The following is a 57,671-nucleotide window of genomic DNA, read 5'->3' on the forward strand; positions in this document are numbered from 1 at the left end:
TTGGCTCTATGAAAGTGACAGATTATAACCAAGGAACCATTTTTGAGATAGTGCCATGATTGGTGATTTAGTTAATAAAGTCCTCTTAATCTTCTAAATAGGAGTAATGCAATTTCAACCCATAACCAGCTGTAAAGGAAAGAAAAGATAAAGATTATTCCGAATGTAAGTAGTGAAAAAGAATTAGAGATGGTCGGTCCTAAAATTGGAAAGCGTAAAATAAACAATAATGTACTTATTCCTAACGTTAAAGAAAAAGCTCCAGTAACAATAATGCTTAATCTTGACTTAAGGAGGTAAAAGGACAGCCCAATACCAAGTCCTAATAACCCTGTTGTAAAAGGAAACACAATTAGTTCGGTTGGCTGCAGGATGAATAATAATAGTATTGCTTGCAAAAAGGCCATCGCTCCAAATGGAACGGACAGCATGGAATATAACAATATTGGTGCTGTGGCAAGGGGGCTTAAAAGATACCCAATACCAGGGAAAGAACCGCCAGCAGATTGAAAAATAGCTGCAAAACAAGCGAAAATTGATCCTAATATAAGCTTTTTTGTTTTTGTATGTTTAGTAAAGAAGGTTTGTTGAGCTAACTGGACATCGGTGGAAATAGCCTTGAATAAATACATTCTTTCACCTCATTTTTAACGCTTCCTTAAAGTATATAGAAGCGGGGATGTTAATATTAATAAAACCAAGCAAGCCTTAACCGGACTGCTTGGTTTTATTTTATTTATACAGGCTCTTGTCGGAATCAACCATCATAGGATGTTTGTTAAGGGAAGTCACCGTGAAAAGAGGAATGTTATGAATTATTATGATCGAACCGTTAGTAATCAGCCTAGTGTTATTTCATTTGCACGAGGGGATGTAACAGGTGATAGAGTACCTGATAATGTCTACTTAACAGGAGTAAAAACTTCGACTAGTCCTTTTGTCCAGAATATTACTCTTCATATTCAAAACGGGAAAACTGGAAATATACAAAGTGTGCCACTTAATGAAAACGCCGGTTATAATCCTACTATTTTTTTAGGTGATTTTACTGGAAATGGCGCAGACGATATTTTCATAAGTATTGCGACCGGGGGCAGCGGCGGAATAATGTATCATTATATTTATTCTTTTATGGGAAATACAGTAAAGTTAGTATTTGATGCCAATGTATACAATGAGCAATATCAGTATGAGGTTACCTATCAAGATAATTACAAAGTGAAGGTTGTCAGCAAGATTAATAATAAGATATATATAATAGATATTTCGGGAAGAGATGCAGATTATCTCAATGAAATTTATGAGCAAAACGGCAGACTTAAAAGCCCAATCACCGGTTTTGTTAACCCATTAAGTGGTTTATATCCTGTAGATTTTGATTCGAATGGTGTATATGAACTATTAGCTTATCAAAAAGTTGCTGGGCGGTATAATGCAGATTCTTTAGGCTATGTGTTAAATACTTTAGGGTGGTCAGATAACAGATTTCTTTTGCAGAATCAGTATGTAGCTGTTTTTGGTTATTAAAAGGGGAATTCTATCGCTCATTTAAATTAAACAGATTCAATTGCTTTATTTATGATATTTCGAGTAAAAAATGTATAATTTTAAGCCTTTGAAGAATTGGAAGATGAGGCAATGGCGGCACTGCAGGCAATTGGGAGCTAACTGGGTGGCAATACGTCAAAATGCAAAGCTTAAAGTTAATAGTTGATTGCTACAAACCAGTAACCAATCGTAGAAACTTCTGTTAAGAAAAGCTCCGAGCAGCTTTTCTTCTTTTTTATTATCGGAAAAATAAACAGCCGCTGACCTCAATAGTGACGGCTGTTTTGTTTATCATTGAATTCCAGACCGGATGAAACGTTCCCGATTTCGTAAATAAGCTTCCTTGCATAACTGCTTGACCGCAACATAGTCTTTTGCACAAACCGCCTCATAAATGGCTTTATTTAATAGATTGGCAGAGTAATGCTTCTGGTGTGGTGTAAGCTTCCAGTTGACTATACCGAAATGGATCAGCTTGTCCTTAACAGAATCCATTATTTGCAGCATTGTTTGGTTATTGGCAGATGTTATCATACTGCGAGTGAACATCATGGAAGATTGTACATATGCAGGGTAATCATCCTTTTTTTCTGCGTCAAGCTGTTGTTCTAAGTGTGTTTTTAATTCTTCTATGTTATAAATGAGGCCCTTTTCTATAACAGAGTCTACGGAATACTCCTCTAAAAATAGGAATACCTCCATTACATCTAATATTTCTTTATAAGAGATTTCCTTTACGAATAAACCTCTATTTTTTAGAGAAGAAACAAATCCCTCTGATTCTAACCGAGAAATAGCACCTCTTATGGGTGTACGGCTCATATTGAGTAATTGAGCAAGTTCATTTTCTGACAAAAGGGATCCAGGCATATAGATTCCAGTCATGATGTTTTCCCTGATTTTGCTGTAGGCGATGTCAACTAATGAGGACATATTTCCATTTCCTTTCAAATAGGATAGCACACTTATCTTACCTGATACTCTATCCATCCGCAACAAACAAAAGCTAAGTAATTTACTTACATGAACTTTAAAATTCCTTAATATGGAGTTTACGTTTAAGCGTTATTCTTATCTTGCACTCAAGTTGTATACAAGTTGGATTCTAAGGAGGTTCTCTTTTTTAAAACAAGCTATTATTGTATAAACCCTTGTAACTAGAAGTTAATCAGCTATAAGAAAAAAATTGAAGATTTCAGGAGGAAATAATGAAGAAACTTGTTTCGTTCTTAATAATGATACTTATTGCAACGGGGATTTTAGCTGGCTGTGGAACAAGCAGTTCGTCAGGATCAGCAAAACAGGACAAATTTGTTATTGCATATCTCCCTCAGGAGACAGACGAACAAATGCAAAAAACGTATAGTAATTTTGAAAAGGAACTTTCTGAAAAAATCGGTATGAAGGTAGAGGCATACCAAGCCAATAGTTATAATGCTGCAATCGAAGCGATGAAAAATAATAAAGCAGATATGGCTATGTTTGGACCATTCTCCTACATAGTTGCAGAAGAAAGAGCCGGGGCAGAGCTTATTGCTAACTTAAGCAACCCAGCACTGGAGGGACAAGCTCCATCTGTTATTGTTGTCCCAAAAGATTCTCCTATCCAATCTCTTGCTGATTTAAAGGGAAAAACAATCGGGTTTGCTGATCCAGTATCAACAACAGGGCATTTGCTGCCTAAATCAACTATTGTAAAAGAACTGAATATGGATGTAGAAGAGCTAGAGAACAACTTTTTCAAAAGCGTGCAATTTGCCGGAGGGCATGACAAAGCACTTATCGGTGTAGTTCGCGGTCAATACGATGCTGCTGGTGTTTCAGCGATGATGCCTGCCATGCTTGAGGAAAAAGGAGTTATTGAAAAAGATTCGTACCGGGTGATAGCAGAGTCTGACCCGATACCAGTTGGGGCACCATTTGCTGTAAGAGGCGGATTAGACCAGGAAACGAAAGACAAAATAACAGAGTTTTTATTAAGCTATGCTGATCCTAATTACTTCAAGGCAATTTTAGGCACAGAGGATGCCAAATTTGTGGAAGCAAATGATGGTGACTATGACGAGTTAAGGGATATTTCTGAAATGCTTAATTTAAGTCCAGAGCAGTTATTGGAGAACTAAGGGAGGAAATTATGATGTCAGCACGCAATAAACCTTCCGTGAGAGCCATTGAAATGCGCAGGATGAAGGGGAGCTTGTCTGTTATTTTCTTTGCTCTCCTGATTTTGTTTTCGATTTGGTTCGTAGAAATGGATATATTCGAACTTATACAGAGTATTCCTATATTCTTTCAATTTTTATTTACGGACTTTTTTCCTCCAAATATATCTGATTTGAGTACTTATTTTGGACCGGTAGTTGATACCCTTATCTTTGCTGTGGTAACGACATGTTTATCATCGCTGCTGGGAATAGTCATTGGATTTTGCATGGCACATAACACAACACCACATCCTGGTGTTCGGGTATTTTTCAGAGGGATAATTGCATTTTTGAGGAATATTCCATTCCTAGTCTGGGCATCTATATTGGTCGTTATATTTGGAGTTGGAACAATGCCAGGACTGTTCGCTTTAGTCTTGTTTGGGACAAGCTTCTTAGCTCGGGTATATGCAGAATCAATAGAAGAGTTGAATAAAGAGGGAGTGGAGGCACTAGATGCTTGTGGTGCTTCTTATCTTCAAAAAATAAAGCATGGGATTATGCCCCAATTCCTGCCGAGCTTTTATTCATGGACACTTTTTATGTTTGAAATAAATATACGTGCTTCTGCCATTCTTGGACTTGTCGGAGCGGGCGGCATGGGAAGTATATTGAAGCAGACAATGGACTTGTTTCAATACGGAAAAACATCTACAGTCATAGCTATTATGGTCATATTGATATTAATGGTGGAATATGTGACAAACCGGGTAAGGGAGAGATTAATTTAAAATGTCAAAAGGTCAAATGCCTGTCCCTGAAACAGTATTGGTAAAAGAAAAAGCTTTTGCGAAGAAAAAAATTCCAATTGCCCATAAACAAACAAAACGGCAACAGCAATACTTCTTCGTGACGGCTGGAATATTATTTGTCATTTGTTTTACGCAAATAGATTTAAGCTTTACCCAATTTCAGGCGGGAGTGGCTAGAATCCCGTCGGTTCTTGAGATGATGATGCAAATATCATTTGCTGAACTCCCTGAGCTAGCAAGTGAAATGGTTGTTTCCTTAGTAACAGCGTTCCTAAGTCTTGTACTTAGCATTATATTTGCTGTCGTCCTTTCATTTCTTGCAGCAAGAAATACGACCCCAAACAAATATTTTGGGATGCTGCTGCGATTTTTATTTATGATAATCCGTGCTATCCCTGCTACTGTATGGGTTTTAATTGCTGTAGCCAGCATCGGATTTGGGACAATGGCGGGTGTGTTAGGTCTTATCTTTCCGACACTTTCTTATTTAGTAAAATCCTTTTCAGCCCAGATTGAGGAAGTAGGCCAAGAGACGATTGAAGCATTGCAATCAGTTGGAGCAACATGGTGGCATATTGTTTTTCGTGGCTTGATTCCAACGCTTCTTACTAGTTTTCTCGCAATTACAGCTTTCCGATTTGAAATGAACGTAGCTGAATCTGTTATTTTAGGCATGGTTGGTGCAGGTGGTATAGGGCTTTTAATTCAAGGATATATCTCCTTCTATGACTTTAGCAGTCTTAGTCTAGGGATAATCATGGTTTTTATTACTATGTTTACACTTGAATTTATGACAAACCAAATTCGCAGACGCATGTCACATTAGGAGGAGTATTATGGATAGCGTTCTTAAAATTACAAATCTAGTAAAACGATATAATGGTGGCACACTGGCATTAAAAGATATTAATCTGGAAGTGAAAAAGGGTGAATTTATTGCCGTCATCGGTCCAAGCGGTGCGGGTAAATCAACGTTACTTCGCAGTATTAACCGTTTAATTGAATCGACAGAAGGTTCTATTGAATTTCTTGATCAGCGTATAGAAAAGGCGAATAAAAGCGAATTGAGAAAAATCAGGTCAAAGATGGGCATGATCTTTCAGCATTATAACCTGATTTATCGATCAAGTGTCCTTGAAAATGTTCTTCATGGACGATTAGGCTATATGGGCTCAGTTGCTGGAGTGTTTAACCGCTATAAGGAAGAGGATAAGCAGGAAGCGATTATGTTGCTAAAGAAGGTTGGATTAGAAGCAGAAATCTATAAGCGAGCCGATGAGCTTTCTGGAGGGCAAAAACAGCGTGTTGGCGTTTGCCGTGCCTTGGCCCAAAATCCAGAGCTTATCTTGGCAGATGAACCAATCGCCTCCTTGGATCCAAAATCATCAGCTGTTGTGATGGATGCCATTTATAAAAACTGCAAAGAGCAAGGCATCGCCTGTTTGGTTAATCTCCACCAAGTCGATGTAGCCAAAAGATATGCAACAAGAATAGTGGCAGTTAAAGCAGGCACTATTGTCTTTGATGGTCAGGCAAGTGAATTAACGGAGGAAATGATTGAATATCTCTATGAGGGAAAAGAGCAAGAAATATTTGAGACAGCCAATTAAGCAAAAAGAAAGGGTGTAAATACATGGAGAATCAAGGTTTGATAGCGAGCACAAAGAACAGAATCATTCCGTTTGAAGGAATCCGTAATTTTCGTGATATGGGTGGCTATAAAACAGAAGATGGTCGAACAGTGAAGTATGGAGTTTTTTACCGATCGGCAGAATTAACGGACATGACTGATAAAGATAAAGAAATATTTAGTTCACTGGGCATAAAGTATATATTTGATTATCGGGATGATGGTGAAGCTTCAGTGAAACCGGATCCTGTTATAGCAGGTGTCAGAAACGAGAGAATACCTGCCATTGCAGGAGAGGTACAGGGGCTTGTTCAATCGATGGAAGACTTGGTGAAAAGTGAGTTATTCAAGGATCTGAAGACAATTGGATTAGCTGATATGTATGGAAAAATGGCACTAAATAATCGTTCATATAGCAGGCTGTTCGAAATTATTCAAGATCCAGAATTTATGGGGATTCTCCATCATTGCGCAGCAGGCAAGGATAGAACTGGAGTTGGAGCAGCGCTTATTCTCTCAGCATTAGGGGTTCCTAAGGAAGTAGTAATAGAAGATTACTTAATTACAAACGAGACGTTGCATGAATTCCAAGAAATGATAAAAGCAGAGCTGTTAGGCAAGCTGACAGAAGAGCAGATGAAGCTGTTTGATGCAATGATGGCTGCTAAAGAGGAATATATACAAGCAATGTTTACAGCTATTGAGGAAACCTATGGAAATTTACATACTTACTTCGAAAAGGAATTGAACTTAACAGCTGAAAAACGTATTGCCTTACAAAATTTATGGCTAGAATAAAAGCTTCCTGAAAAGAGTCTTGTGAAAGGCTCTTTTTTGTTTGGTAGTTGTTCTGGCTTATTAGTATTTTAAGTTCTATTGTCCTATTACCTAAAATATGACAATATACGATATTGAAATCATTAATGAAAACGTTTACAATAAGTCTGTATATGCATGTTGAAGTAATTATCAAAGGAGGCTGACTAAAGTGAATGCTATTACAATCGTAATTGGAACGATGTGCTTCTTAATGATTGCGTATCGTTTGTATGGTACCTTCATGGCTGCTAAAGTGTTAAAGCTGAAGGAAATGGAGGAACGAAAAAAGACCCCTGCTCATGAGCTGAATGATGGAAAGGATTATGTGCCTACAAACAAATGGGTTACGTTTGGCCATCATTTTGCGGCAATCGCTGCAGCTGGTCCGCTTGTCGGTCCAATCCTTGCTGCGCAGTTTGGCTATTTGCCAGGTTTGCTTTGGCTGTTGATTGGGGCAGTTATTGGAGGGGCTGTTCATGATGCTGTTGTTCTGTTCGCATCTATGCGCAAGAAGGGAAAGTCACTTTCAGAAGTAGCGAAGGAAGAGTTGGGTCCTGTTGCGGGCTTTTGTACAGGACTTGCAATGCTGTTCATCATTACGATTACGATGGCGGGGCTTTCAATGGTTGTACTTCATGCACTTGAGCGCAACCCATGGGGAACGTTTGCGGTAGGGATTACAATTCCAATTGCGATGGGTGTTGGTTTATTCTATAAGAAGACAGGTAATTTGAAGCTGGCCAGTACAGTTGGGTTCATTCTTCTTATGATTGGTGTCTTTATTGGGCCATCCATTCAAGAAACTGCGTTAGGAGAATTCTTGACCTTTGATTCAAAAACATTAGCGGTTATTCTCCCCATATATGCCTTCTTTGCAGCAGCATTGCCAGTATGGCTGTTGTTAGCACCAAGGGATTATTTAAGCAGCTTTATGAAAATCGGTGTATTTATTGCGTTGATTATTGGTGTCTTTATTATAAATCCTGATGTGCAAATGCCTGCTTTCACAGAGTTCATACATGGCGGCGGCCCTGTTATTGCTGGTCCTGTTTGGCCGTTCATTTCGATTACGATTGCCTGTGGGGCGATTTCCGGTTTCCATGCTTTTGTTGGTTCTGGAACGACTCCAAAAATGCTCGACCGTTGGCAGGATATAAAAATAGTCGGCTTTGGCGGTATGCTTGTTGAATGTTTAGTTGCTGTTATGGCTTTAATTGCAGCTGTTTCCTTACAACCAGGTGATTATTTTGCTATTAACTCAACACCAGAAGTATTTAAAACTCTTGGTATGTCAGCAGTTCATTTGCCTGAGCTTAGCCAGGAAATTGGTCTAGACTTGGAAGGCAGAACTGGTGGAGCTGTTTCCTTAGCTGTTGGAATGACCTATATTTTTACGAGCATTCCTTGGTTTGATAATCTTGCACCGCATTTCTTCCAGTTTGTCATCATGTTCGAGGCAGTCTTCATTTTAACAGCTATTGATGCAGGGACGCGTGTAGCGCGCTACTTGATTCAGGATTTCTTTGGTGAGGTATATAAACCACTAAAACGCGTCGATTGGTTGCCTGGCAATATATTTGCAAGCGCATTAGCATGTCTTGCATGGGGGTATCTACTGTTCTCTGGAGATATTGGCTCCGTTTGGGCACTCTTTGGTGTTTCTAACCAGCTGATGGCATCCATTGGCTTAATTGTGGGAGCAACAGTCATTTTGAAAATAGCTGATAAGCGCAGCTATATCCTTACTTGTCTCATACCGCTTGCGTATCTATTTGTAACAGTTAATGCTGCGGGTTATTGGATGATTACAAATGTATATTTGAATCCAGATGCTGCAGGATATAATGTTGTTAACGGAGTATTGTCGATTATTATGCTTGTGCTTGGAATGATTATTGTAATAGCAGCAATTAAGAAGTGGGTTGAAATTTGGAAAACTCCGAGTTTAAGAGGAGATAAATATCTTTCTGCATAATTTTAAGGAAAGTCTGCGGGCGATGTTTGCCGTCAGACTCTCCTAAATTACATAAAAGTAGTTTGAATTAATTGCTGAAGAAAAAAAGTTCTGTTATTATTTAGATATCTATTATTTAGATGTCTAAATAATAGATTATTAGGTCGTCCTCCAATTTAATAAAGGAGATAGCGCTCACTAAATTAGAGGAGTCCTATTGTTCTAAAATGCCAGATATAATATTTAGATATCTAAATAAAAACAAAAGACAGTTAGGAGTGTATGTAAAGATGGGAAGATTAGAAAATAAAGTGGCGATTATTACGGGGGGAGCATCTGGAATCGGTGAATGCATGGTAGATTTGTTTTGTCAGGAAGGTGCTGTTGTAATTGCTGCAGATATTAATGAGGCGGCACTTGAAAAGGTTAGCCAAAAGGAAAACGTGTATGGGCTAAAGTTAAATGTAGCTTCCGATGAGGATTGGCAGGATTTAGTGAAAGAAGTGGTAGCAAAGTTCGGAAAGATTGATATTCTCATAAATAACGCAGGAATCTCTTCTGAAAAAGTGTATCAGGATATTAATTTTGAGGATTGGCAGAAAATGCTTTCTATCAACGGATGGGGTCCATTTGCAGGGATGAAGCATGTAGCTCCTTACATGGCGGCCCAAAAGAAAGGTTCTATTATCAATATTTCATCCTACACGGCTCAAATTGGTCAAGGCTTCAATCATTATTCTGCATCAAAAGGCGCTGTTCGTGCTATCTCAAAAGCAGCAGCTACAACTTTTGGGCGTGATGGAGTTCGTGTAAATGCACTTTTCCCTGGAATTATTGAAACACCAATGACACAGTCCTTAAGCACTTCAAGAGATTTACTTAGCCGCTTAATTCAGACAACACCACTTCAGCGCCTTGGACAGCCTAATGACATAGCGAAAGCCGCGTTGTTCTTTGCTTCAGATGATTCTGATTATATTACAGGCGCGGAGTTGGTGATTGATGGTGGATTCTCAGCTCAATAGTAATGTATGATAAGAGAGCCCCTGATTAAATCAGGGGCTTTTAACAATTATCGAAAGCAGGGATATTTATGGAAGAAAAGACAATTTTCGAAATCATCCATAATATGGACAAGGTTACTAATAATTTAATCATTAAGTGGAATAAAATGTTTAATGAAGATCTTGGCATTTCCCACATCCTTGTTCTCAGCCATTTGGAGAATAAGGGGAATAGCCGTCCGTCCGATATTGCGAAGGCTTTAGGTCTGACTCCTCCCACTTTGACACATTTAGCAGAAAAACTAGTACACAAGGGGTTAGCCATAAGGATTGTAGATGAAACGGATCGTCGCATCATCTATTTGGGAATTACAGAAAAGGGCAGTGAGATAGTGGTTAAAGCCCACCGAGACGGGGAAATGCTGCGCCGAAACCTGTTTGAAAGGCTCACAGAAGAAGAAAGGCAGCAGATGTTAAAGATATTTGAGAAGCTGAATAATCCGCAAACTTAGAGACCGGAAAAGGACGAATAAATTAGGCTCTTATTCGTCTGGTGATTATTTTCTTCTTTATTTGTGTACTTAATAACCTTGCATTGTCTGGTTCAATTCATCTGCTAACTCTGCTACCTTGGAGCCAGCTTCACCAATTTCTTTTAATATGTTTGTGAAATTGCTCATTTCTTTATTATTTATGTCATTTTTTTCTGTGCTCACTATGCTTGCTGTCAAAATTTCATCAAAGCTGGTTACTGTCTCTTGGACATTTTGGTTTGCTGAAATGGTTTTAGAGTTCACTTCATTAATCTGTTTGACGACATCTTCAATTTGCTTTGTCGTTGAAAGAACTAAGCTTGTAATATTGCTTGAAGAAAGCTTCGTCTGCTCCGCAAGCTTTCGTACTTCTGCAGCGACAACAGAAAAACCTTTCCCATGCTCCCCGGCTCTGGCGGCCTCTATTGCAGCATTTAAAGCAAGAAGATTTGTTTGTTCCGCAATGGTCGTGATAACCGCTACGATATCACCAATTTCCCGTGAGTTAGCCTCCAGTGAACCAACGCTTGTCTTAATTTCATTTACACTGTCCTTAAGTGCAACTGTCTCTTCAATGACTTGATCAAGCTGTCTGCTTCCTTTAATAGAAGATTCCGATGTGACAATAGAGGACCTCAATCCTTCATCCAATTCCTTCGTCATGCTTTCAGAACGAACAACAACATCAGCGACAGATGCTCCAACCTGCTCTGACATTGCTGCTAATTCTTCCGTAATAGAACCGATTGTTGTTTTGACTTGTTGCTTTGCTTCCATTTCTTTTAGTATAGCTGCTTCCTTTTGCAGATCCTGCAGATAAGCGAGGCATAGCTGCAGCTCTAGGTTGAAAATTTTAGTTGTGACTTTAGCTGCTAAAGTCATGCTTTTAATATCTTCTTGATATTTTTCTTTTAGTAGCTCAAGAATAGTGTTAACAAATACTGCGTTCGTACAAAGATACCAGCGTGCCTCTACACCTACTGCCAAATAGTACTTAGAAATATTCATTCTTTTTTCTGCAAATTGGTCATCAATAATACCATCAAAGAAGCCTATCACATATTCTTGGCAGCCCTTTAAATCTACTCCAATTGAAGTCATGTCTACAACTTTGCGAATTCCAGGATTAGTGTGGTGATAAATAGGGTTATAGATTGTTTCAATATTTGCTTGAATAAATGGCTGTAGTACTCTAGCTACGGCTAATTCTTCTAAAGTGAGGTCGATTACTGCCAGCTGTTGAACTAAATTAGCATCTTTAGTGACATCTATTTTTACGTTATCCCGTTCCTGCTCGGCTAACTCCTTTAAGCTGGCTGCTTTTTGTTTCTTTGCAAACATATTCAAGTCTATCACTCCTGTTAAAAATAAATATATCCGATCTATATGCAAATTTTTACATATAATATATCGGTAAAAACTATCGATTTTTAAGAGTTAGTATAATATTTCCTTTTGTTGTGATTTTCTATTTTTAATAAATTTTATAAAACTGTTTGCTTTTCACCGACTTTTCACCAAAGGCTACTAAACTACAACTATCGAAAAGGAAAGGTGGAGAGAAAGCAATGAATGCTAGATTCAAAAAAGGTATTTTCTGGAGCGTGATAATTGCCTCTATTATATTGGCAGTTAGCTTCATCACAAGACTGATTGGAGGTGCTGCAAATTTAGCCTTTGGTCATGGACAAGGAATGGGGAACGGAATGCGTCATGGCGGCTTCGGTCATGCGCAAATGATGGGTGGTTTTCACCACAGTCCAAGTTTTTCTTGGTTAGGCTTCTTGTTATTCCTGATCATTGTAATAGTAGTAATAAATTTAGTTACTAAGCATCTAAAGAAAAAGGCAAAATCAAATTCAATGGAGCAGTTTATTCCTACTTCAACAATGAATACACCTAAACCACCAGTTAACTTCAGCAATGCCTCTGTTTTAGATGAATGGGAAAGAAACAACACAAATAAAAAGGAGAGATTATAATATGGGTATTTTTAAAAGAATAAAAACGATTGCAAGTGCAGATATTAATGGATTATTGGATAACATGGAAGATCCGATTGCGATGCTTAATGAATATACAAGGGAAATGGAGCATGAGCTCGGAAAAGCTCAATCAGCTTTATCGCGGCAAATTTTTGTTGAAAACAAACAAGCAGCACTAATTGGACAAACAAAAGAACTAATAGAAAGACGAACTCGCCAAGCTAAACTTGCGATTGAAAAGGATGAGGATGGAATTGCAAGGCTTGCCGTTCAAGAAAAAATCAATCATGAGCAGCAGCTTAGCATCTACGAGCAGCAACTAGAAGCTATCAAGGAGCAAACGAATATCCTGAAGGAAAAGTACAATGAACTGCTAGTTACTTATAATGAGCTTCAGCATAAGAAAATCTTGCTTGCATCTCGTGCAAATGTTGCAAACTCTATTAAGCAAATTCAAAAGGTTTCAAGCACCTTTAGTGCGGACAATATTGTAAGAGGTGTAACGAAAGCTGAGGAGAAAATTCTGTTTATGGAAGCACAAGTACAGGCAGGCGGATATACGAAAAATCCATTAAACAGCTATGCTTGGACAGGCTTCTCAAATGTTAGTGAGGGCGAAGTTTCAAAGGAATTAGAGAAATTAAAAGCAAAATAGAAAAAAGAACAGGTCCCGTTTTTAAACGGGGCCTAATTTGTTTTTAGAATGCATTACTAGATATAAGGAACACTAACACTATATTCCTCTAATTAAAAACCCTTCAAAATAATCCCTGAAAGCTAATAAAGGAGTGTTCTTTAAAATGAATAATACAGATGAAGGACTATTACGGGAATCATTTAAAAGGATGAATGCTGTTTTTAAACAATCCTTTAAGGTAAACAAGAATCCATTTCCTTGGCTGAAGGCATTTTATGCTGGTTTGGCTGCAGCACTCCCTGTATTCATTGGTGTTCTTTTCGGGAGCTTTGAAAATGGGCTATTGGCCGGAATAGGAGGGTTCACGTATTTATATGTGTTTGATATTCCTTATGTTCAAAGAGCCAAAAAAATATTTCTTGTGCTGGTGTCTATTACCTTTTCTGTATTTATTGGGACCATTTTGGCACCGTATATTGCTTTATCTGTTTTGATGATGGGTGTTATTGGTGCATTGGCAATTTTTATTTTTAGTGCGCTGAAAATAAACGGACCATCCGCCTTATTTTTCGTTCTTTGTTTTGCTATGGCAACCGGTATGCCGGTTGATCCATCTCTTGCGCCGATTCGGGCAGGATTTGTTTTTTTAGGTGGAGCTTTATCTTGGATTCTCGCCATGCTTGGCTGGTTTTTTCATCCTCATAACCCTGAAATAAAGGCAGTGAAAAGGGTTTACTGTGAGCTTGCTGAGTTAATCGATTCTGTTGGTACAAGCAATGTGAATATAGTAAGACATAGAGTCATTACTGTCATGAGCGAAGCGGAAGCTGTTCTGTTTGCAGGATATGCTTCAAAATCGTCCGCAAAGCTTTGGAGTCAGCTTTTTCTGTTAAACGAACACGCTAACTTAATTTATTCAAGTATAGCAGCGATTTCTACTACAAACGATAAAATTCCGCCAGTATTAGGGCAAGCTGTCCGTCATATCAGTGAAAGGATTGGCACAAGCAATTTACTGAGTAAAGTGGTTGCTTTGCCTGAAGAGATGTCTGCCGAAATAGAGGGCATAGCCAAAAAGGTAGTGGAGGCAAATGGTATTTTAACGGCGTCGTTAGAGGAATTAAAGCATGAACAGTTTGTTAAGCCTTCCTTTAAAACAATACTATTAGGTGCGGTTGATAAAAACTCAATTGTATTTCTGTCTTCTGTTAAGTATGGGGTTGTTTTAATAATAGCGGCACTAATTGCTTATTCTTTTCCGTTTGAGCGCTCTTACTGGATTCCGCTTTCATGTGCAGCAGTCATGAGTGGGCCGACTATTATTGCCACTTTTCACCGTGCAGTGCAAAGGATGTTGGGGACCGTTATCGGCTTACTTATTGCAGGGGTAATCCTCATTACTGTGCACAATGGTTTTGTTGTTGCTTTTCTTATCCTTTGTTTAACATTTTTGACAGAGCTGTTTATCGTCCGTAATTATGGCTTTGCGGCAATTTTCTTTACGGCATCTGCACTCATTATGGCCGAGTATTCCTCGCAAGTGTTTGACTATTCCTATTTTGCAGTTGTAAGAGTGACAGATATTCTGATAGGAAGTCTTATTGGACTTGCAGGAGTAGTGCTGATTGGCAGGAAATCTGCCTCTAATCTGTTAAATCATTTCATTGCTAAAACAATCCGCAGTCAAGGTCAACTCCTTGTAGCAATGTACTCTAATAACATGCCCATCCAAAATAAAGAACAGAATAAAATGCAGACAAATCTCAGCAACTTGGTGACTGTCTACCAATCGGCATTGGGAGAGTTGTTTGGGAATAGAGCAAGGCTGGAGGCATTATGGCCAGTCATCTTTTTCATTAAACAAATTAGTCATGAGTTGAATATAGGCATTAAATATGGACAGGAAAAGAAATTCCCTGAAAGCGAGCTTGCTCAATGGCTTTATGCAATGGAAATAATGGCTCTATCAATGGAGAATAATGTGTATTCTGAACGAAAGGAACTTCCCTTTGTGGAAGGCTTTTCTCATTTGCGCAATGAAGTTCTTAATCTGCAGAAGGGAATGGAGCAATTAGAGTAAAGAAAAAGCTGGCATTAGCCAGCTTTCATCATGTATTAAGGTTGATATAACAAAACATAGTCACCAGGTCCTGTTAAGGCAACACCGATTGCCACTGCAATTAAAACAAAATTGTATTCAAATCCACCCTCAGTCATCCAGTACCCATTTTTACCATGGACAGCGAAAATCGCATCAATCATGACGATAACAATCATTGCTGCACCTAACCATGTAAGTACACCGGAAGCAAACAGCAAACCGCCGATAAACTCGAATAATCCTGCTAAGATTGCCCATATTTTCGCTCCCTTTGCAAGACCGATTGTTTTCAGCCAATTGCCTGTTCCTTCAATTCCAGTCCCGCCAAACCAGCCAAAAAGCTTTTGGGCTCCATGTCCAACAAAGGTCAAACCCACTACAAGGCGAATAATCAAAAGCCCGCTATTTATCATTACGATATTATGAGCCATGCTAATACCTTCTTCCAATATTTGTTTTGAGTAAAAAGTTTTTTTGCCTATTATATGGACAAAAAGTTCAATTTATACAAGCAGTTTCCTGCGAAATCATTATTCTTCAAATGATTTCTGTAATTGTATTTAAGAACAATCCATTTGCATTTTTACCCAGTGCAGAAAATATAAAACTAATACTTTCCACTATTTAAGCTATGTGTAATAATCAGTTGTTATTATACGCATTTCTTTTTTTGAAAGTAAATAAGAATAGTCGGAAATAGATATATTTTACTAATATATTGTTATAGAACACAGTCTTCTATAACAATATATTTTACTAATATATTGTTATAGAAGACTGTGTTCTATGGCGTCCCTTTTTAAAAAAAATAGGCATACTTCGTGTTTTACGGGGTAAAGAGACAAAACAGTAATTTTGTTAGAATGGAGGCACTAATAATGAATACAGAAAAATTAGCAGGAAAACTAGTGAAAGGCATTGCACCTAACATTGATGCTAAAGACTTGTTAAATGATAAAAGAAAGGTATTCCTTTTCGGCTCGCCAAGCTACACAAATATCGGTGACCAAGCAATAGCATATGCAGAGGAAAAATTTATAAAAAATCATTTTCCATATTATGAATATATTGAAATTATGGATTACGCGACAGAGGAAGGAATAGAGCTTGTAAAAGAGATAATAAAAGAAGATGATATTGTCTGCTTTACAGGCGGTGGTAATCTCGGCAGCCTGTATTTGGAGATTGAAGAGGACAGACGAAAGGTGTTTGAGGTTTTCAAGGATTACAAAACGATTTCTCTTCCTCAGTCTGTTTACTTTGAAGATACGGAAGAAGGCAACTTGGAAAAACAGAAGTCACAGGATGCTTATCATAAAAACCGCCATTTAACCATTGCGGCGAGAGAATCGCAAACTCTCGAGGTTGTGAAGGATACCTTTAACTCTAATGTCATCTATACTCCAGATATGGTTCTTTCCCTTGATATTGTTCCTAAAGAGTTGAAAAGGGATGGTGTGCTGTTTATATTGAGGGCAGACAAAGAAAAGGTGACAGATGAAGATTTCATTACCGATTTAATGAAGTGGGCTGAAAGGATAGGGCCTGTTAACCGAACAGATACAGTACTTTCAGAAGTTGACACTATTGATTATGATGAACGAGAAAAATACTTTTTAGAAATGCTCGAAAAAATCGGTTCAAGCAAAATAGTCATAACAGACCGTTTGCATGCGATGGTGTTTTCCATTATTACAAATACCCCTTGCCTTGTGTTTGGGAATAGTTATGGCAAAGCAAAACACTCCTATACAGATTGGCTGGATGAGCTTAACTTCATTGAATATACGGATACACAGGATATCAGCGAGTTAGAAAGATTAGTGGAAAAGCTTATGAAGGCAGAGCCGAACCGCGTCCATTTGGCAGAGGATTTTCAGCCTTTAAAGGACTTCTTCAAAAATTAAACCAGATGGAAAAAGACTGTCAGAGGACAGTCTTTTTTCCGTCTAAAAGCTTGAAGTAATGAAATGAAGTGGAACTTAGTTCATGAAGAAAGCCTTCAGCTTGAAATAACAGTATAATAAGTGTACAGAAGCAAACATTAGTAAGGATTAATCACATGTTAGAAAAGGGGATACTATGACAAAAAGCAATGAAGCTGGATGGAATTTAGACAATAGCTATGCTCAGCTCCCAGAAAAGTTTTTTACGAGAACAATGCCCACATCGGCAGCTGCACCCAAGGTAGTCTTGTTTAATCAAGAGCTTGCCAAAGACTTAGGTTTAAATGCTCAGCTTCTTCAAGAGGAAGCGAGTGCAGGAGTTTTTGCAGGGAATGATTGTCCACAAGGGGCGGATCCTCTTGCTCAGGCATATGCTGGCCATCAGTTTGGTTACTTCAACAGACTCGGTGATGGGCGTGCAATTCTGCTAGGAGAGCAAATTACCCCAGCTGGAGAACGAATTGATGTCCAGCTGAAAGGGGCAGGACGGACACCCTATTCCCGCGGCGGAGATGGTCGCGCAGCACTTGGACCGATGCTACGGGAGTATATTATCAGTGAAGCAATGCATGCCCTCCAGATTCCTACTACAAGAAGCTTGGCCATTACTTTGACAGGTGAGGACATCCTCCGTGAAACAAGGCTCCCAGGTGCAGTTTTGACAAGAACAGCTGCGAGTCACCTTCGTGTCGGAACTTTCCAGTTTGCAGCACAATGGGGAAGCAATGAGGAGCTTAAAGCTCTTGCTGACTATACGATAATGCGTCACTATCCACAATTAGAAAAAGAAGAGAACCGCTATCTCTCACTGCTTGAGGAAGTGATAAAAACACAGGCTGAGCTTATCTCCAAATGGCAGCTTGTCGGCTTTATCCATGGTGTCATGAACACAGATAACATGACGATCAGCGGGGAAACAATTGACTATGGTCCTTGTGCTTTTATGGATGTGTATAGCCCAAATACAGTATTTAGCTCAATCGATACGGAAGGGCGTTATGCGTACGGTAACCAGCCTGTAATTGGTGGCTGGAACTTAGCTCGTTTAGCAGAGAGTTTGCTACTGTTAATTCATGATGAGGATGAAACAGCACTCGAATTAGCTCAAGAGAAAATTTCAGGATATATGAACTTATATAAAGAAAATTGGCTAAATGGTATGCGAAAGAAGCTCGGGCTTTTTCATGCAGAACAAGAGGACGAAGATCTAATCAATAAACTGCTGCTGTTGATGGAGAAGTACCAAGCAGATTATACGAATACTTTTCTAGCCCTTACCTTCACGAAAACAGATAATAACGCATTGTTTGCAAGCAAAGAGTTTGAAGAGTGGCATAAGCTTTGGCAGGATAGACTTGGCAGGCAGACGGAAACAAAAGCTCAAGTGAAAGAGCAGATGAGGAAAGTAAATCCTGCTGTTATACCAAGGAATCATCGAGTTGAGGAGGCATTAGAGGCTGCGGTCGAGCATGGCGATTACACAGTAATGGAGAAGCTGCTTGACGTCTTATCCCAGCCATATGCTCATACAGCAGAGCAGGTAGAATATGCACAGCTTCCGATTGACAATGGACCATATCGAACATTCTGCGGCACTTAAGCACTGTATTGTCTTGCATAAACATAAGGATGCTGCCTATAATGATGGCAGCATTACTTATTTAAGTGAAAACTGGTTGTTTCCATATATAAGGAGTATAAAACTGTGACTAAAACAATTACGGAGAAATTAAACCTGCATAAATATGAACATAAAACAGTACTTTATATGCCGGAAAACGGTCCATATGTGGAAGAGTTTAAAGGCTATGAAACAAAGCTTGTTTCTGGAGAAATGTATGATTTAATTTTTGCATTTGTCCTCGACATGGAAGCAATGAAGCGTATCGTGAGCGAAGTGATAGAGGGATGCTACATAAATAAAGGGGGCTATCTCTATCTCGCATATCCTAAAAAAGGGAATAAGGTTTACACCACCTTCATTCACCGTGATGAGCTTATGGATGGGCTTGAGGCAGATAAGGATGGCTTTATCGGTTGCAGCAATCTTAAATTTAGCAGAATGGTTGGCATGGACGAAATATTTACTGTAGTTGGACTTAAGGAAGACTCTAAAGGAAAAACTAAGCCAAATAACAAGGTTAGCCAGTCTGTCGGTGACTATCTGGAGCATATCCCGCAAATAGAAAATGACTTGGCAAATGATGTTGACCTTCTTTCCTTTTATCAATCATTAACGCCGGGCTATCAAAGGGACTGGGCCCGTTATGTATATAGTGCTAAGCAAGAAGCCACAAAGGAAAAAAGGCGGCAAGAAATGAAAGTAATTCTTAAAGCAGGCTTTAAAAGCCGTGACCTGTATCGCCGGGAGCAAAACTGATAAAGTAACACTGTCAGCAAGGACTAAGTAGTGGTAACTAATGCCATCAGCCTTTATTTGTAAAAAAACACAACTAAATTATCTTGGTGATCTATTGTAGCAAGCAGTATGTCTGCTACTTCTGCTTGGTATTGTGCTTGCAATTCTGATCTCACCCAATCCTCCTGCTTATGGAGACGCTCTAGTTCTTTTATATCAATCCTTCCATCCTTTATTATTGTGGTCGGCAATTCAAAAGGAGCGGTTTTGAGTTGGAGTGAAGATGGGGTGACAGGAGCAAACTTTGTTTCAAGGAACACAGAAATACTTCCGTCTGGCTCCCATGTGGCTAATGCCACCTTTTTAATATTATCCACTTGCTTACCCCGCAGTTCTCCAAGAAGGATATCAATAGAGATTCTGGCTCTCTTAAGACCATCATAAAGTATAGCACCGTTTTGAACGACGGTTATTGGGTCCTCGTTAATGACCTTCTGGAGCCAACGCCATTTTAACATCAGTTTTATTCCGCTAATATAGAGAACAACAAGAACTGAGGTTGTCAGCATGGAGCCTTTTAGGCCAAGCTTTTCCTCTGAAAGGGGATGAGCGATAACGTTTCCAATTACTAATGCTATTACAAAATCCAGCATCCGTAATTGGGAAATGGACCGATGGCCTAATAGCTTTCCGACGATAATTAAGAAAAAAAAGGCAATAATAGCTCGAAGTATCCATTCAATTGCAGTTAGTGATTCTTGGCCTTGATGAAAATCCATGGAATTGCCCCCCCTCTGTGTGATCGGCTTAGTTTATCACCGAAGCAGTATTCATAATCATTAATGTTAAAAATATGCTGCTGTAATAGTTGCCGCAGGAGAAGTATAATTAAGGGCAATCTATTCTTTGTAAGAAAAAATGAAACTAATAGGAGAAAGAAATGCTTATTGGCAATAAAATTTTCAGTAAATTCCCATCTAACCGGGTTGTAATAACATTAATTGCAGTACTTACCACAATTGCCAGTGAAATAAAGGTTGTTCCCTTTGATGGAGAAGCTTTTCGTTTCGGTTTGGGCGGCATTACTTTTTTTATGCTGATATTGATATGGCCTCCAAAAACGATATGGAAGGCAGGAGTCATTACTGCAAGTACAATTGTTATCATTAGAACATTAGAGGATATGATTTTGCGAAATGGCGAATTTTTACCAAGCTTTATCAGCCATTTTCCTGCTTTTCTTTTTTACCTTATCTATGCACTTGGTTTTCATATCATCAAAGTGGAAAGATATAAATCATCACCATTTCATTTAGGAGCATGGGCATTTCTATTTGAATTTTTAGGGAATGCGGCAGAGCAGCTGCTGCGTTATGAAATCGAAGAAAATATAAATATTGATTTTTGGAGCTGGGCCCTTATGAGTGCAGTAGCTTTATTCCGCAGCTTCTTTGTTGCTGGTCTTTATGCATCTATAACTGTATCAGAACAGAGGAAGCGAGTGGAGGAAATGCTTGGCGTGGGATCTGAATTATATGCAGAAGCACTCTATTTACAGAAATCAATGAATCATATCGAAAAAATAACAGCCTCAAGCTATGACTTATATCAAAAATTGAAGAAAAGAGAAGAGCTGTCATTAAGCATGCAAGCACTCAAAATTGCCCAGGAAATTCATGAAGTCAAAAAAGACTCTCAACGGGTTTTAGCGGGGATTTCCAAAATTACGTCTCAAAAGAAGGAAAACAGCTTAACACTTTCTGAGATATTGAGACTGGTTATTGTAGCAAATGAAAAGTATGGGGAATATTTAAAGAAAACAATTTCCTTCCAATTGAAGCTCAGTTCAGATTATGAGACAGAAAAGCATATCCCTGTGTTGGCCCTTTTAAATAATTTAACTGCAAATGCTGTAGAATCTATTGAAGGTAAGGGGATCATAAAAATAAGTTTATTAGAAATAAGCGAAAAAACCTGCTTTGTTGTGGAAGATACAGGCTCAGGCATAAAAGAAGAGGACGTGCCGATCCTGTTTGAACCAGGGTATACGACGAAGTTTAATGATAAAGGTGTTGCCGCTACTGGTATCGGTTTATCTCATGTTAAAGAAATTGTTCAGCAACTGGATGGAAGCATAGAAGTAGAAACACCGAAAGCAGGCGCAATTTTCCGGATTTCTATACCAACGGAACAATTAAGAAAGTGAGTTGATAATTCTGCGTTATTATATTGTAGATGATGACAAGGCGAGCAGAACGATGTTAAAGAATATTATAGAGGAAGAAGACCTTGGCGTTGCTATTGGAGAGGCTGATAATGGAAAGGAATGCTTATCAGCGATAATGACAATGCACCCTGATGTTGTTTTAATAGATTTGCTTATGCCAGAAATGGACGGAATAGAAACGATAGATTTGTTAAAACGGGAAGGCTATGAAGGCCAATTTGTGATGATATCGCAAATTGTGAACAAAGAGATGGTTGGAGAGGCATATAAAAAAGGAGTAGAGTTTTTTATCCATAAGCCAATCAATCGGATTGAAGTGCAAAGTATTCTAAAAAAAATAGTTGAACAGTGCAGACTGAAGGAATCGCTGCTGACAATTCAGGAGTCGCTTGCAAACATTGGACTTGCAAACAATACATTGCAAAAGCCGCAAAGTGTTAAGCAGATTGTGTTATCAACCCTTAACTATATGGGGATTATCGGCGAAGCAGGCAGTGATGATATTATTTCCATCATTGAATATTTAGTAAACGAACGAGGTCATTCGCCGCAACTGCCACCTTTAAAGGAATTATATGAAAAGCTTGCTGGACGGAGCGGAGCGTCTTTAGCGGATGTCAAAAAAGAAACAAAGGCAATTGAGCAGCGCATTCGCAGGACGATTCTGACTGCCATTAATAACCTCGCATCATTAGGTGCTATTGACTATACTAATCCAGAGTTTGAATATTATGCTCCTCGCTACTTTGATTTTCAGGAAATAAGAACTCATATGATTCATATCCAAGAGGGCAGAGGAGACACGGCAAAGGTGAAAGTTAATATTAAAAAATTCCTTCAAGTACTCTATCTAGAAACTTTAGAAAAATATAATAAAACACACTAGAATAATTTAAAATTTTAAAAATTTAGACATATTAAAAAACAATTAAATTTAGGATTTTGTCGGATTCTATAAGTAGCCTGTAAACTGTGTTATATCCTGACTGATGACGTTAAGGTTTAACACAAAAGAGGTGAAAATAATGAAGAAAAAGTTTAAGTTTACTTTAGCCTACCAGATTCTTGTTGGTTTGGTGCTGGGGATCATTGTTGGAGCAGTATTTTACGGGAATCCTGGTGTAGAGAAATATTTACAGCCAATCGGGACTGTCTTTCTTAACATGATCAAAATGATTGTTGTACCGATCATTATCTCTACATTAGTGATAGGGGTTGCCGGCACTGGTGACCTGAAGAAGCTAGGAAAGCTTGGCGGAAAATCCTTACTGTACTTTGAAATTGTCACAACAATTGCCATTATCGTAGGTTTGCTGGCGGCAAATATCTTCCAACCAGGTAATGGTGTTGATATGTCTTCACTAGCAAAAGGTAATATCGACCAATATGTGGAGACAACGAAGGAAGTTGAAAGCCATGGAATGTTGGATATTCTTGTGAGCATCGTTCCAAGCAATATATTCCAAGCGATGGCAAATGCTGATATGCTTGCGGTTATCTTCTTCTCAGTCATTTTTGGCTTGGGTGTCGCTGCGATTGGTGATAAAGGAAAACCTGTGCTTGCCTTCTTTGAAGGTGTTGCAGACGCAATGTTCTGGGTAACAAATCTTATCATGAGATTTGCTCCATTTGGAGTATTTGCCCTTATTGGTGTTACTGTATCCAAATTCGGTATTCAGTCATTACTGCCACTCGGAAAACTAATGATTCTTGTTTATGCGACAATGATTTTCTTTATTCTAGTGGTGCTTGGCGGTATTGCAAAACTAGTTGGTATTAATATTTTCCACCTTATGAAAGTATTAAAGGAAGAAATGCTTCTGGCTTATACTACATCAAGCTCAGAAAGTGTTTTGCCAAAAGTAATTGAAAAGATGGAAAAGTTTGGGTGTCCAAAAGATATTGTATCATTTGTCGTTCCAACAGGCTATTCCTTTAATCTCGATGGGTCTACCTTGTATCAGGCACTGGCAGCTTTGTTTATTGCCCAAATGTACGGCATTGAGTTAAGTATTACAACACAGATAACGTTAGTGCTTGTGTTAATGGTTACTTCAAAAGGTATCGCAGGTGTACCAGGGGTATCATTTGTTGTTCTGCTTGCGACTTTAGGTACTGTCGGCATTCCTCTAGAAGGCTTGGCATTTATTGCCGGAATTGACAGACTGCTTGATATGGCTCGTACTGTTGTTAATGTTGTTGGTAACTCTTTGGCAGCAGTTGTTATGTCCAAGTGGGAAGGACGTTTTGATACAGCGAAAAAAGACAAGTATTATGCTACTTTTAAAAAGACTGCATAAGGATAATGTAGAAAAACTGGTCTCCTTTATAAAAAGGAGGCCAGTTTTTTTATACATTATGCTTTTTCTGCGTTACCTGCAGCAGTCAAGCTTGTTTCCTTGTCTTCCCAAACCTCTTTTGCAATATCCGCGATAAATTTCAATTTTTCCCATTGTTGCTCTTCTGTCAGTTCATTGCCATGATGGGTTGAAGCGAAGCCGCACTGCGGGCTTAGGCAAAGCTGATCATGGGAAATGTATTGGGAGGCTTCCTTAATGCGTGCTTTAATAGCCTCTTTATCTTCCAATTCTCCTGTTTTAGATGTGACAAGACCAAGAACGACCTTTGCTCCATCGTTTGGAATGTGGCTTAAAGGCTGGAATGTACCTGAACGCTCGTCATCATATTCGAGGAAGAAGCCATCAACCTTTTCTTTTGCAAGTAATGTTGGTGCAATAATGTCATAGCTGCCAGAAAAAGCATGGTCTGAGCGGTAGTTACCACGGCATAAATGCGTTGTTACAGATAAATCCTCTGGTTTGCCTTCAAGTATCTCATTGATGACACGAAGGGCAAGCTCAATCAGGACTTCCCTTGAGTATTCACCGTCATTGAATGGAATATCTGGTGAGGACAGACCAGCAATATAGACATCATCGAGCTGAAGATAACGAACACCAGCATTATAAAAGGCTTGGATGGCATCACGATATGTTTGGATAATATCCTTCGTGAATTCCTCAAGTTCTGGATATGTTTCTTTGTCACGAATACCGATATTAAATAGCTGATTAGGGCTAGGAATCGTTTGCTTCGCTACAGCACGGCCATCAACTAGCTTATTAAAAAGCACGAAATCTTTAATTTGCGGATGGTCAGGGTTGAAAGAAATTTTACCTTTGTTACGGACTGTGTAACGCTCTGTTTCCCCTTTGCTGAAAGGATAGCCTTTATCTGGTACGAAACCCTCTATCCCATTAAGCTGCTCTAGGAAATCAGTATGCCAAAATCTGCGGCGGAATTCTCCATCAGTTACTACATTTAAACCTGCCTCAATTTGCTTATTAATAATTCGCTCAATCTCTTTTGTTTCAATTTCGTACAAGGCATCAGCAGTGATTTTTCCTGCTTGAAAATCTGCTCTAGCTTGAAGTAGTGATTGCGGACGAAGTAAGCTTCCAACGTGATCTGCGCGGAATGGAATTTTATTTGACATATGAAAAACCCTCTCTCTTTATGATTAGTATTTTTAGTTAAATAAACATTAGTTTCGGTCTGGTAAAAACTATTTTTTAACTATGTATCCAGTAAAAAACCCCCTTCTTAATCATAAGAAGAGGGTTTAATGAACGAGTTCGGGTCTCTTCTTATCTTCAAGCATTGCTTTCTGGAATTAGCACAGTGTTAAAGTAACCTGTTGCTGAGGCTTCGAAGGGCCAGTCCCTCCACCTCTCTAGATAAGATAATTTTGCTATTCACTTTAAGTAGATTAACCAATTGCTAATCTTGTATATTAATTTAAACGCTAAGGGTTTATTTGTCAACTGAATTTTCAGAATTAATTTTAAAATAGTTTACAAAGCAAAAAAGGATGGGAAATTACTTCCTATGAATCAGTAATTGCAAAGAGCAAATGACTGCAGATGTTCCGCTGTTTTATATTCGATAAAAAATTTCCGGCTCAGATAAGTTGAGCGGGGTAGCTAGGAGCAATACTCTATCCAGGCAGAGTATAGAGTAGGAACAAATCTAACTGACTTTTACTCTGTGAATGCATATACAACACAGAAGAGACGAAAACAGCAGATGTGATAATGTGCAAAACAGCGCCAGTCAGTGCATTCAATAATGACGCTCTTTGGTGAATTTTCATTCCATAAATGATATGTCAGGTATTATATCAGAAGCCATAAGGGCTATTGCATATTAGTCTCTCTACTCAATTTACTCAGGTGTTTAAGGTAGATTCAATCTGTGCATCTTTGGTTAATAGAAAATGTTGAAAATGCACATTTAAAGGGCGCTCTGTCACAGAATTTCCATTATATTCTCCGGAAATCGAGGTTGACAGATTAGGCTCCTTCCTATAACCTAAAAGGTATAAACTTAATATATTAGACCTCACTTTTGTCAGTGAGGTAGAGGCGCGATATTTAACAGTCTTTAAGCGGAGCTTGAGAAGGCAATGATGCTAAAGAGAAGGAAATATCGCCGAAGTGAGCAATTTATCTCAAAATTGCTTGCTGGGTCTGCAGTCAATAGCTGCAGGACTGTCTCAATAAACTCCCAGTTTATTGAGTTGTGCTATCTCAATTGGAAAAAAGAGAGGACTTTAGGGCAACTATATATTGCGACCTGAGTGTATCTCAGGTCGCTTTTTGTTTAGAGGCCCAACATATCATGTGGAGGGAAAACAAAATGAAGAAAAAAGCACCACTACTATTTTTATTATTACTTTCAGCTATTATTCTCTTGGCTGGGTGCGGTACAAGCAATGGCTCCGGATCCGGGGATGATCAAGATACATTTAAAGTAGGACTTGAAGCGGGCTATGCTCCATTCAACTGGACACAAAATGATGATTCTAACGGAGCGGTTAAAATTGATGGCACTTCTGAATACGCAGGTGGCTATGACGTTGAGATTGCCAAAAAAATCGCTGATGGCTTAGGTAAAAAACTAGTAATTGTTAAAACAGAATGGGATGGACTTGTTCCAGCATTGACTTCAGGCAAAATTGACGCAATTATTGCAGGTATGTCTCCTACTGAAGAACGTAAACAAACAATCGACTTTACAGATAACTACTACAAGTCCAACTTAGTAATGGTTGTTAAAAAAGGCGGTAAATATGAAGGAGCAACATCTATTCAAGACTTTAAAGGAGCAAAAATAACAGCACAGCTAAATACATTCCATTACTCTGTTATCGACCAAATCAAAGGAGTTTCTAAACAGACAGCAATGGACAACTTCCCGGCAATGCGTGTTGCTCTTGAGTCTGGTGTTATTGATGGCTATGTTACAGAACGTCCAGAGGCAGTTAGTGCTTCAAATGCAAATGAAAACTTTGCAATGGTTGAGTTCAAGGATGGCTTTGAAACATCTGAGGATGATACAGCAATTGCTGTAGGATTGAAAAAAGACAGTGATCTTAAAGATAAAATAAATGAAGTACTGAAAGGTATCTCAGAAGAAGACCGTACGAAAATCATGGATGATGCAATTGTAAACCAACCTGCAGCAAAATAATGATTACAATAAAACCGGCTGTCTTTTTGTGCAGTCGGTTTTATGATGAGTAAAGGAGGAGAACGATGAGTTTTGAATGGATCGTAAAAATTATTACCGAAAACTGGCCGATGTTCCTGCGCGGTGCAGGCATGACGCTCACTATCGCATTAATCGGTACAATAATCGGAGCAGCAATCGGTTTGATCGCTGGAATTGTCCGCACAATACCTGTGCCGGAGCGCGGATTTAAGAAATTTATTCTTAAAGTGATTAATATCATACTTTCTATATATATTGAGTTTTTCCGAGGAACGCCAATGATTGTACAGGCAATGGTCATTTATTACGGCTCAGCAATGGCATTTAATATAGATATGAATGTAATGCTTGCAGCAGTGATTGTTGTGTCAATCAATACTGGGGCATACATGGCGGAAATTGTTCGCGGTGGAATTGTCTCTGTAGAAAAAGGGCAGTTTGAGGCAGCACAAGCAATTGGTATGAATCATTTCCAAACAATGATGAATGTTGTTTTGCCGCAAGTTATTCGCAATATTATGCCGGCAACAGGCAACCAGTTTGTTATTAATATTAAAGATACCTCTGTATTGAACGTTATTTCTGTTTCTGAATTGTATTTCATGACGAAATCAGTAGCAGGCAATAACTTCAGATATTTTGAGTCGTTCTTTGTAGCGTGTGTTATCTACTTTGTTATGACATTTATCGTTACAAGAGTACTGCTTTATATTGAAAGAAAATTAGAAGGACCAGATAACTATAAAATGCTTGGCGAGGAATTGGATGCACAGCCAGGGATGAAGCAATAAAAGAAGGAGGAGATACTATGGAAAAAGTCATAGAGATTCAGCATTTAAGCAAAGCCTTTGGAAGCCATGAAGTGCTTAAAGACATTGACTTCTCAGTTAAAAAAGGAGAAGTTGTCAGCATTATCGGCTCTTCAGGTTCCGGAAAATCGACCCTTCTTCGTTGTGTCAATCTTTTGGAAAAGCCAAGCGGCGGGCAAATAATCTACAAGGGGGAGAACATTCTTGATGATAAGCATGATATTTCAGCTTATCGCAGAAGGTTAGGAATGGTATTCCAGCAATTCAACCTCTTTAATAATCATAATGTTTTAAGCAACTGCGTAGTAGGACAAGTCAAGGTGTTGAAGCGTTCAAAAGCGGAAGCGGAAAAAATAGCGCTAAAATACTTAAAAGTAGTAGGGATGGATCGTTACGTAAATGCGAAGCCAAAACAGCTGTCAGGCGGTCAAAAACAACGTGTTGCTATCGCAAGAGCGCTGTCAATGGAGCCAGATGTTATGCTGTTTGATGAACCGACATCAGCACTTGATCCAGAAATGGTTGGCGAGGTATTGAAAGTAATGAAGGAGCTTGCTGAATCAGGACTTACAATGCTGATTGTTACTCATGAGATGGAATTTGCTAGAGAGGTTTCAGATAGAATAGTATTTATGGACAAGGGAGTTATTGCAGAGGAAGGCACTCCTGAGCAAATCTTCTTAAACCCAACTCAAGAGCGTACAAAGGAATTCTTGAAGCGCACATTAAAATAAGCATAATATTTTCATTGCACCTCCAAATGTTATCATTTGGAGGTGTTTTTTTAATCCTCTAATGTAGATAAATCGCCAGTAGGAAGACCAAGCTCCCATGCTTTTAAGACACGGCGCATAATTTTGCCACTTCGTGTTTTAGGTATTTTTTGACAGAATTCAATTTCTCTTGGGGCAGAATGTGCTGCTAAGCCAGTTTTGACAAACTGCCGAATCTCCTCCTTCAGCTGATCGGATTCTGTATAGCCATCATTAAGAGCTACAAACGCCTTAATAATCTCTCCTCTAATATGATCAGGTTTGCCGATAACACCTGCTTCTGCAACAGCCGGATGTTCAATCAGTTTGCTTTCGACTTCGAAAGGTCCGACCCTTTCCCCAGCGGTCATGATAACATCGTCAACACGGCCTTGAAACCAGAAATACCCTTCCTCGTCCATATAAGCACTGTCGCCTGAAACATACCAATCATTGAAAGGAAAATAGCTGTCATACTTTTCTTGGTTGTTCCAGATAGTATGCATTAAGGATGGCCAGCCTCTTTTTATGGCCAAATTGCCCATCTGGTTCGGCGGAAGGATATTTCCCTCATCATCAAGGATGGCTGCCTCAACACCTGGCAGTGGTTTGCCCATTGAACCAAGCCTTAACTCCATGCATGGATAATTGCAGATAAGCTGTGCGCCAGTTTCCGTCATCCACCACGTATCATGAATTCTTTTCTTGAAGGAATCCTGCCCCCAACGAATAACCTCTGGATTCAGCGGTTCGCCCACACTTAATACATGTCGTAAAGAGGTGAGGTTATGGCGTTTTAGGGCAGGTTCACCTGCGGCCATAAGCATTCTGAAGGAAGTAGGTGCACTGTACCAAACAGTTACGCCGAAAGACTCAATTGTCTTGTACCAGCCTTCAGGACTAAACCTTCCCCCAGCTACAATATTTGTTGTACCAGTCAGCCAAGGTCCAAAGATACCATATGAAGTGCCTGTTACCCAGCCGGGGTCAGCTGTGCACCAGTAAATATCATCTTCCTGCAAATCTAGCACCCATTTCGCTGACTGATAATGCTGAATCATGGCATTATGAGCATGCAGAACTCCTTTAGGCTTTCCTGTTGAACCAGAAGTATAGTGAAGAATCAAACCATCTGTTCTTTCTACCCACTCAATATCAAGCTGTGCAGAGGCATCCTGAAAATGCTTTTGAAAGTCAACATACTGACCTTGTTCCTCAATATTCTCACCAATAAGGAAGATTGTCTCAAGTGCAGGAAGATCTTGAACAGGCACTCTTTCCAATAATTCTGGTGTTGTAATGAGAACTTTAGCGGAGCTGTCGTAAAGACGGTCTCTGACTGCATCCTCCATAAATGCTTCGAATAAGGGCCCGACAATTGCACCGATTTTAATCGCACCTAATAAAGCGAAATAGAGCTCAGGTGAGCGGGGCATAAATATGAATACTCGGTCTCCTTTTTTAACACCAGCTTTAGCTCTCAAGACATTGCCAGCCTTATTTGTCATTTGTTTTAAATCGTTAAAGGTATAGGTTTCATTTCTTGTACTGCTGAGATAACATAGGGCTGCTTTATCCTTTCTTGAACCTTCTGCGTGTCGGTCGACCGCTTCATAAGCCAAGTTGACTTTTCCTGTTGTATGCCATGAAAAATGCTTCTCTGCTTGCTGCCATTGAAATCTTTCATACATCTCTTCATAGTTTTGAAGATTATAATTGCCTTTAACAGGTGGAAACGCTTCCAATTTCATCGGATAAATCATCCTTCCTCACATAGTTTGGCTGAATCTCTAACTGACAAAAAACCATATACACAATTCTAATGGTGAAAACGCTTTATTATGACTATTTTACATAAAATAACGAAAACGAAACAAAAGTCAAATTAACTAGTTTGGGTATTTTTTTTACTTAAAAGTAAACAATGATAGTAAACACAATAAAACAGTTAGGATAACACCAGCGACTGAAACCTAAAACTGGAGGTATACATGAAAACGACTCCCTCAATCACTTCATCTGAAATAGGTATTCTTTGGATGAGTTATCAACAAAAGACAATGATTATCAGGTTTTTAGAATATTTCATTGAACAAGCAGATGATCCAAAAGCAAAGGACATTATGACTGATTTACTTAAGGAAATAACTCCTTTTGTTGGAAAAATACAAAAAATTTATGAAAAAGAGAATGTGCCTGTTCCAGTTGGGTTTACAAGCAAGGATGTAGATTTGCAAGCACCAAAGCTGTTTGATAATGGTTTTGACATTATGTTTATCAGGCTAATTAAAGAGATTAGCATGGGCATGCATACACTTAACCTAACAATGGCATATCGAAGTGACATAATGGAGTTTTTTCGAGAACTGACAATCATAACACAAAGGTACTATGAACGTTGTAACACATATCTGCTTGAAAAAGGGTTGCTTCCACGAGCACCGTATGTTGCGGTTGAAGAGGGAGTTGAATTTGTAGAGCAAAAAGGTTATTTAAGCGGGAATGATTTTTTCAGTGAGAAAAGGTCGTTAAATACAGTTGAAATCGCTCATCTATTTCATGCGGTTGAAACGAATTTAATTGGATTACAGGTGATAAATGGATTTTCTCAATGTGCCGAAGAAAAAGAAGTAAGTAATTATTTTGCTAAGGGAGGAGAGCTAGCGAAGGAGATTGCCAGAGGCTTAGGAGATATTATCTTAAAAAATGATACTCAGCTTCCTGGTATTTCTGGAGGGAATGTGACAACCTCTACTGTTCCGCCTTTTTCCGATAAAATTATGATGTATTGTATCAGTTTATTTTGCAGTTTTTCCTTAGGCGGAAATTCGCTCGGTACAGCTTTTAGCTTAAGAAATGATTTACCGGCAAAGTTCTCGATTATCATGAAGGATGTCTTTGAATATGGACATGAAGGTGCAAAGCTGATGATTAAGCATGGGTGGATGGAAGAGCCACCGCAAACTATTAAGATGAAAGCAAAATAAGCATAATTACAAAAGCAGGTAGCTAGGTATTTCCTAGTTGCCTGCTTTTGTAATTATGCTTGCTCACATGTAAGGGGTATTGCCGTCAAAGTAGATGGTTTTTTAAAAATTATGTGATTATCGAGTTTATTAAAATAGAGGCTCTTTGTCGAAAAGGACAAAAATTTGTTTCACATGAAACAATAAAAAGAGCAAGTGTCAAAAGACAGCTTGCTCTAGCATTATTAATATACTTTATCACCATTGAAAATGGAGTTTTTAACAATCACATAATCTACATTGCGGATTGCATCTAGCTTTTTGCCGCCAGCATATGAAATGGATGATTGTAAATCCTGCTCCATTTCAATTAATGTATCTTGAAGGGAGCCTTTATGCTCAACAAACATCTTTTTGCCTTCGACGTTTTTTCTTTCTCCCTTTTGGAATTCAGACGCAGAACCAAAATATTCTTTAAATAGCTTACCATCTTTTTCAAATGTTTCCCCAGGAGATTCTTCGTGTCCTGCAAATAGGGAACCAACCATTACCATTGAAGCACCGAAGCGAACGGATTTAGCGATATCTCCATGTGTGCGAATACCACCGTCTGCAATGATCGGTTTGCTTGCAGCCTTTGCACACCAACGAAGTGCAGCAAGCTGCCAACCGCCAGTTCCAAAGCCAGTTTTGATTTTAGTGATACAAACCTTACCAGGTCCAATACCGACCTTCGTCGCGTCAGCTCCAGCATTCTCAAGCTCTCTGACAGCTTCAGGTGTACCGACATTACCAGCAATTACGAAGCTTGCAGGCAAATGTTGTTTAATATGCTTGATCATTCTGATTACGGCATTTGAATGGCCATGTGCAATATCTATTGTAATGAATTCTGGGATGAGGCTCAATGAAGCAAGCTCCTCAACAAAACCATATTCTTCTTCTTTAACACCAACACTAATTGAAGCAATAAAGCCCTTGCCTTGCATTTCTTGAATAAATGCTTTTCTTGTTTCTGGCTGGAAGCGATGCATAATGTAGAAATATCCATTTTCCGCTAAGTATGCAGCAACCTTTTCATCTATAATTGTCTGCATATTTGCAGGAACAACTGGCAATCTAAAAGAATGTCCGCCTAATGTTACAGTTGTATCACATTCTGAACGGCTTTCTACGATACATTTTGCGGGAATTAGCTGTATATCTTCGTAATCAAATACGTTATCCATGGTTTACACTCCTAAATACGAATATTTTATAATGTTTATTTAAAATTGTTCGTCCATAAGGTACTTTAACTCATTTTTAACAGTATGTCAAAGTTTTTTGATAATTATGTGGATATATATTTTGTTCTAGCTTGTATCCCAATGAATACAATATATTGGAGAATGCCTATAAGGTGGAGGGAGTCTTTGTCATAAAATGACGAAACGAGGATATTTCCGGGGAAATTTATATACTATTATGTAAAAAATTGTTACAATTTATCTTTTAAGGAGGAGTTAACTAAATGAACATATTGAGCCTAAAAAGGGAAGCTTTAAATACATTAAGAGGCAAATGGGGAGCATCTGTACTGCTTACTGTAATTGTGTTTGCTATAAGTGGTATGATTCCGGCTTTTTTTGAAGTTCCGCTTAGCGGGGGATTTGAGGCATGGCTTTTACAAGATACAACCCCTATAGGAGCTACTTTAGTGAGCACACTTATTTCGCTGCTGCTTCTTCCACTTTCTATTGCATTGATGTGGTACTTTTTAGATTTACTGCGTGGTAATGGACCAAAGATTTCAGATGTTTTTAATCCTTATAAGGACTTAGGGATTGGCTTAAAGATTATTGGAACATCCATTATGCAAAGTATTTTCTTGTTTTTATGGTTTTTGCTATTATTCGTACCAGGTGTTATTAAATCGATTTCCTACTCCCAAACATATTATTTACTGAGGGATAATCCTGAGTTATCAATATTTGAAGCAATTACGGAAAGTCGTAAACGTATGGTTGGACTCAAATGGAATTACTTCCTGCTTTGCCTAAGCTTTATTGGTTGGGGCTTGCTGGCGATAATTACTTTCGGAATTGGCCTGCTTTGGCTTATGCCATATATGAGCACAACTTTTAGTGCTTTTTACGATAAACATATTGCAGATAAGAAAAAAGAATTAGAATAAAAAAGTAAAAAAGGAAAAGGCATAGAACGCCTTTTCCTTTTTTAATGGTTAATCTTTAATAAGAAGATAAATGAAATATGGTGCGCCGAGACAGGAAACAACAAGTCCTACTGGTATTTCTGTTGGTGCCATTAAGTTTTTCCCGATTGTGTCGGCAGCCAGCAGCAAAAATGCTCCTATTAAAGCAGCGACTGGAAGGAGAGCTTGGTGTCTTGGACCGATAATTCGTCTTGCAAGATGTGGGGCTATTAATCCAAGAAAGGAAATTCCTCCGCCAACTGATACACAGGCTCCAGCGAGAGCAACTGATATGAACAGAAGGATACCTCTTTCTTTTTCAATTGAAACTCCAAGTCCGGCAGCAGTATTTTCTCCTAGCTGCAATAAATTCAGTTTATGTGATTTATATAAGGCTAATGGAACAAAAATGCAAATCCAAGGGAGCACAGCAAAAACATAATCCCAGCTGGCGCTCCATATGCTTCCTGTAAGCCAGATGGTTGCTTGTTTGAAATCTCTTGGGTCCATCATGAGTTGGAAGATAATAATTAGAGCACCAAACGCTGAGTTGATACCGATTCCCACAAGTACAAGGCGTACAGGGGAGACGCCGTCCTTCCATGCAATCAAATATATGAGACCAGCAGCAATTAATGCACCAAGCAGCGCAGAAAAAGGCATAATAAAAACAGACGCAGCACCTGTGCTAAAGGAGCTTCCTTGGAAGAAGAAAATATATAAAATTACAGCAAATCCTGCTCCGGCATTAATGCCAATGATGCCTGGATCTGCAAGGGCGTTACGAGAGACGCTTTGCAGGATTGCTCCGGCAATAGCCATACCCATCCCTATTAAAATGGCAATAACCATTCGTGGTAACCGGAAATTGTACAATATATTCATACTTTGCGGTGATCCATTTCCAAGGATGGTCTGCACCACTTCAGCAGGTGAAATTTTAATAACACCCAAATTCAGGCTGAGGAAGAAAACAAGAATGATGGCGAAAACTAGACCTGTGATGGTTATAATAAAGCGTTTAGGTTGTGACATCATAATCCTCTCCCTTCACGACGAGCTAAATATAGAAAGAATGGTACGCCAATCAAAGCTGTAATGGCGCCTAATGGTGTTTCAAAGGGCGGATTGACGACACGTGCACCAACATCCGATATAACTAATAGCAGTGCACCAATGACAGCCGAACAAGGAATGATTAGTCTGTAATCAGGACCAACAATAAACCGTACTATATGAGGAATAACTAAACCGACGAAGCCGATTGTACCTCCAACTGCAACTGCTGCACCTGTTAATAGTAAAACAGCGATAGTACCAAGGAATTTAACAACTCCTGTGCGCTGTCCAAGACCTGCTGCCACATCTTCACCTAAGCTTAAAACAGTGATTGATCTACTGATAAAGAGAGCAATTAGAATCCCCACGATTGCCGCTGGTAGTAGCAATTTAATACTTATCCATTGAACCCCGGCAACTCCGCCAGCATACCAAAAGCTTATGTCCTTTGCTATATCAAAGAAAAGGGCAATACCAGTTGAAATCGAACTAAGAAGTGCTGTGACAGCAGAGCCTGCCAGAGCAAGCTTAATTGGTGTAAGTCCTCTTTTTGATAAAGCCCCAATAGAGAAAACAAGCATAATGCCCAGTCCTGCACCTAAAAATGCAAGGAAAAGAAGCATTACATTAGAAGCAGACGGGAAAAAGGCAAACCCAATTGCGATCATAAACCCTGCTCCAGCTGTTACACCCATAATGGACGGGGAAGCAAGGGCATTCCTTGTCATCCCTTGCATAATCGCTCCTGACACTGCCAAGCATGCCCCGATAAGTGCAGCTGCAACGGCCCGTGGCCAGCGAAGTCTGTGAATAATTTGATGCTGAGTAGATTGGGAGTCATATTGAAAGATACTTTGCCACACTGTTGAAACACTGATATCCGCTGCTCCATATATAATGGATAAGCACATTGTAACAAGCAAGAGGGCGAGGCCTAAAAAGATGACAGCAGCAGCTGTTTTTGGCCTGTAAATATCTTTTGTGACACCCGTTTTGTTTTTTTTCATATTGGACCAACTTTCTGACCAGAATTCAAAAATTAATTTATAATAATAGTAAATTTAGAACAAAATAAAAATGTCTTTCATGGGCTGTAAAAAATTTGTCGGATTTTATAAATAAATTTTACTAGAAAATGATAAAAAAATACATAGTCTATTGAAAATGATAATTGTTATCACTTATAATGTGATTATAAACACTCAGGAGGGTACATAGATGACTAAGAAAATGGCTAAATCGCTTTTATTTGCTAGTTTATTACTTGTATTTGCTATATTAGCTGCTTGCGGCAATAATAGTGATGCTGATAAGAATACAGAAACAGATACAACAGAAGAAGCAAAAGACCGTACATTAAAAGATGCTATGGGACATGAAGTTAAAGTTCCAGCAGAACCAAAAGCAGTAATCGGTTCTTATTTAGAGGATGAGCTTGTTTCACTTGGTGTTACACCTGCAGCACAATGGTCTATTCGAGATGGTGAAGGTGTACAGGCTTACTTACAAGAATCATTGAAGGATGTTCCTACAGTTGATTCTGAACTTCCATATGAGGCTGTTGCAAGCTTCAATCCAGACTTGTTGCTGATGACTTCTGCTGCTACTGTTGAAGGTGCAAAGTATGAGCAATATTCAAATATCGCGCCAACATATGTTGTTTCAGAAGAAAACAACAATGATTGGAGAAAACGACTGGAAACAGTTGGAGAAGTAATAGGTAAAGAAGACAAAGCAAAACAAGTTTTGGCTGATTACGATAAAAAAGCAGAAGAAGCAAAGGCAAGCATTCAGGATGCTGCAAAGGATGAATCTGCAGCAGCTATTTGGCTAGTGGGCGGACAATTGTTTATCGTTGGTGAAAATGTATCAAGTGGCGCAGTACTATACGGTGATTTAGGTTTAGCAGTACCAGAAGTAGTAAAAGAAATTTCTAAAACTGCAACTGGTAACTGGTCTTCTATTTCCCTTGAGAAGCTTGCAGAGCTTGATGCAGACCACTTATTCTTGATTAACAGTGACGGCGACAGTGCTGAAACGCTAAAAGACCCATTATGGTCAAACATTCCGGCAGTGAAAAATGGTAATATTTATGAATATGGCCCAGATACTAGCTGGTTATACTCTGGATCTATTGCTAATACACAAATCATTGATGATGTTGTAGAAAGCTTAACGAAATAATAAGGAAAGCACATTTCTGATTTTAGGAATGTGCTTTATTTTTTTATAAATAGGAAAGACCTTCTGTAAACAAAGGGATATCAATCCTGGATATCGAAATAAATAAAGATAGACAATGTCAGGAGGAGAGCCTTATGAATAGAATTAATTTAATTGCATTAGGGGTAAGAAATATAGCAGACTCGTTAGCCTTTTACAAAGCTATAGGATTTCAAGCATCTGTAGTTGGTACGGATGAGGAGCCTGTTATAGTTTTCTTTAAGAATCAGGGCTCTAAATTGGAGCTGTTTCCTCTTGAGCTTTTGGCAAAGGATATTAATGAGGAGAATCCTCCCATTGTTACTGATGGGAAAAGTTTTCCAGGATTCACCCTTGCATATAATGCAAAATCGGTAGAAGAGGTAGATGATATTTTTAAAAGGCTTACGGAGACAGGTGCGGAAATAGCCAAAACTCCAAAGGAGACATCATGGGGAGGATATGGAGGCTACTTTAAAGATATAGACGGCTATTACTGGGAAGTCGCATATGGGCCAGACTGGGAGTTTGATGAAACAGATATGCTTGTCATCAACTAAGAAATTAGGAAAAGGACCATTAAATATGGTCTTTTTTGAATTGATTTTTCCTAATTGAAAGAGACTAAGGAAAAGAAATAAGTGAAGAGGTTATATAGATGAGCGGACTACTAGAGGGATATTACGACAAATCAATAGAAAAAACAAAGAAATTGATAATAGAGGATATAGAAAGATATTTGCAGGAAAAAGATAAACTTCCTTCCTATGAGCAATATGTGCGTGAAAGAGGAGAGTTTATTCAACATATATGGTTAAATACATGGATTAACATGGCTGGAAGTGAGTCATCAGGAAGAGAGAAAAAGGAATACCTTGAAGAAAAGGGCATAGATACAGAAGGTTTAACAAAGAAAATGATCAAGCAGCTGTTCAGGCAGGAAACAAGAGACGTAAAGCCTTATGATTTTGAAGGATGGCTTGACAGTCTTTATGCAAGGAAAGAGCAAGAATGGCAGGCTTTATATGATAATGTTAGGGTGAAGTTTCTTGAATGGAAAGAAAATGTAGAAATTCGTGAAAGAACCCGAAAGCTTAACAGTAAGTTTGCTTATTATATTGAGCAGATTTTAGGTGAACATTATGAGGATCTATATGTATATGTGCGTTATTTAATCGGATGTCATTTGGAGATAGAAATAGAGGGGAATGGCATTGTTTTATCATCAGATGACGTTTCGTTTGAGGAGTATTTATATAATGAGTTAGATATGCCTTATAATCAGTTTTATTTTGTGGAGGACAGGACAGAGGCATACGAAGATATGATTGCTGCTTACTTAGACGATTTTGGACCAAATTGGCTTAAGCAACATTTGCCGCAGCATTTGTTGGAGGAATATCAGCAGGTTACAAATAAGCCTATCCACTTAACCTATTTAAGAGATATCGCTGCAGATTATAGTCAGGATATTGCTTCAGACTTTTTCGAGGATCTTCTTGAGGAAAGGCTTGAGGACCTTACAAAATTAATCGATATTCCCTTTGATTTAGAACAGCATCGAAATATTTATACAAAAGACAGGACGACGAGAGAGCAGCGCGAACGAGAGGAAAGAGAAGAGAAAAGAAAGCGCAAAGAGAAGGAAAAAAAGATGCTCGAGGATATATTCGGGTCGGAATATAGTCCACCTGCTGGCCGAGACATTCAATATAAGCTGCATGTTGGTGAAACAAATACAGGAAAAACCTTTCAAGCTATACAAAGGATGAAGGAAGCGGCAAGCGGCCTGTATCTTGCACCATTGAGATTATTAGCACTGGAAATATATGAGAGACTCAACGGTGATGGCGTGCCTTGTTCTTTAATTACAGGAGAAGAGGAAAAGCTTGCAGAGGGCGGAAACCACCTTTCCTGTACAGTCGAAATGTTTCGCGAGAAGGAGTTTTATGAAGTAGTTGTCATTGATGAGGCCCAAATGCTTGCTGATAAGGACAGGGGCTTTTCTTGGTACAGAGCAATTACTAAGGCTAATGCAAAGGAAGTTCATATTATCTGCAGCTTTCATGCGAAAACGATAATAATGGAACTGTTAGGCGATTCTGATGTTGAAGTGAAGGAGTATGAAAGGGAAACGCCATTACAGGTAGAAACAGCGTCATTTAAGTTAAATGACACGCGAAAAGGTGATGCCCTTGTCTGCTTCTCAAGAAGAGGTGTACTTGAAACCGCATCACAGGTTCAAAAGATGGGAAGACAGACGAGTATGATTTATGGAAGCATGCCGCCTGAAACGAGAAAAAAACAGATGCATCGCTTTATCAATGGAGAAACGTCTGTTATTGTTTGTACGGATGCAATTGGGATGGGCTTAAATCTTCCGATCAAACGGGTAGTTTTTTTGGAAAATGATAAATTTGATGGCACGAAACGGAGAACCCTTACTTCTCAAGAGGTTAAACAAATTGCAGGAAGGGCAGGCAGAAGAGGTCTATATGAAGTAGGAAGAGTAGCCTTTGCGAGTGACACTAAGATGATGAAGGGCTTGCTGGAGAAAAAAGACGAGGAAATCCATGGCTTCACAATCGCTCCTACCTCTGCAGTATTAAAAAGATTTCAAAAGTATTCAAGCAGTCTAAGCTTATTTTTCTATTTATGGGAGAACTTTAAAAATCCAGAAGGAACGAAAAAGGCAACCTTAGCAGATGAAATGCTATTATACGATATAATCAAGGATACTTTGGTGGAAGCTAGGTTTTCAATGGACGATCTATTTGCCTTTCTGCGGCTTCCATTTTCTGCGAATGAGCCTTTATTAAGAGCACAGTGGAAAGCGAAGATGCTGGCTATTGTGGAAGATAGTGAATTGCCAGAGCCGGTCATTAATAATTCCAGTTTAGAGGAATTGGAATTGTCCTACAAATCAGTTGGTCTTCATTTGCTCTTTTTATATAAGATAGGAAAAACAACGGAAGCCCATTATTGGGAAAGAATTCGGGGCGAGATAAGCGATCTTATCCATGAGCAATTAAAATCCGGGGTGAAATTGCGCCGTAATGAATGTCAAACTTGCGGGAAGGAGCTCCCGCATCGCTTTAAGCATAAGATATGTAATGAGTGTTTTTTCATAAGATAAACAGAGCCAAAGTGGTGGATTAGTATCCATCCTTTGACTCTGTTTTTTTATTTCAATGCAGAGGCAGACTCTTTTCTCGGCCATTCCCCTACAAATTCTTCTACATGATAGGATATGAAATCATGGAGCTTCTCACTTCGGTCATCTAAAAATAACTGATCTGCTATAGCTGTGACAATTCTTGGTATGCCATAGCGCATGCCAGAAAGAGCGGATGCGGCTAAACCACAGCTGATGAGAGCAGAATAATTAAAAGAAAAAAGACCGTAAAGTATTGCTTCACCAGCTTTGTCCTTACTGATAAAGGAAAAACCGTTAGAAAGATAAGGATGCGCATCAATCACTGAATTTGCAATATCATCAGGTGCTTTGTAGTAATCCTTCCAGCGAGCGATATACTTTTCTACTGATTTCAGCTCAGGCCGTAGAGCAGGATCAGTGATTAATCCAGTACTAACTATTAAGAAGTCAAAACTGTCCTTACCATGAGGGGTAGTTACACTAGCACATCCTTGGTCTTCTTCAACATGGAGCCAAGGAGCACCTAAATGAAGACGAAAGCCGGGCCAATTACTAGCTCTTTCAAAAATGTCATTGGTAGGAGGTTGATTATGTTTGAAGAAATGTGCCATACTTGCATATTTTTCTTCATCAGAAAAGGCGGGAAAGCGTTCAATCATGCCTGACACTTCCATTTGTCTAATCGGATTAATGCGGGGCAGCTCCTTTCTGCGAACGAATACATGTACCTCACTTGCCCCTTTTGAAAGGGCATAGTTAGCATTATCAAAGGCTGATGCCCCTCCACCTAAAATTGCGAGTTTTTTTCCTTTGAGCTTATTGAAATCAATGGATTCTGAAGTATGGGAGTAAAGGCTTTTCGGTAAAGACTCCGAAATGAAATGGGGAACATGCCATTCACCGCCTCCTTGAATTCCTGTTGCAAGGATAACTTTTCGTGCTAAAAGCTTTTCTTTAACAGCTCCGTTTTTACAAACATGAAGACAATGAAGACCTTCGTTAAGTGGTTTAATGTGCTGAAGCTTTGTGTTATTAATGACAGGCAAATTTAAAATATTACGATACCAACGTAAGTAATCCATCCAGCTTCCTCGTGGTATCTTATCAAGCTGCTCCCATCCTTGTAATCCAACCTGTGCTTCCCACCAAGCACGGAAGGTTAAGGAAGGAATACCAAGGTCTATTGATGTCAGATGTTTAGGTGTACGCAATGTAACCATTCTTGCATAAGTATCCCAAGGTCCTTCATAGCCCTCTGGATTTTCATCAATGATAAGGATATTGCTGATACGTTCTTTCAACAGACCAAATGCGATTCCTAAGCCAGATTGTCCACCGCCAACAATGATGGCATCATATACATGCCCGTCTTCATGAGAACGAGGTTGTATCCAATCTGTTCCGCCAAAGTTTATATATGATAGGTCTGTTTTCACTCGTTCATTTAAAGCCTCTAAGCTCATTCTTTCCTCATCCTTCCTTACTAAATCATTTCATTTGTATATTCATGTTAGGTTTGTTAACATAAGGTACCTTGAAAATATATTATCATTTTTGTTTGTTTATTGTATGGATAATTTGTCTAAATTTTCACTCTTTTTTTAGTTACTAAGCCACTAACCCCAAAAATAAGGAGATTATTTGACGTTTGCCTAATTTTTTAGTAAAATATAATCATCATAGAGCTATTGCTCATGAACATTTTCATACTCCAAAGGGGAGTAGCTAACAGTTACGTCGTCAATACGTGGCAGTATTTATGCCACCGGCCAAACTGGCAACATGAATTGTTGTTTGCGAGACCTTTGCCGCAATGGTAAAGGGATAAATATGTCTATTATTCAAACCTTTACCGCAAATCTGGTAGAGGTTTTTTGTTTTTCTTAAAAGGGGGAATAATAAAAAGAACGTTAAATGGAAGGACCAAACAACACAATATAATATAAAAATGGAGGAATTAACATAATGATGAAAAAACTTTTAACTGCGGTATTAACACTCGGTCTTATCTTTTCACCTGTTGGAAATGTTGTATTTCATGATCAGACAACAACAGTAGAGGCAAAATCCTACAAGTCAGGAAAGAGAAGCTTTAACACAAATAACAGCAATACAAATACAAACACGAACTCAAATTCTTTTTTCCAGAAAAAGCAAACAAACAATACAACAACAAATACTAAATCTAATCGTGGATTCTTCTCTGGCGGAGGCTTAATGAGAGGCCTAATGATCGGTGGTTTGGCAGGATTGCTGTTTGGCGGACTCTTCGCAAACATGGGTGTATTAGGCTCTATTTTAGGCCTGATTGTCAATGTGCTTGCTATTGTTGTCTTAATTAGTGTCATCAGAAAAATCTTTGTTTATTTCAAAAAGAAAAAAAGAGAGGAAGCAGATAATTGGAGAAGCTGATTATTCCAGAGCAGGATATAATAAATGCAATCTGTGTATATATCTCAAGAAAAAAACAAGTCCGTCCAGATGAGGTCGAAGTGGAGTTAATGTATGATGATGATTATGGCTTCTCAGCAGAGTCCTATGTTAATGGACGAAAACAAGTACTGATTGCCCAAAACATCATTGAAGCATTACGATTATGGATGGAAGAATATATGAATATTGATCCTTACATTGGCATTAAATTGGTGCTTGATGATGAGGAAGGGATTATTGCTGTAACAAGATAATAAAGCTAAAGAGTCGTCAAGGAAACCTTGACGACTCTTTTTATTAATCAAAATGAAGTTTATAGTCATCTGCTTTAATAAGCTTCAGCTTTTTTGCAAATAAATAGATAAGAGCGATATTAAGAAAGATTGGAATGATAAAAAATACGCCGATCATAATGGTAATGTTTTTGGAGGTCCAGCCGCCATCAGCAAGGTGCATATAATTTAGAGGACCTACTAGTCCGGATAGTCCAAATCCTGCACTGTATGGTGTTCCTTGAATATTAAGGAAACCTGCAAGTGCGCCTAATACTGCGGCAGTGATGAGCATTGGCACCAATATTTTTGGTTTCATAAAGAAGTTTCTCATCTGAATTTTGGGCGAGCCAAGCACATGAGCGAGTGCCGTTCCCAGTGCATTCGCTTTGTAGCTTGCAATAGCAAGACCAACGCCTGCTGCAACAATTCCAAGATTAGCAGCACCCGAACCAATACCGGATAAAGAGATGACTGTCGCAAGTCCAACTGTCGATACTGGCGACAGTATGATAACACAAAAGATGACAGCAATGACAGCGCCCATTAGGACTGGCTGGAGGGTTGTGACATGCTGGACACCAACACCGATAAGTCCTGTTGTGTTTTTTATGTATGGCAGTATGAGATAACCAGCCATGCCTGGGATTAAAATGCTCAAAGTTGGGAGAAGCAGGATGGCGTAAGCTTTTAATCTGTCACCCACTAGGCGGACAAAAATAACAGTTAAAGCAGCCGTCAGTCCTGTGTTAATAACAACCCCGATTCCGTTTAAGGTAAATAATCCATCAGCTGTCTTTTGCACGACACCGCTGCCGACCATTGCGGCAATCCCGACACTTGCTGTTTGAATGGATGTTAGTTTAAAGGAAATACCAACCATAACACCGATAAGCACAGGCAGTAGGCTCATAACGAATGCGGTAATATCATAAACATGCTGAAGGAATGGCATATATGGTATTAAGAGCTTTAAAATCTCTCCTAATAATGCATTTGGTATAAGTGAAACAACAATCCCAATACTGATGCCGGTCAATAATTTATTGAAAAAATCTTTCATTCCTGTAGTCTCCCATCCCTTGTTTTTTTGTGTAATTATATGAAATATATGGATGAGCGTCAATAAAAACTTTTTAATACTTCAACGCGTGTATGTATAAAAGTGATAAAAGTGAAAATAACGTGAAAATTAGATGAAAAATCAAAAAGAAATATTTGGAAAGACGTATCCAAGCCCTTCCCAGTTTGGTAGACTATGTATGTACAGAAATTAACTAAAAGGTGCATAAACATGAATTCATATAAGGATTTTAATGTAAAGGTTTATTATGGAGTTATAGCTTTTATCATCATGTTCATGGTTTCAGGAATGGTTGCAAGCTTCTTCATGGAAACAGCAGGGCTGCGTTTCGGGAATTATCTTAATGCGGTGGAAGTTGTTCTATTATCTGGGCTTTTGCTGTTGTATCCAAAGATTTCCGGATGGTGGCTTAATTTCTTGATCATCATTGTAGGAACTGCCTATTTTTATACAATTTTTTATGTGTATCCTGACACATGGTCTTCATTTATATTTGTGTGTTTTATACCAGCTATTTCTATTCTGTTTTTTGATAAACAGCTGTTCATATTTTCCATAGTAATGAATATTTGTCTTTACTTTTTAGGCTATGCCTATATTCTATTTATGGACAAGGCAGAGACGTTTGGGCTGTTAGGGGTTAATGTGCCAGGTAATGTTATTAACTTTTTAGGGAGCCAAGCAATTTTATATTGTATCTTTTTATTGACATATGAACGGATTAAGAAGCAGCAATTATATTATAAGCAGCTGCAGCAATCGGAAAGGCTTAAGACTACAGGTCAATTGGCAGCAGCAGTTGCCCATGAAATCAGAAACCCATTAACTGTCGTTAAAGGCTTCCTGCAGCTATACCAGCAGGAGGAAAAAATGGATGAAGGTTCAAAGCGTAATTACAGTCTGATGATTGACGAGTTGAATACAGCGGAGCACGTCCTTTCACAGTTCCTTATGCTGGCAAAGCCAGATAATGATATAAAATTGGAAAAGGTCGAAGTAGAATCCTTGCTTCAAAGTGTGACAGACCTTGTGAAATCCTATGGGATTCTCCGGGATAACAATATCTTTCTTCATCACGTAGAGAAGGATTGCTACATTCTTGTTAATATAATTGAGTTTAAACAGCTTATGATTAATTTATTGAAAAATGCGATGGAGGCATCGCCATATGGTGAGCCGATCTTCATTGAATCAGAAATTCAAAAGGATATGGTGGAAATAAAGGTGACTGATCATGGCTGTGGAATGTCAGAGGAGGAAGTCCAATCATTAGGAACACCATTTTATTCTTTAAAAAGCAAAGGGACAGGCTTGGGCATGATGATATGCTTCAATATTGTGGAGAAATATAACGGCAAAATTAACATAGAAAGTAAAAAAGGGGAAGGAACAGCTGTGAAGATACAGTTTCCGATTGTGAAGAACCCTTAAATGAAAAAGGAAAGGACTCCAGTCCTTTCCTTTTTTTGATTTCACTGATTTTATTCTGGACTGTCAATTCTATAAATAGGTCATATGTTGAGCAAAAGAAAGGAGGCAAATGATTGCCCCTGACAAGCCTGATTATTTTGTAACAGGTTCTTTCGCATTCCATAACTCTTCTGCCACTTCTACGACTAATTTTAGTTTTTCCCATTGCTGTTCCTCTGTCAGTTTGTTTCCGTGATGTGTGGAAGCAAAACCACATTGCGGACTTAAGCAAAGCTGCTCTAAAGGCACGTGGTTCGCTGCACCGAGAATCCGTGATTTTAATGCTTGTTTATCTTCGAGCTCGCCGAATTTGGATGTAACAACACCTAAAACTACCTTTGCTCCGCCATGGGGAATATGTTCAAGTGGTTTAAAGTCGCCTGAGCGCTCATCATCGTATTCAAGGAAGAAGCCGTCCACTTTCTCTTTCGCAAGCAGAGTTGGTGCGATTAATGAATAGCTACCCTCAAAAGCCCATGTAGACTGGTAATTACCTCTGCATAAATGTGTTGTAACAATAAGATCTTCTGGTTTATCCTCAAGAATGCTGTTAATAACGAAAAGTGCTAAGTCAATCCAATGTTCTCTGCTGTATTCGCCATCATTGAATACATGTTCAGGAGAAGAAAGTCTGGCAATATATACATCATCCAATTGCAAATAGCGAACGCCAGCATCATAAAATGCTTTAATAGCATCACGATAAGCTTGGATGACATCCTGCGTGAAGTCTTCCAGATTCGGATAAATGGACTCATCACGGATTGTGCTGTAGAAAAGCTGGTTTGGGCTTGGAATGGTTTGTTTTGCAACAGCACGGTCTCCAACAATTTCATTAAAAACTTTAAAATCCTCTATAAATGGATGACTTGGATTAAAAGAAATTCTTCCGTTGTTACGAATATTGTATCTTTCTGTTTCCACGCCATCAAACTTGTAACCAGTCTCAGGTACATAGCCCTCAATTCCGTTCAAGTGCTCCAGAAAGTCTAGATGCCACCATGTACGTCTGAATTCTCCGTCTGTGACAGCTTTCAGACCAACTTCAATTTGTTTATCAACAATTCTCTTAATTTCCGCTGTTTCAACAGCGCGAAGTTCATCTTTTGTAATTGTACCCTCTTTATATTCTCGTCTTGCATTATGTAAACTTTCAGGTCGTAATAGGCTGCCAACGTGATCTGCTCTGAATGGTCCATTGTTAAGTAGGTTAGTCATAATTAATTCCCGCTTTCGTTAAGTATTTTTCTAAATGAAAGAAGATAAGGCTCTAAGACGCAAAAAGCCTCTTCTTTGTAAATAAGAAGAGGCGAACATTCACATTGGCTCCTCTTATCTCCAAGCATTAAGCTTCTGGAATTAGCACAGTATTCTTGTTAGAATCTGTTGCTGAGGTATCGCAGGGCCAGTCCCTCCACCTCTCTCGATAAGAAATGAAATTATTTGTTAGGTTTTGAAATATCTGTTTACTAGATTAATTGGAAAAATAGAAATAGTCAAGAAAAAATAATTATTATATCAAAATATTATTTTATTTATTTTTTCTTAAATAGCAGATACATAAAATATGGTGCTCCAATTATAGCTGCCATAATTCCTGCCGGAATTCCGTCAGGATCAAGAATATTCTTGCCGATTGTGTCTGCCGCAAGCAAGAACAAACCTCCTACTAGGAGTGCTATAGGTAAATAAAGCTTATGCCTCGGTCCAACCAATGCTTTAGCAATATGAGGTCCCATCAGTCCGATAAAAGAGATGCTTCCAGTTGCTGAAACTGCAGCGGCAGCCATAGCGACTGCAACAATGGCTAAACTAATTCTTTCCTTTTGAATAGATGCACCAATACCGACTGCAACAGGTTCGCTGAAAGTAAGAACATCGAGCTTATTTGCTTTGTATAAAGTAAAGGGAATGCATATGATTAACCATGGCAGCATGGCAATAATATATGGCCAGTCTGTGCCCCACACATTGCCTGCAAGCCATTTCGAAATAAATTCTACCTTCTCTCTTTCGGCAGAGTTGATAAGAACTACCATGATTCCTGATAAAGCCATGGAAAAGCCGACACCAACTAACACAAGGCGAGTTGGCTGGAAGCCGAGATTTTTATCATAGGAAAAAACATAAATAAGCAGAGCTGAACCAACAGCACCGATAAACGCACAAACAGGAATCATATAAATAAATGATCCAGCATCAATCGGGAAAAACAAGAAGAAGATAGCAACAGCTACACCAGCCCCAGCATTTATGCCAATGATACCTGGGTCTGCCAAATCATTTCTCGTGATTCCCTGCAGGATTGCTCCAGACAGTGAAAGAGCAATACCTGCCAAAAGTGTAACAATGATTCTCGGAAGTCTGACAGAATAAAGAATAAATTCCTCTGTGAACGAACCATTACCAAATAAGGTTGGCAGAAGCCGGGATGGCGCGAAAGCAGCAGATCCAACAGTCAAGCTGATTCCTATTGTTAAGAAAATAAGCACCGCCAGCACTGCGATAGTCCATTTTTGTTTTTTTAGTAAAGCAGTTGATATCATGCGAATTTATTCCCTCCTTTTTTAATGATTAATAAAAAGAAAGGCAAACCTAAAATACTGATTATTGCTGCTACAGGCGTTTCATATGGAGCATTCAGTGTTCTGGCAACAGTATCTGCTAACAGCATGAATATCCCGCCGGCAATAGCTGTTATAGGAAGGAGGAAGCGGTAATCTGTTCCCGCAGCCCAACGGACCATATGCGGCACCATCAGCCCAATGAATGCCATATTTCCGACTAATGCCACAGCAGCTCCAGCAAGAATAGTAATAACGATGAAAAGTAATGTTTTGACTAGAGCAGTTTTCTGTCCGAGCCCGACAGCAACATCTTCACTTAAACTCAAGATAGTAACTTGGCGTGAAAGGAGGAAGGAAATAATAATTCCAATTATAATAGCTGGAAGAATTACTTTTAATTGTCCCCAAGATGTTCCAATAAGTCCGCCGGATGTCCACATAGACACATTTTTGTTAATGTGAAAAAACAGGCTTATTCCTTCAGCGATAGCTGTGAGGAAGGCCGTTACGGCAGACCCTGCCAGCACAAGCTTCAGCGGGGAGTTGCCTCCCTTTCGAAGCATCCCAATGCCAACAACTAAAATGGTACCGATAGCAGCACCGACAAAACAAATTAACATTATGCTGAAATAATTTAACGAAGGGATAAGTGCCATAGACAGTGCCAGTGCAAAATTTGCGCCTGCAGTTAGTCCAAGCAAACCAGGATCAGCAAGCGGGTTCTTCGTTATGCCCTGCATAATTGCACCTGATACAGCTAAAGCGGCACCAACCGCTATTGCGGCAATTTCCCTAGGAAGACGAATCTCCCGTAAAATACTGCTGTTTTGATTGGCATGTTCTGAAGTCAGAGCAATCCATAAGTCTTTTAATGATGTATCAGCAGCTCCAAAAACCATGGAGACAATAAATGCTATAAGCAAAAGAGAAATACCTATTATTAATTTCCATACAAAAGAAATAGATTTGGTCATGTTATATCATCTTTCCTGTTTAGATTTGGATAAACAATATGCTGCGCACAAAGGTGCACAGCATTCAAAGTTAGCATGAAATGATTAGTTTGCTAGAAAATGCTCTTTAAAGAATTCCAATTGATAATCCAATGTTAGCGGATCATTAAAGTAGAATTCATTTGCATTTGCTGTAAACACATGATTGTTTTTAACTGCTGGTATATTTTTATAGGAGTCTGTTTCCTGATAGGAGTTATCTTGGTCTGCGTATTCACTAATAATCAAGTAATCTCCAACATATTCAGGCAGTACTTCTGTTGATAAAGCATAATAACCATCATTAAGTGCCATTTCTTTTACTTTTTCCGGCATTTTCAGCTTCATTGCTTGATAGAGGATTTCTGTTCCACGACCCCAATTGTCGCCGAATACATACATTTGCTTATTGAAGTTCTCGATGACAGAGACAGTTGCATCTTCTCCTATTTTTGCCTTTATTTCTGTTCCAGCTGTTTCAGCTCGTTGCTCGAAATCGTCAATCCAAGCTTGCGCTACTTTTTCTTTATTTAGCACCTTTCCGATTTCAAGATGCTGTGTTAAATAGTCTACCTTTCCATATGTAAAGGTAACAGTTGGCGCTATTTCTTTTAATTTATCAGCGTTTTTTATAGTTGATAATCCAATTATTAAGTCTGGCTTCAATTCGATTATCTTTTCCAGATTCTCATCTGATACTTCTGCCACATCTTTTAACTTGGAATCAAATCTTGGGTTAAGCTTTGACCACGAATCGACGCCGACAACATTAACTCCTAATGACATTACGCTGCCCGCAAAGGAAGATAATACAACAACACGCTGCGGGTCTGCAGGAACCTCGACAGGGCCATTTTCTGATTGGTAAGTGATCGTTTCTGATTTCTTGTCCGTTTCTTTATCATTACTGCTTGTTTCAGCAGCGTTATTTCCGCAAGCACTAACTAGTAGCAACAAGATTAGAATCATTGGCATAAAGAACTTCTTCATTATTCTGTTCTCCTTTAATTAGGTGGTAGGTTAAGCAAATCGGTTTATTTGTGCGAGGGTCTTCCCCTATTTCAGCATCAATTTGAAAAACTTTTCTTAAAATATCCTTTGTCAGGATATCAGTTGGGCTACCCGCTTTAACTACCTCGCCATCTTTCATTGCGATAATATAGTCCGCAAACCTTGCCGCTTGATTCAAGTCATGGAGAACCATTACAATTGTTCTGCCTTGTTCTTCATTTAGCTTTTGCAATAATTCAAGCACTTCCAATTGGTGTGCCATATCTAGATAAGTTGTCGGTTCATCAAGAAAAATAATGTCTGTTTCTTGTGCAAGAGCCATGGCAATCCAAGCACGCTGCCTTTGACCGCCAGATAGTGCATCGACAGATCTGTCTTTGAACTCCATCGTGTTGGTTGATTCTAAGGCCCAATCAATCGCTTCAATATCATGCTTTGTTAGTTTCCCGAATCCTTTTTGATGGGGGAAACGTCCGTAGGACACTAGCTCCCCGACTGTTAAGCCCGCAACACTTTCAGGTGTTTGGGGAAGGATAGCCATTTCTTTCGCAAGCTGTTTCGTATGTATTTTGCTAATATGCTTGCCATCCAATAAAACAGAACCCGATTGGTGCGGGATAATCCGCGTCATTGCTTTTAATAATGTGGATTTTCCACATCCGTTTGATCCGATAATTGTCGTGATTTTGCCATCTGGAATAACTACATCAAGATTTTTTACTATTAATCTTTCGCCATAACTGATGCTTATATCCTCTGTATATAAACGCCCCATCGTATCCTCCTGTGATATTTTTTATGATAAATAAGTGAGAATGATAATCATTTTTGAACAAGTAAATCTTATTATCGTTTCATATTTCTGTCAATATTCCATTGTAAAAAATTTAAAAACAGGTTATGATACTAATTGAGAATGAGAATCAATATAATCCCAAACCATAGGAGTGAAGTGATATGGAAAATACAGAAATATTCGATGTGACGATTATTGGTGGTGGACCAGCAGGACTTTACTCTGCTTTTTATAGTGGTTTAAGAGAAATGAAGACAAAAATCGTTGAATTTTTGCCACATTTGGGAGGTAAACTCCATCTATACCCTGAAAAGATGATCTGGGATGTAGGCGGCGTTACACCACTTCCAGGAGAAAAGCTAAGAGAACAACTTGTGCAGCAAGGATTAACATTTAATCCGGAAGTTGCCTTAAATACAAAGATTTCATCTATACGCAAAAATGCGGAAGGATGTTTTATATTAGAATCAGCCAATGGTGAGCTGCACTATTCGAAAACAGTCATTGTTGCGGTGGGCAGCGGCATACTTACTCCTCAAAAAATAAAAATAGAAGGTGCTGAAAGATTCGAGGTTTCTAACCTGAACTATACCGTGAAATCATTGCTGCAATTCAAGGATAAAACGGTAGTTATTTCAGGCGGAGGCAATTCAGCAATAGATTGGGCACTTGAACTTGAGCCAGTTGCAAAAAAGGTATATATAACATGCCGAAAAGACAGCTTTAGAGGACATGAGGCTAAAGCGACACAGCTTATGGAAAGTAAGGTGGAAATCTTGTTCCATACTTCCATCACGAAGCTTATCGCGAAGGATGGCCATGATACAATTGATTCAGTCGAAGTCACAAATGATCAGACGGAAGAAACAGCATTGATCGATGTTGATGAGGTTGTCATTAATCATGGCTACGAAATGGATTCCTCTTTATTGAAGAACAGTGAATTGGATATAGAGATGCGGGAGGAATACTATATTTCAGGTACAGCTAATAGTGAGACATCTGTTGCAGGACTTTTTGCTGCTGGAGATATTTTGAAGCATGACGGAAAAGTTCATTTAATTGCAGGTGCTTTCCAAGACGCTGCGAACGCGGTTAATAAGGCAAAGCTGTTTATTCAGCCTGAGGCTAATACAAGCGGAATGGTTTCTTCTCATAACGAAGTATTTAAAGAACGCAATAAAGATATTGTTAAAAATATGATGCAATGTGATGATTGTACACAAATGAAGGTAAAAATATAAAAAAAATCCGCTGTAAGTGACAGCGGATTTTTTTCTATTCTACAGAAACTGCCATTCCCAATGCATCAACTGGCTCACCTGTTGATGATAGTGCATAAATGTTGTCTCCGTCTTCCCAAGTTATCCGTGTTTCAGCGTGGTTTTCTCCTGCCGGATAGCTAACTTCAACAAAGCCGTTATCTTTTGGTGCAGGAAGAGAATGGGACTCTAAATATTCAACCATCTCCTTGCCGATTGCTTCTATATCCTGATTGTCAGCAGAAACAGTTTTAACTTGCAGAACCCATCTGCCTTCCTTCCATTGTAGATAAGTGCTTCCTGCTGCACCTTCAACCATTCCTTTAATACCATAGCCTAAATCGACAGACATATCCTCTGGTATATCCTTCTCGTTAAAAGACGGGAACGAATTACTAGTTTCATTGTTAACATTGGCTGAAAACTTTACCAGTGGCTGTGCATTTTCATTTGAAGTTAAGGAAGGATCATTTATATCCTTTTTCGTTTCAGATGAATAGAACCTGACACTATAGCTTTCTTCTGTGTTTTCGTCGATATTAGCAGCAAGATAATTACCGGTGGCTACCGGAACGGTTTGTGGAAGTACAGCCTCTTGCATTTTAAGCTGATTCTTGACGTCAGCTATCAAATCACTGTTTGCATTGTCCTGTGAAGCAGCAGGCTTATTCGTTGTTTGTTCTGCCTGCACCTGATTGCTGTCAGCAGACACCTTGTCGTTATTAGCTTGTTCATTTGCATTGCAGCTTGTGAGAAAAAGGAGACTACCTGTGACCATTATGGGAAAAATCTTCATATTAATTCTCCCTTCTTTTTTCATGTTACTTTTTTATTCCCTATCCTCACAAAAAAATGAGTGAATTTGAAAAAAAACTTTAAGAAAATAATAGAATATGGAGCAGACCAATTTATAGATTATGTAATGAAATGTTACAAATTAAGGTTTCCGAATGAAAGTTAGTGACAATATTAGTATGTTTATATATCACCATACTATTCCTACATTTATAGAAGAAAGTCGAATGTATGAATATAAATGTATAAAATCTATTAATACAATGTGTGAGATTTTCTTCCTTTTTTTTTAAAAAAAGAGAAAGAGTTTTTAGTCATTTTCTCTTTTTTGATAAAAATCAAGTTGTGAATAACTTCGTGTGTTAGTAAATGTAACATTAATTTGGCACACTCGAGGTATTGCTTTCTAGATAGAAATGCGGTTAATATAATAATCACATTAGTAAAATTATTCAAAAAACTTTTTGCGTATATGAATAATTTGGTGCTAATTAAATGGTAGAGAGTGCCGATAAGAGAGAAGTAAAGCTAATTTGAAACAAAACCGTCACGAATTTTCAGATTTGTTTAACTAGTTAAAAATTATACTGGACAGCAAAGACGGTAGTGTACTAGAATAGCAAATATGTTTCAAAGAAATAGAGAAAGAGCTTTGGAGATTTTGTTATTTTCGGAATACTTAAACAAAATGGGGGATTCAAACATGAAAAAGAAGCTTAGTTATTTGTTAGCAACATCTGCTTTAGCGGCAGGAATCTTGGCTGGATGTAGTCCAAAAGGCGAAGGCGGCGCAAGCAGTGATGAAATAAAAATCGGTGTTAACTTGGAGCTTTCTGGTCAGGTAGCATCATATGGTCAGTCGTTAGAAAGCGGTATTGATTTAGCAATTGAAGAAATCAATGCAGACGGCGGAATTGACGGCAAAAAAATCGTCCCAGTAAAGGTTGATAATAAATCAGATCTTACTGAAGCAACAAATGGTGCTCTTAAATTAATTGATCAAGATAAAGTATCTGCAATTATCGGTGCGGCAACAAGTGGTGATACAGTTGCTCAAGTACAAATTGCAAATGATAAAAAGACTGTGTTGCTGACTCCATCAGGAACAGCTCCAAATGTGACGGTAAACGATGATGGCTCTGTTAATGATTATGCATTCAGAACGTCCTTTATCGACCCGTTCCAAGGAAATGTAGCTGCAAACTTCGCATCAGAAAAACTGAATATTAAAAAAGCGGCAATTTTTGCTGACAGTGCCAGCGACTATGCGAAAGGCTTAGCGGCTGCATTTAAAGAAACATTTGAAGCGAATGGCGGAGAAATTGTATCAGAAGAAGCATATGTGGCAAAGGATACAGACTTCAGCTCAACACTGACAAATATTAAAGGGAAGAACCCAGAGTTCGTATTTATCCCAGGTTATTATGAAGAGGTTGGACTAATCATCAAGCAAGCTCGTGAAATGGGTATCACTGTTCCATTTATGGGAGCTGACGGCTGGGATTCACCGAAGCTTATCGAACTTGCTGGTGCAGAGAACTTAAACAACACATATATCACAAACCATTATTCTTCTGAAGATCCAGATGAAAGCATTCAAAAATTCGTTACAGCTTTTAATGACAAGTACAGCAAGAGCCCTGACGCATTCAACGCACTTGGTTATGACTCTGTATACTTGTTGAAGGATGCTTTTGAAAGAGCTGGAAGCACAGATTCAGAGAAAGTGAAAGATGCATTAGCTGAAACAAAAGACCTGTCCTTGATCACTGGTGTAGTTACAATTGATGAAAATCATAACCCAATCAAATCGGCAACAGTGCTTGAATATAAGGATGGAAAACAAGTCTTTAACTCAAAAGTTAATCCTTAATAGTTCAAAAAATGGGGGGGAGCATCCTCCCTATTTTATATTTCAGGAGAAAAAAAGGTTAGTTTTGGAAAAAAGGAGTGAGAGAACATGGAATGGATACAGCAGCTTGTCAACGGCATCTCTCTTGGCAGCATTTACGCACTTATTGCATTAGGTTATACAATGGTTTACGGAATTATCAAACTGATAAACTTCGCCCATGGAGATGTCTTTATGATTGGCGCCTTTATTGGCTTTTATTCGATTACTGGATGGGGGCTTAGCTTCTTTCCTGCCTTGCTTGTATCAATGGCAGCTTGTGCTGTTTTCGGTGTAATCATTGAAAGAATTGCCTACAAGAGGCTTCGTAATGCCACGAGAATAGCAGCGTTAATAACAGCTATCGGCGTATCTTTATTAATAGAATATGTATTTATTTACTTTAGGGGAGCTGGCCTTGTTGCTTACCCGAATGTATTGCCAACAAAAACTTTTGACGTCTTTGGTGCTCAAATCAGCAGCAAGTCATTATTAATTCTAGGAACATCTGTAACATTAATGCTTATTTTGCAATTTATCGTTCATAAAACAAAAACAGGAAAAGCAATGCGTGCTGTTTCTCATGATATGGATGCAGCAAGACTTATGGGAATAAATGTAGACAGAACTATTTCGGCTACGTTTGCGATCGGGTCGGCATTAGCAGGTGCTGCCGGAGTTATCTTCGGTGCATATTATACAAAAATTGAACCATTGATGGGAGTCATTCCAGGCTTGAAGGCGTTCGTTGCTGCAGTACTAGGCGGAATCGGCATCATACCAGGAGCAATGATCGGAGGGCTTATATTAGGCCTTGTCGAAACGGTTGTAAGTGCACTAGGCTTCTCCCTTTGGAGAGATGCTGCTGCATTTATCATTTTAATTTTAATTCTTATCTTTAGACCATCAGGTATTTTAGGTAAGAATACGAAAGAGAAAGTGTAGGTGAGAACGATGAAAAAATCAAAAAGTTTTTGGGTGTTTTTGGTGCTTTCCATTATTGCCTACAGTGTAATCCAATATTTAATCACATATCAAGTAATTGATTCTGTATACAGCAATATGATTATCTTAACAGCAATCAATATTATGCTGGCAGTTAGTTTGCATCTTGTAATTGGGATAACAGGTCAGTTCTCTATTGGACATGCCGGGTTCCTTGCTGTTGGTGCATATGTATCAGCAATTGTAACGATGAAATTACAGTTTCCTTTCCCTGTAGCAATTATTGCAGGTGGTGTTGTTGCTGCTTTAGCTGGATTATTGGTTGGAATTCCGACTTTGAGATTAAGAGGAGATTATCTAGCGATTGCCACACTCGGGTTTGCAGAAATTATTCGTATATTCTTTTTAAATATTGATTATGTTGGCGGAGCTGCCGGTATGCAGGTATCTCACTTAACAACATGGACATATGCTTTTATTTGCTTGTTCATCACTGTTTTGGTCATTGTAAACTTCACGAATTCACGGCATGGTCGTGCCGCAATCTCCATTAGAGAAAATGAGATTGCAGCAGACGCAATGGGAATAAACACGACTTATTATAAAGTTGCTGCATTTGCAATCGGCTCTTTGTTCGCAGGAGTTGCTGGAGCCTTACAGGCACATAATTTCTATATTATCAGTCCAACCAACTTTGGTTTTTTAAAGTCCTTTGACATTCTTATTTATGTCGTTTTAGGCGGATTAGGAAGCTTGTCCGGTTCCGTAATAGCGGCTGTCTTCTTAACGATTATTTCAACATTTCTGCAGGAATATCCATCAACACGGATGATTATTTACAGCCTTGTTCTAGTGATTGTGATGCTGTATCGTCCAAAAGGATTGATGGGTACAATGGAAATCACTGATTTATTCAAGCGGAAAGGAGGCGGCTCAAATGACAAATAATACAGCTCTATTGCAAGTGAAGGGTGCAGGTATTCAATTTGGCGGTCTAAAGGCAGTATCAGAGATTAATATAGAGCTTAACCGCGGTGAATTAATTGGGTTAATAGGACCAAATGGTGCAGGGAAAACAACAACCTTCAACATGCTAACAGGTGTGTATGCACCAACAGAGGGAGAGATTGTGTTTGATGGGAAAAAGCTGACGGGTCTTAAGCCGTTCCAAGTAACAAGACGCGGCATCAGCAGAACCTTCCAGAATATTCGTCTTTTCAATGAATTAACTGTCCTTGATAATGTTAAGGTTGCTTATCATTCCTTAGCGAAGCATTCGATGATAAGCAGCATCCTTCGCCTTCCTTCCCATTTTGCTGGTGAGAAGGAAATGGAGGAAAAGTCGATTGAGTTCCTGAAAATCTTTCAGCTTGAACGCTATAAAGATGAAAAGGCAAAAAACCTGCCGTACGGTCAACAGCGCAGACTTGAAATTGCCAGAGCACTCGCTGCAGGACCTAAATTGCTTTTGCTTGATGAGCCTGCAGCCGGCATGAATCCGCAAGAAACGCATGAGCTCATGGAACTGATTGCATTTATAAGAAAGCAGTTTGACTTAACAATCCTTTTGATTGAGCATGATATGCCGCTTGTTATGGGAATCTGTGAACGCATCTATGTTTTGGATCATGGACAGCTGATAGCAGCAGGAACTCCTGATGTAATCCGCAATCATCCGAAGGTAATTGAGGCATATTTAGGCGAGGAGGTTTCAGAATAATGCTGAAAGTAGAAGACATCAATGTTTATTATGGAAATATCC

Annotated in this window: 54 protein-coding genes and 3 riboswitches (2 of these 57 only partly in view); of the genes, 36 read left to right on the forward strand and 18 right to left on the reverse strand. The window is 38.8% G+C overall.

The window, feature by feature from the left end:
- Positions 1-59, forward strand: partial view of a PQQ-dependent sugar dehydrogenase gene (locus CEQ21_RS13415; RefSeq protein WP_185764948.1) — the final stretch only. It extends 1,348 nt beyond the left edge of the window; the window shows 59 of its 1,407 coding nt (coding positions 1,349-1,407); its start codon lies beyond the left edge, outside the window; the stop codon is at positions 57-59.
- A 12-nt stretch (positions 60-71) separates the two neighbouring features.
- Here the strand turns inward: CEQ21_RS13415 and CEQ21_RS13420 are convergent, their stop codons facing one another.
- Positions 72-632, reverse strand: coding sequence for a hypothetical protein (locus tag CEQ21_RS13420; protein ID WP_185764949.1), 561 nt, complete (start codon positions 630-632; stop codon positions 72-74).
- Positions 633-810: 178 nt separating this feature from the next.
- On the opposite strand from CEQ21_RS13420, the gene CEQ21_RS13425 reads away from it, so the two are divergent.
- Positions 811-1,527, forward strand: coding sequence for a VCBS repeat-containing protein (locus CEQ21_RS13425; protein WP_185764950.1), 717 nt, complete (start codon positions 811-813; stop codon positions 1,525-1,527).
- 312 nt (positions 1,528-1,839) lie between these two features.
- Here the strand turns inward: CEQ21_RS13425 and CEQ21_RS13430 are convergent, their stop codons facing one another.
- Entirely contained in the window at positions 1,840-2,481 is a 642-nt protein-coding gene (locus CEQ21_RS13430) for a GntR family transcriptional regulator (protein WP_185764951.1), read from the reverse strand.
- 275 nt (positions 2,482-2,756) lie between these two features.
- Between CEQ21_RS13430 and CEQ21_RS13435 the strand changes: the two genes are divergently transcribed.
- The 8 genes from CEQ21_RS13435 to CEQ21_RS13470 all read left to right on the forward strand — a co-directional run bounded on the left by CEQ21_RS13435 (position 2,757) and on the right by CEQ21_RS13470 (position 10,423).
- On the forward strand, positions 2,757-3,671 hold the full coding sequence (locus CEQ21_RS13435) for a phosphate/phosphite/phosphonate ABC transporter substrate-binding protein (RefSeq protein ID WP_185764952.1): 915 nt from the start codon (positions 2,757-2,759) through the stop codon (positions 3,669-3,671).
- A gap of 11 nt (positions 3,672-3,682) precedes the next feature.
- Complete coding sequence (phnE, locus tag CEQ21_RS13440) at positions 3,683-4,483, forward strand: phosphonate ABC transporter, permease protein PhnE (RefSeq protein WP_235907249.1); 801 nt, start codon at positions 3,683-3,685, stop codon at positions 4,481-4,483.
- Position 4,484: 1 nt separating this feature from the next.
- A complete protein-coding gene (locus CEQ21_RS13445; RefSeq protein ID WP_235907250.1) occupies positions 4,485-5,330 on the forward strand; it encodes a PhnE/PtxC family ABC transporter permease in 846 nt (281 codons plus the stop codon).
- Positions 5,331-5,340: 10 nt separating this feature from the next.
- The gene (gene phnC / locus CEQ21_RS13450) at positions 5,341-6,114 is read left to right on the forward strand and encodes a phosphonate ABC transporter ATP-binding protein (RefSeq protein WP_185764953.1); all 774 of its coding nucleotides are present in this window, start codon (positions 5,341-5,343) and stop codon (positions 6,112-6,114) included.
- Between the two features lie 23 nt (positions 6,115-6,137).
- Positions 6,138-6,932 carry a tyrosine-protein phosphatase gene (locus tag CEQ21_RS13455; protein ID WP_185764954.1) on the forward strand — a complete coding sequence of 265 codons (795 nt, stop codon included), beginning with the start codon at positions 6,138-6,140 and terminating at the stop codon, positions 6,930-6,932.
- Between the two features lie 190 nt (positions 6,933-7,122).
- Positions 7,123-8,928 carry a carbon starvation protein CstA gene (cstA, locus tag CEQ21_RS13460; RefSeq protein WP_185764955.1) on the forward strand — a complete coding sequence of 602 codons (1,806 nt, stop codon included), beginning with the start codon at positions 7,123-7,125 and terminating at the stop codon, positions 8,926-8,928.
- A 269-nt stretch (positions 8,929-9,197) separates the two neighbouring features.
- Positions 9,198-9,932: an SDR family NAD(P)-dependent oxidoreductase gene (locus CEQ21_RS13465; RefSeq protein ID WP_185764956.1), complete on the forward strand. Its 735-nt coding sequence runs from the start codon at positions 9,198-9,200 to the stop codon at positions 9,930-9,932.
- Between the two features lie 68 nt (positions 9,933-10,000).
- On the forward strand, positions 10,001-10,423 hold the full coding sequence (locus CEQ21_RS13470; RefSeq protein ID WP_185764957.1) for a MarR family winged helix-turn-helix transcriptional regulator: 423 nt from the start codon (positions 10,001-10,003) through the stop codon (positions 10,421-10,423).
- A 69-nt stretch (positions 10,424-10,492) separates the two neighbouring features.
- Here the strand turns inward: CEQ21_RS13470 and CEQ21_RS27405 are convergent, their stop codons facing one another.
- Complete coding sequence (locus tag CEQ21_RS27405) at positions 10,493-11,785, reverse strand: globin-coupled sensor protein (protein ID WP_328593500.1); 1,293 nt, start codon at positions 11,783-11,785, stop codon at positions 10,493-10,495.
- A 227-nt stretch (positions 11,786-12,012) separates the two neighbouring features.
- Between CEQ21_RS27405 and CEQ21_RS13485 the strand changes: the two genes are divergently transcribed.
- From CEQ21_RS13485 to CEQ21_RS13495, 3 genes are all read left to right on the forward strand, one after another.
- Positions 12,013-12,426, forward strand: a complete 414-nt coding sequence (locus CEQ21_RS13485; protein WP_185764958.1) for a hypothetical protein — start codon at positions 12,013-12,015, stop codon at positions 12,424-12,426.
- A gap of 1 nt (position 12,427) precedes the next feature.
- Entirely contained in the window at positions 12,428-13,084 is a 657-nt protein-coding gene (locus tag CEQ21_RS13490; RefSeq protein WP_185764959.1) for a PspA/IM30 family protein, read from the forward strand.
- 145 nt (positions 13,085-13,229) lie between these two features.
- Complete coding sequence (locus CEQ21_RS13495; protein ID WP_185764960.1) at positions 13,230-15,146, forward strand: FUSC family protein; 1,917 nt, start codon at positions 13,230-13,232, stop codon at positions 15,144-15,146.
- Positions 15,147-15,181: 35 nt separating this feature from the next.
- On the opposite strand, the gene CEQ21_RS13500 is transcribed toward CEQ21_RS13495, so the two are convergent.
- Positions 15,182-15,580: a DoxX family protein gene (locus CEQ21_RS13500; RefSeq protein ID WP_185767271.1), complete on the reverse strand. Its 399-nt coding sequence runs from the start codon at positions 15,578-15,580 to the stop codon at positions 15,182-15,184.
- 465 nt (positions 15,581-16,045) lie between these two features.
- On the opposite strand from CEQ21_RS13500, the gene CEQ21_RS13505 reads away from it, so the two are divergent.
- The 3 genes from CEQ21_RS13505 to CEQ21_RS13515 all read left to right on the forward strand — a co-directional run bounded on the left by CEQ21_RS13505 (position 16,046) and on the right by CEQ21_RS13515 (position 19,493).
- The gene (locus tag CEQ21_RS13505; RefSeq protein WP_185764961.1) at positions 16,046-17,074 is read left to right on the forward strand and encodes a polysaccharide pyruvyl transferase family protein; all 1,029 of its coding nucleotides are present in this window, start codon (positions 16,046-16,048) and stop codon (positions 17,072-17,074) included.
- Between the two features lie 175 nt (positions 17,075-17,249).
- Positions 17,250-18,713, forward strand: coding sequence for a protein adenylyltransferase SelO (locus CEQ21_RS13510; protein ID WP_185764962.1), 1,464 nt, complete (start codon positions 17,250-17,252; stop codon positions 18,711-18,713).
- A gap of 105 nt (positions 18,714-18,818) precedes the next feature.
- Complete coding sequence (locus tag CEQ21_RS13515; RefSeq protein ID WP_185764963.1) at positions 18,819-19,493, forward strand: YdeI/OmpD-associated family protein; 675 nt, start codon at positions 18,819-18,821, stop codon at positions 19,491-19,493.
- Between the two features lie 53 nt (positions 19,494-19,546).
- Here CEQ21_RS13515 and CEQ21_RS13520 read toward each other — a convergent pair whose 3' ends face one another.
- Positions 19,547-20,251 (reverse strand): DUF421 domain-containing protein, encoded by a 705-nt coding sequence (locus CEQ21_RS13520; protein WP_185764964.1) that lies wholly within the window; start codon positions 20,249-20,251, stop codon positions 19,547-19,549.
- 161 nt (positions 20,252-20,412) lie between these two features.
- On the opposite strand from CEQ21_RS13520, the gene CEQ21_RS13525 reads away from it, so the two are divergent.
- The 3 genes from CEQ21_RS13525 (at position 20,413) to CEQ21_RS13535 (ending at position 23,999) form a co-directional block, all read left to right on the forward strand.
- Positions 20,413-21,678, forward strand: coding sequence for an ATP-binding protein (locus CEQ21_RS13525; RefSeq protein WP_185764965.1), 1,266 nt, complete (start codon positions 20,413-20,415; stop codon positions 21,676-21,678).
- 10 nt (positions 21,679-21,688) lie between these two features.
- A complete protein-coding gene (locus CEQ21_RS13530) occupies positions 21,689-22,585 on the forward strand; it encodes a response regulator (protein ID WP_185767272.1) in 897 nt (298 codons plus the stop codon).
- Between the two features lie 139 nt (positions 22,586-22,724).
- Entirely contained in the window at positions 22,725-23,999 is a 1,275-nt protein-coding gene (locus CEQ21_RS13535) for a cation:dicarboxylate symporter family transporter (RefSeq protein ID WP_185764966.1), read from the forward strand.
- A 56-nt stretch (positions 24,000-24,055) separates the two neighbouring features.
- Here the strand turns inward: CEQ21_RS13535 and CEQ21_RS13540 are convergent, their stop codons facing one another.
- Complete coding sequence (locus CEQ21_RS13540; RefSeq protein ID WP_185764967.1) at positions 24,056-25,195, reverse strand: 5-methyltetrahydropteroyltriglutamate--homocysteine S-methyltransferase; 1,140 nt, start codon at positions 25,193-25,195, stop codon at positions 24,056-24,058.
- A 148-nt stretch (positions 25,196-25,343) separates the two neighbouring features.
- Positions 25,344-25,443: riboswitch (SAM riboswitch) on the reverse strand.
- A gap of 667 nt (positions 25,444-26,110) precedes the next feature.
- A riboswitch (Lysine riboswitch) is annotated at positions 26,111-26,294 on the forward strand.
- Between the two features lie 103 nt (positions 26,295-26,397).
- On the opposite strand from CEQ21_RS13540, the gene CEQ21_RS13545 reads away from it, so the two are divergent.
- The 3 genes from CEQ21_RS13545 to CEQ21_RS13555 all read left to right on the forward strand — a co-directional run bounded on the left by CEQ21_RS13545 (position 26,398) and on the right by CEQ21_RS13555 (position 28,795).
- Positions 26,398-27,231 (forward strand): transporter substrate-binding domain-containing protein, encoded by an 834-nt coding sequence (locus tag CEQ21_RS13545; protein WP_185764968.1) that lies wholly within the window; start codon positions 26,398-26,400, stop codon positions 27,229-27,231.
- 65 nt (positions 27,232-27,296) lie between these two features.
- Entirely contained in the window at positions 27,297-28,043 is a 747-nt protein-coding gene (locus CEQ21_RS13550; RefSeq protein ID WP_185764969.1) for an amino acid ABC transporter permease, read from the forward strand.
- A 17-nt stretch (positions 28,044-28,060) separates the two neighbouring features.
- A complete protein-coding gene (locus CEQ21_RS13555) occupies positions 28,061-28,795 on the forward strand; it encodes an amino acid ABC transporter ATP-binding protein (RefSeq protein ID WP_144455013.1) in 735 nt (244 codons plus the stop codon).
- Positions 28,796-28,845: 50 nt separating this feature from the next.
- Here the strand turns inward: CEQ21_RS13555 and acsA are convergent, their stop codons facing one another.
- Entirely contained in the window at positions 28,846-30,564 is a 1,719-nt protein-coding gene (gene acsA / locus CEQ21_RS13560) for an acetate--CoA ligase (protein WP_185764970.1), read from the reverse strand.
- A gap of 240 nt (positions 30,565-30,804) precedes the next feature.
- On the opposite strand from acsA, the gene CEQ21_RS13565 reads away from it, so the two are divergent.
- Positions 30,805-31,800 carry a DUF3231 family protein gene (locus CEQ21_RS13565; RefSeq protein ID WP_185764971.1) on the forward strand — a complete coding sequence of 332 codons (996 nt, stop codon included), beginning with the start codon at positions 30,805-30,807 and terminating at the stop codon, positions 31,798-31,800.
- 224 nt (positions 31,801-32,024) lie between these two features.
- Here the strand turns inward: CEQ21_RS13565 and guaC are convergent, their stop codons facing one another.
- On the reverse strand, positions 32,025-33,008 hold the full coding sequence (gene guaC / locus CEQ21_RS13570; RefSeq protein ID WP_185764972.1) for a GMP reductase: 984 nt from the start codon (positions 33,006-33,008) through the stop codon (positions 32,025-32,027).
- Positions 33,009-33,292: 284 nt separating this feature from the next.
- On the opposite strand from guaC, the gene CEQ21_RS13575 reads away from it, so the two are divergent.
- A complete protein-coding gene (locus CEQ21_RS13575; protein WP_185764973.1) occupies positions 33,293-33,955 on the forward strand; it encodes a DUF975 family protein in 663 nt (220 codons plus the stop codon).
- Positions 33,956-34,003: 48 nt separating this feature from the next.
- On the opposite strand, the gene CEQ21_RS13580 is transcribed toward CEQ21_RS13575, so the two are convergent.
- Together CEQ21_RS13580 and CEQ21_RS13585 are read right to left on the reverse strand one after the other, a co-directional pair.
- Complete coding sequence (locus CEQ21_RS13580) at positions 34,004-35,008, reverse strand: FecCD family ABC transporter permease (RefSeq protein WP_419181617.1); 1,005 nt, start codon at positions 35,006-35,008, stop codon at positions 34,004-34,006.
- Entirely contained in the window at positions 35,008-36,039 is a 1,032-nt protein-coding gene (locus CEQ21_RS13585; RefSeq protein ID WP_185764975.1) for a FecCD family ABC transporter permease, read from the reverse strand. Before CEQ21_RS13585 ends, CEQ21_RS13580 begins: the two co-directional genes overlap by 1 nt.
- A gap of 211 nt (positions 36,040-36,250) precedes the next feature.
- Here CEQ21_RS13585 and CEQ21_RS13590 point away from each other — a divergent pair, with 211 nt between their 5' ends.
- The 3 genes from CEQ21_RS13590 to CEQ21_RS13600 all read left to right on the forward strand — a co-directional run bounded on the left by CEQ21_RS13590 (position 36,251) and on the right by CEQ21_RS13600 (position 40,370).
- On the forward strand, positions 36,251-37,216 hold the full coding sequence (locus CEQ21_RS13590) for an iron-hydroxamate ABC transporter substrate-binding protein (protein WP_235907251.1): 966 nt from the start codon (positions 36,251-36,253) through the stop codon (positions 37,214-37,216).
- 134 nt (positions 37,217-37,350) lie between these two features.
- The gene (locus CEQ21_RS13595) at positions 37,351-37,794 is read left to right on the forward strand and encodes a VOC family protein (protein ID WP_185764976.1); all 444 of its coding nucleotides are present in this window, start codon (positions 37,351-37,353) and stop codon (positions 37,792-37,794) included.
- A 98-nt stretch (positions 37,795-37,892) separates the two neighbouring features.
- Positions 37,893-40,370 (forward strand): DEAD/DEAH box helicase, encoded by a 2,478-nt coding sequence (locus CEQ21_RS13600; RefSeq protein WP_185764977.1) that lies wholly within the window; start codon positions 37,893-37,895, stop codon positions 40,368-40,370.
- A gap of 47 nt (positions 40,371-40,417) precedes the next feature.
- Here the strand turns inward: CEQ21_RS13600 and CEQ21_RS13605 are convergent, their stop codons facing one another.
- Entirely contained in the window at positions 40,418-41,854 is a 1,437-nt protein-coding gene (locus CEQ21_RS13605; RefSeq protein ID WP_185764978.1) for a flavin-containing monooxygenase, read from the reverse strand.
- A gap of 505 nt (positions 41,855-42,359) precedes the next feature.
- Here CEQ21_RS13605 and CEQ21_RS13610 point away from each other — a divergent pair.
- Positions 42,360-42,803 carry a hypothetical protein gene (locus CEQ21_RS13610; RefSeq protein WP_185767274.1) on the forward strand — a complete coding sequence of 148 codons (444 nt, stop codon included), beginning with the start codon at positions 42,360-42,362 and terminating at the stop codon, positions 42,801-42,803.
- Entirely contained in the window at positions 42,791-43,078 is a 288-nt protein-coding gene (locus CEQ21_RS13615; RefSeq protein ID WP_185764979.1) for a YxcD family protein, read from the forward strand. Before CEQ21_RS13610 ends, CEQ21_RS13615 begins: the two co-directional genes overlap by 13 nt.
- A gap of 43 nt (positions 43,079-43,121) precedes the next feature.
- Here CEQ21_RS13615 and CEQ21_RS13620 read toward each other — a convergent pair whose 3' ends face one another.
- Positions 43,122-44,159, reverse strand: a complete 1,038-nt coding sequence (locus CEQ21_RS13620) for a PTS sugar transporter subunit IIC (protein ID WP_185764980.1) — start codon at positions 44,157-44,159, stop codon at positions 43,122-43,124.
- 231 nt (positions 44,160-44,390) lie between these two features.
- Between CEQ21_RS13620 and CEQ21_RS13625 the strand changes: the two genes are divergently transcribed.
- Complete coding sequence (locus CEQ21_RS13625; protein WP_185764981.1) at positions 44,391-45,611, forward strand: sensor histidine kinase; 1,221 nt, start codon at positions 44,391-44,393, stop codon at positions 45,609-45,611.
- 132 nt (positions 45,612-45,743) lie between these two features.
- On the opposite strand, the gene CEQ21_RS13630 is transcribed toward CEQ21_RS13625, so the two are convergent.
- The 5 genes from CEQ21_RS13630 to CEQ21_RS13650 all read right to left on the reverse strand — a co-directional run bounded on the left by CEQ21_RS13630 (position 45,744) and on the right by CEQ21_RS13650 (position 50,995).
- The gene (locus CEQ21_RS13630) at positions 45,744-46,868 is read right to left on the reverse strand and encodes a 5-methyltetrahydropteroyltriglutamate--homocysteine S-methyltransferase (RefSeq protein ID WP_185764982.1); all 1,125 of its coding nucleotides are present in this window, start codon (positions 46,866-46,868) and stop codon (positions 45,744-45,746) included.
- Positions 46,869-46,979: 111 nt separating this feature from the next.
- A riboswitch (SAM riboswitch) is annotated at positions 46,980-47,083 on the reverse strand.
- A gap of 102 nt (positions 47,084-47,185) precedes the next feature.
- The gene (locus tag CEQ21_RS13635; protein ID WP_185764983.1) at positions 47,186-48,196 is read right to left on the reverse strand and encodes a FecCD family ABC transporter permease; all 1,011 of its coding nucleotides are present in this window, start codon (positions 48,194-48,196) and stop codon (positions 47,186-47,188) included.
- Positions 48,193-49,191, reverse strand: a complete 999-nt coding sequence (locus CEQ21_RS13640) for a FecCD family ABC transporter permease (RefSeq protein WP_185764984.1) — start codon at positions 49,189-49,191, stop codon at positions 48,193-48,195. Before CEQ21_RS13640 ends, CEQ21_RS13635 begins: the two co-directional genes overlap by 4 nt.
- 84 nt (positions 49,192-49,275) lie before the next feature.
- On the reverse strand, positions 49,276-50,199 hold the full coding sequence (locus tag CEQ21_RS13645; RefSeq protein ID WP_185764985.1) for an iron-hydroxamate ABC transporter substrate-binding protein: 924 nt from the start codon (positions 50,197-50,199) through the stop codon (positions 49,276-49,278).
- Entirely contained in the window at positions 50,150-50,995 is an 846-nt protein-coding gene (locus CEQ21_RS13650) for an ABC transporter ATP-binding protein (RefSeq protein WP_144455030.1), read from the reverse strand. The genes CEQ21_RS13645 and CEQ21_RS13650 overlap by 50 nt, the downstream gene beginning before the upstream one ends.
- A gap of 182 nt (positions 50,996-51,177) precedes the next feature.
- Here CEQ21_RS13650 and CEQ21_RS13655 point away from each other — a divergent pair, with 182 nt between their 5' ends.
- Positions 51,178-52,260: an NAD(P)/FAD-dependent oxidoreductase gene (locus CEQ21_RS13655; RefSeq protein WP_185764986.1), complete on the forward strand. Its 1,083-nt coding sequence runs from the start codon at positions 51,178-51,180 to the stop codon at positions 52,258-52,260.
- Between the two features lie 34 nt (positions 52,261-52,294).
- Here the strand turns inward: CEQ21_RS13655 and CEQ21_RS13660 are convergent, their stop codons facing one another.
- Positions 52,295-53,074 carry a hypothetical protein gene (locus CEQ21_RS13660; RefSeq protein WP_185764987.1) on the reverse strand — a complete coding sequence of 260 codons (780 nt, stop codon included), beginning with the start codon at positions 53,072-53,074 and terminating at the stop codon, positions 52,295-52,297.
- A gap of 702 nt (positions 53,075-53,776) precedes the next feature.
- On the opposite strand from CEQ21_RS13660, the gene CEQ21_RS13665 reads away from it, so the two are divergent.
- From CEQ21_RS13665 to CEQ21_RS13685, 5 genes are all read left to right on the forward strand, one after another.
- Complete coding sequence (locus CEQ21_RS13665) at positions 53,777-54,946, forward strand: ABC transporter substrate-binding protein (RefSeq protein WP_185764988.1); 1,170 nt, start codon at positions 53,777-53,779, stop codon at positions 54,944-54,946.
- Positions 54,947-55,033: 87 nt separating this feature from the next.
- Entirely contained in the window at positions 55,034-55,909 is an 876-nt protein-coding gene (locus CEQ21_RS13670) for a branched-chain amino acid ABC transporter permease (RefSeq protein WP_185764989.1), read from the forward strand.
- 9 nt (positions 55,910-55,918) lie between these two features.
- Positions 55,919-56,857: a branched-chain amino acid ABC transporter permease gene (locus tag CEQ21_RS13675; protein ID WP_185764990.1), complete on the forward strand. Its 939-nt coding sequence runs from the start codon at positions 55,919-55,921 to the stop codon at positions 56,855-56,857.
- Positions 56,847-57,629 (forward strand): ABC transporter ATP-binding protein, encoded by a 783-nt coding sequence (locus CEQ21_RS13680; RefSeq protein WP_127738885.1) that lies wholly within the window; start codon positions 56,847-56,849, stop codon positions 57,627-57,629. Before CEQ21_RS13675 ends, CEQ21_RS13680 begins: the two co-directional genes overlap by 11 nt.
- Positions 57,629-57,671 carry the 5' portion of an ABC transporter ATP-binding protein gene (locus CEQ21_RS13685; protein ID WP_185764991.1) on the forward strand. 665 nt of this gene lie beyond the right edge of the window, so the window shows 43 of its 708 coding nt (coding positions 1-43); the start codon lies at positions 57,629-57,631; the stop codon falls past the right edge of the window. The genes CEQ21_RS13680 and CEQ21_RS13685 overlap by 1 nt, the downstream gene beginning before the upstream one ends.

Origin of the sequence: Niallia circulans, assembly GCF_007273535.1 — a bacterium.
GTDB lineage: Bacteria > Bacillota > Bacilli > Bacillales > Cytobacillaceae > Niallia > Niallia circulans_B.

Excerpts from the sequence above, each read along its gene's own strand:
- CEQ21_RS13420 (WP_185764949.1), bottom strand. The coding sequence starts at position 632 with ATGTATTTATTCAAGGCTATTTCCACCGATGTCCAGTTAGCTCAACAA.
- CEQ21_RS13425 (WP_185764950.1), top strand. The coding sequence starts at position 811 with ATGAATTATTATGATCGAACCGTTAGTAATCAGCCTAGTGTTATTTCA.
- CEQ21_RS13430 (WP_185764951.1), bottom strand. The coding sequence starts at position 2,481 with ATGTCCTCATTAGTTGACATCGCCTACAGCAAAATCAGGGAAAACATC.
- CEQ21_RS13435 (WP_185764952.1), top strand. The coding sequence starts at position 2,757 with ATGAAGAAACTTGTTTCGTTCTTAATAATGATACTTATTGCAACGGGG.
- phnE (WP_235907249.1), top strand. The coding sequence starts at position 3,683 with ATGATGTCAGCACGCAATAAACCTTCCGTGAGAGCCATTGAAATGCGC.
- CEQ21_RS13445 (WP_235907250.1), top strand. The coding sequence starts at position 4,485 with ATGTCAAAAGGTCAAATGCCTGTCCCTGAAACAGTATTGGTAAAAGAA.
- phnC (WP_185764953.1), top strand. The coding sequence starts at position 5,341 with ATGGATAGCGTTCTTAAAATTACAAATCTAGTAAAACGATATAATGGT.
- CEQ21_RS13455 (WP_185764954.1), top strand. The coding sequence starts at position 6,138 with ATGGAGAATCAAGGTTTGATAGCGAGCACAAAGAACAGAATCATTCCG.
- CEQ21_RS13465 (WP_185764956.1), top strand. The coding sequence starts at position 9,198 with ATGGGAAGATTAGAAAATAAAGTGGCGATTATTACGGGGGGAGCATCT.
- CEQ21_RS13470 (WP_185764957.1), top strand. The coding sequence starts at position 10,001 with ATGGAAGAAAAGACAATTTTCGAAATCATCCATAATATGGACAAGGTT.
- CEQ21_RS27405 (WP_328593500.1), bottom strand. The coding sequence starts at position 11,785 with ATGTTTGCAAAGAAACAAAAAGCAGCCAGCTTAAAGGAGTTAGCCGAG.
- CEQ21_RS13485 (WP_185764958.1), top strand. The coding sequence starts at position 12,013 with ATGAATGCTAGATTCAAAAAAGGTATTTTCTGGAGCGTGATAATTGCC.
- CEQ21_RS13490 (WP_185764959.1), top strand. The coding sequence starts at position 12,428 with ATGGGTATTTTTAAAAGAATAAAAACGATTGCAAGTGCAGATATTAAT.
- CEQ21_RS13495 (WP_185764960.1), top strand. The coding sequence starts at position 13,230 with ATGAATAATACAGATGAAGGACTATTACGGGAATCATTTAAAAGGATG.
- CEQ21_RS13500 (WP_185767271.1), bottom strand. The coding sequence starts at position 15,580 with ATGATAAATAGCGGGCTTTTGATTATTCGCCTTGTAGTGGGTTTGACC.
- CEQ21_RS13505 (WP_185764961.1), top strand. The coding sequence starts at position 16,046 with ATGAATACAGAAAAATTAGCAGGAAAACTAGTGAAAGGCATTGCACCT.
- CEQ21_RS13510 (WP_185764962.1), top strand. The coding sequence starts at position 17,250 with ATGACAAAAAGCAATGAAGCTGGATGGAATTTAGACAATAGCTATGCT.
- CEQ21_RS13520 (WP_185764964.1), bottom strand. The coding sequence starts at position 20,251 with ATGGATTTTCATCAAGGCCAAGAATCACTAACTGCAATTGAATGGATA.
- CEQ21_RS13525 (WP_185764965.1), top strand. The coding sequence starts at position 20,413 with ATGCTTATTGGCAATAAAATTTTCAGTAAATTCCCATCTAACCGGGTT.
- CEQ21_RS13535 (WP_185764966.1), top strand. The coding sequence starts at position 22,725 with ATGAAGAAAAAGTTTAAGTTTACTTTAGCCTACCAGATTCTTGTTGGT.
- CEQ21_RS13540 (WP_185764967.1), bottom strand. The coding sequence starts at position 25,195 with ATGTCAAATAAAATTCCATTCCGCGCAGATCACGTTGGAAGCTTACTT.
- CEQ21_RS13545 (WP_185764968.1), top strand. The coding sequence starts at position 26,398 with ATGAAGAAAAAAGCACCACTACTATTTTTATTATTACTTTCAGCTATT.
- CEQ21_RS13550 (WP_185764969.1), top strand. The coding sequence starts at position 27,297 with ATGAGTTTTGAATGGATCGTAAAAATTATTACCGAAAACTGGCCGATG.
- CEQ21_RS13555 (WP_144455013.1), top strand. The coding sequence starts at position 28,061 with ATGGAAAAAGTCATAGAGATTCAGCATTTAAGCAAAGCCTTTGGAAGC.
- acsA (WP_185764970.1), bottom strand. The coding sequence starts at position 30,564 with ATGAAATTGGAAGCGTTTCCACCTGTTAAAGGCAATTATAATCTTCAA.
- CEQ21_RS13565 (WP_185764971.1), top strand. The coding sequence starts at position 30,805 with ATGAAAACGACTCCCTCAATCACTTCATCTGAAATAGGTATTCTTTGG.
- guaC (WP_185764972.1), bottom strand. The coding sequence starts at position 33,008 with ATGGATAACGTATTTGATTACGAAGATATACAGCTAATTCCCGCAAAA.
- CEQ21_RS13575 (WP_185764973.1), top strand. The coding sequence starts at position 33,293 with ATGAACATATTGAGCCTAAAAAGGGAAGCTTTAAATACATTAAGAGGC.
- CEQ21_RS13580 (WP_419181617.1), bottom strand. The coding sequence starts at position 35,008 with ATGTCACAACCTAAACGCTTTATTATAACCATCACAGGTCTAGTTTTC.
- CEQ21_RS13585 (WP_185764975.1), bottom strand. The coding sequence starts at position 36,039 with ATGAAAAAAAACAAAACGGGTGTCACAAAAGATATTTACAGGCCAAAA.
- CEQ21_RS13590 (WP_235907251.1), top strand. The coding sequence starts at position 36,251 with ATGACTAAGAAAATGGCTAAATCGCTTTTATTTGCTAGTTTATTACTT.
- CEQ21_RS13595 (WP_185764976.1), top strand. The coding sequence starts at position 37,351 with ATGAATAGAATTAATTTAATTGCATTAGGGGTAAGAAATATAGCAGAC.
- CEQ21_RS13600 (WP_185764977.1), top strand. The coding sequence starts at position 37,893 with ATGAGCGGACTACTAGAGGGATATTACGACAAATCAATAGAAAAAACA.
- CEQ21_RS13605 (WP_185764978.1), bottom strand. The coding sequence starts at position 41,854 with ATGAGCTTAGAGGCTTTAAATGAACGAGTGAAAACAGACCTATCATAT.
- CEQ21_RS13610 (WP_185767274.1), top strand. The coding sequence starts at position 42,360 with ATGAAAAAACTTTTAACTGCGGTATTAACACTCGGTCTTATCTTTTCA.
- CEQ21_RS13620 (WP_185764980.1), bottom strand. The coding sequence starts at position 44,159 with ATGAAAGATTTTTTCAATAAATTATTGACCGGCATCAGTATTGGGATT.
- CEQ21_RS13625 (WP_185764981.1), top strand. The coding sequence starts at position 44,391 with ATGAATTCATATAAGGATTTTAATGTAAAGGTTTATTATGGAGTTATA.
- CEQ21_RS13630 (WP_185764982.1), bottom strand. The coding sequence starts at position 46,868 with ATGACTAACCTACTTAACAATGGACCATTCAGAGCAGATCACGTTGGC.
- CEQ21_RS13635 (WP_185764983.1), bottom strand. The coding sequence starts at position 48,196 with ATGATATCAACTGCTTTACTAAAAAAACAAAAATGGACTATCGCAGTG.
- CEQ21_RS13640 (WP_185764984.1), bottom strand. The coding sequence starts at position 49,191 with ATGACCAAATCTATTTCTTTTGTATGGAAATTAATAATAGGTATTTCT.
- CEQ21_RS13645 (WP_185764985.1), bottom strand. The coding sequence starts at position 50,199 with ATGAAGAAGTTCTTTATGCCAATGATTCTAATCTTGTTGCTACTAGTT.
- CEQ21_RS13650 (WP_144455030.1), bottom strand. The coding sequence starts at position 50,995 with ATGGGGCGTTTATATACAGAGGATATAAGCATCAGTTATGGCGAAAGA.
- CEQ21_RS13655 (WP_185764986.1), top strand. The coding sequence starts at position 51,178 with ATGGAAAATACAGAAATATTCGATGTGACGATTATTGGTGGTGGACCA.
- CEQ21_RS13660 (WP_185764987.1), bottom strand. The coding sequence starts at position 53,074 with ATGAAGATTTTTCCCATAATGGTCACAGGTAGTCTCCTTTTTCTCACA.
- CEQ21_RS13665 (WP_185764988.1), top strand. The coding sequence starts at position 53,777 with ATGAAAAAGAAGCTTAGTTATTTGTTAGCAACATCTGCTTTAGCGGCA.
- CEQ21_RS13670 (WP_185764989.1), top strand. The coding sequence starts at position 55,034 with ATGGAATGGATACAGCAGCTTGTCAACGGCATCTCTCTTGGCAGCATT.
- CEQ21_RS13675 (WP_185764990.1), top strand. The coding sequence starts at position 55,919 with ATGAAAAAATCAAAAAGTTTTTGGGTGTTTTTGGTGCTTTCCATTATT.
- CEQ21_RS13680 (WP_127738885.1), top strand. The coding sequence starts at position 56,847 with ATGACAAATAATACAGCTCTATTGCAAGTGAAGGGTGCAGGTATTCAA.